Source organism: Ruminococcus sp. AF31-8BH (assembly GCF_003460605.1).
Lineage (GTDB): Bacteria > Bacillota > Clostridia > Lachnospirales > Lachnospiraceae > Blautia_A > Blautia_A acetigignens.
The window spans coordinates 1-57,671 of record NZ_QTVN01000011.1; the positions used below are offsets into that span (position 1 = coordinate 1).

At 44.2% G+C, this 57,671-nt stretch carries 60 protein-coding genes and 1 pseudogene (1 of these 61 running past the window's edge); 23 read left to right on the top strand and 38 right to left on the bottom strand.

The window, feature by feature from the left end; translation table 11 throughout:
* The 12 genes from DWZ38_RS22490 to rsfS form a co-directional block, all read left to right on the top strand.
* Positions 1-213 (top strand): hypothetical protein (locus DWZ38_RS22490; RefSeq protein WP_207661325.1); only part of this gene is annotated, 213 nt, incomplete at its 5' end.
* 1,014 nt (positions 214-1,227) lie between these two features.
* A complete protein-coding gene (locus DWZ38_RS14060; protein ID WP_117853578.1) occupies positions 1,228-3,099 on the top strand; it encodes a TIGR03960 family B12-binding radical SAM protein in 1,872 nt (623 codons plus the stop codon).
* Positions 3,083-3,793, top strand: a complete 711-nt coding sequence (locus DWZ38_RS14065) for a TIGR03936 family radical SAM-associated protein (RefSeq protein ID WP_021924985.1) — start codon at positions 3,083-3,085, stop codon at positions 3,791-3,793. Before DWZ38_RS14060 ends, DWZ38_RS14065 begins: the two co-directional genes overlap by 17 nt.
* A 17-nt stretch (positions 3,794-3,810) precedes the next feature.
* On the top strand, positions 3,811-5,046 hold the full coding sequence (locus tag DWZ38_RS14070) for a ribonuclease E/G (RefSeq protein WP_243000271.1): 1,236 nt from the start codon (positions 3,811-3,813) through the stop codon (positions 5,044-5,046).
* Between the two features lie 146 nt (positions 5,047-5,192).
* On the top strand, positions 5,193-5,498 hold the full coding sequence (gene rplU, locus DWZ38_RS14075; protein ID WP_117853582.1) for a 50S ribosomal protein L21: 306 nt from the start codon (positions 5,193-5,195) through the stop codon (positions 5,496-5,498).
* A gap of 12 nt (positions 5,499-5,510) precedes the next feature.
* Entirely contained in the window at positions 5,511-5,834 is a 324-nt protein-coding gene (locus DWZ38_RS14080; protein ID WP_117853584.1) for a ribosomal-processing cysteine protease Prp, read from the top strand.
* 5 nt (positions 5,835-5,839) lie between these two features.
* Positions 5,840-6,127 (top strand): 50S ribosomal protein L27, encoded by a 288-nt coding sequence (gene rpmA, locus DWZ38_RS14085; RefSeq protein WP_015542711.1) that lies wholly within the window; start codon positions 5,840-5,842, stop codon positions 6,125-6,127.
* Between the two features lie 62 nt (positions 6,128-6,189).
* Positions 6,190-7,482: a GTPase ObgE gene (obgE, locus tag DWZ38_RS14090; protein WP_117853587.1), complete on the top strand. Its 1,293-nt coding sequence runs from the start codon at positions 6,190-6,192 to the stop codon at positions 7,480-7,482.
* Positions 7,483-7,546: 64 nt separating this feature from the next.
* Complete coding sequence (yhbY, locus tag DWZ38_RS14095) at positions 7,547-7,840, top strand: ribosome assembly RNA-binding protein YhbY (RefSeq protein WP_021926529.1); 294 nt, start codon at positions 7,547-7,549, stop codon at positions 7,838-7,840.
* The gene (nadD, locus tag DWZ38_RS14100) at positions 7,824-8,459 is read left to right on the top strand and encodes a nicotinate-nucleotide adenylyltransferase (RefSeq protein WP_330385744.1); all 636 of its coding nucleotides are present in this window, start codon (positions 7,824-7,826) and stop codon (positions 8,457-8,459) included. The genes yhbY and nadD overlap by 17 nt, the downstream gene beginning before the upstream one ends.
* Positions 8,460-8,461: 2 nt before the next feature.
* On the top strand, positions 8,462-9,067 hold the full coding sequence (gene yqeK, locus DWZ38_RS14105) for a bis(5'-nucleosyl)-tetraphosphatase (symmetrical) YqeK (RefSeq protein ID WP_021926527.1): 606 nt from the start codon (positions 8,462-8,464) through the stop codon (positions 9,065-9,067).
* 72 nt (positions 9,068-9,139) lie between these two features.
* Positions 9,140-9,508, top strand: coding sequence for a ribosome silencing factor (rsfS, locus tag DWZ38_RS14110; RefSeq protein ID WP_021926526.1), 369 nt, complete (start codon positions 9,140-9,142; stop codon positions 9,506-9,508).
* Positions 9,509-9,842: 334 nt separating this feature from the next.
* On the opposite strand, the gene lexA is transcribed toward rsfS, so the two are convergent.
* Positions 9,843-10,463 (bottom strand): transcriptional repressor LexA, encoded by a 621-nt coding sequence (gene lexA / locus DWZ38_RS14115; RefSeq protein WP_021926525.1) that lies wholly within the window; start codon positions 10,461-10,463, stop codon positions 9,843-9,845.
* A 172-nt stretch (positions 10,464-10,635) separates the two neighbouring features.
* Between lexA and DWZ38_RS14120 the strand changes: the two genes are divergently transcribed.
* The 11 genes from DWZ38_RS14120 to DWZ38_RS14170 all read left to right on the top strand — a co-directional run bounded on the left by DWZ38_RS14120 (position 10,636) and on the right by DWZ38_RS14170 (position 21,286).
* The gene (locus DWZ38_RS14120) at positions 10,636-12,099 is read left to right on the top strand and encodes an HlyD family efflux transporter periplasmic adaptor subunit (protein WP_243000272.1); all 1,464 of its coding nucleotides are present in this window, start codon (positions 10,636-10,638) and stop codon (positions 12,097-12,099) included.
* Positions 12,100-12,151: 52 nt separating this feature from the next.
* On the top strand, positions 12,152-12,847 hold the full coding sequence (locus DWZ38_RS14125) for a YggS family pyridoxal phosphate-dependent enzyme (RefSeq protein ID WP_117853589.1): 696 nt from the start codon (positions 12,152-12,154) through the stop codon (positions 12,845-12,847).
* Between the two features lie 24 nt (positions 12,848-12,871).
* Complete coding sequence (locus DWZ38_RS14130; RefSeq protein ID WP_021926522.1) at positions 12,872-13,510, top strand: cell division protein SepF; 639 nt, start codon at positions 12,872-12,874, stop codon at positions 13,508-13,510.
* Between the two features lie 5 nt (positions 13,511-13,515).
* Positions 13,516-14,268 (top strand): YlmH/Sll1252 family protein, encoded by a 753-nt coding sequence (locus DWZ38_RS14135; RefSeq protein WP_117853592.1) that lies wholly within the window; start codon positions 13,516-13,518, stop codon positions 14,266-14,268.
* Between the two features lie 16 nt (positions 14,269-14,284).
* Positions 14,285-15,376, top strand: coding sequence for a 3-dehydroquinate synthase (aroB, locus tag DWZ38_RS14140; protein WP_117853594.1), 1,092 nt, complete (start codon positions 14,285-14,287; stop codon positions 15,374-15,376).
* A gap of 6 nt (positions 15,377-15,382) precedes the next feature.
* Positions 15,383-15,916, top strand: coding sequence for a signal peptidase II (gene lspA, locus DWZ38_RS14145; RefSeq protein WP_117853597.1), 534 nt, complete (start codon positions 15,383-15,385; stop codon positions 15,914-15,916).
* Positions 15,917-15,975: 59 nt separating this feature from the next.
* Positions 15,976-16,890: an RluA family pseudouridine synthase gene (locus DWZ38_RS14150; protein ID WP_021926518.1), complete on the top strand. Its 915-nt coding sequence runs from the start codon at positions 15,976-15,978 to the stop codon at positions 16,888-16,890.
* Positions 16,891-16,996: 106 nt separating this feature from the next.
* A complete protein-coding gene (locus DWZ38_RS14155) occupies positions 16,997-17,656 on the top strand; it encodes a cytidylate kinase-like family protein (protein ID WP_347519897.1) in 660 nt (219 codons plus the stop codon).
* Between the two features lie 198 nt (positions 17,657-17,854).
* A complete protein-coding gene (locus tag DWZ38_RS14160) occupies positions 17,855-19,294 on the top strand; it encodes an AI-2E family transporter (protein ID WP_021926516.1) in 1,440 nt (479 codons plus the stop codon).
* 4 nt (positions 19,295-19,298) lie between these two features.
* Positions 19,299-19,745 (top strand): D-aminoacyl-tRNA deacylase, encoded by a 447-nt coding sequence (dtd, locus tag DWZ38_RS14165; protein ID WP_021926515.1) that lies wholly within the window; start codon positions 19,299-19,301, stop codon positions 19,743-19,745.
* A 485-nt stretch (positions 19,746-20,230) separates the two neighbouring features.
* Entirely contained in the window at positions 20,231-21,286 is a 1,056-nt protein-coding gene (locus tag DWZ38_RS14170; protein ID WP_117853600.1) for a tyrosine-type recombinase/integrase, read from the top strand.
* Between the two features lie 124 nt (positions 21,287-21,410).
* On the opposite strand, the gene DWZ38_RS14175 is transcribed toward DWZ38_RS14170, so the two are convergent.
* From DWZ38_RS14175 to DWZ38_RS14355, 37 genes and pseudogenes are all read right to left on the bottom strand, one after another.
* The gene (locus DWZ38_RS14175; protein WP_021926513.1) at positions 21,411-21,830 is read right to left on the bottom strand and encodes a hypothetical protein; all 420 of its coding nucleotides are present in this window, start codon (positions 21,828-21,830) and stop codon (positions 21,411-21,413) included.
* Between the two features lie 161 nt (positions 21,831-21,991).
* Positions 21,992-23,047 (bottom strand): serine hydrolase, encoded by a 1,056-nt coding sequence (locus DWZ38_RS14180; RefSeq protein WP_117853602.1) that lies wholly within the window; start codon positions 23,045-23,047, stop codon positions 21,992-21,994.
* Positions 23,044-24,204 (bottom strand): FtsW/RodA/SpoVE family cell cycle protein, encoded by a 1,161-nt coding sequence (locus DWZ38_RS14185; protein ID WP_021925856.1) that lies wholly within the window; start codon positions 24,202-24,204, stop codon positions 23,044-23,046. The genes DWZ38_RS14180 and DWZ38_RS14185 overlap by 4 nt, the downstream gene beginning before the upstream one ends.
* A 4-nt stretch (positions 24,205-24,208) precedes the next feature.
* On the bottom strand, positions 24,209-24,451 hold the full coding sequence (minE, locus tag DWZ38_RS14190) for a cell division topological specificity factor MinE (protein WP_117853605.1): 243 nt from the start codon (positions 24,449-24,451) through the stop codon (positions 24,209-24,211).
* 84 nt (positions 24,452-24,535) lie between these two features.
* Complete coding sequence (gene minD, locus DWZ38_RS14195) at positions 24,536-25,318, bottom strand: septum site-determining protein MinD (RefSeq protein WP_021925857.1); 783 nt, start codon at positions 25,316-25,318, stop codon at positions 24,536-24,538.
* Between the two features lie 94 nt (positions 25,319-25,412).
* Positions 25,413-28,310, bottom strand: a complete 2,898-nt coding sequence (locus tag DWZ38_RS14200) for a penicillin-binding transpeptidase domain-containing protein (protein ID WP_021925858.1) — start codon at positions 28,308-28,310, stop codon at positions 25,413-25,415.
* Positions 28,295-28,822 (bottom strand): rod shape-determining protein MreD, encoded by a 528-nt coding sequence (mreD, locus tag DWZ38_RS14205; RefSeq protein WP_021925859.1) that lies wholly within the window; start codon positions 28,820-28,822, stop codon positions 28,295-28,297. Before mreD ends, DWZ38_RS14200 begins: the two co-directional genes overlap by 16 nt.
* Positions 28,812-29,732: a rod shape-determining protein MreC gene (gene mreC / locus DWZ38_RS14210; protein WP_117853608.1), complete on the bottom strand. Its 921-nt coding sequence runs from the start codon at positions 29,730-29,732 to the stop codon at positions 28,812-28,814. The genes mreD and mreC overlap by 11 nt, the downstream gene beginning before the upstream one ends.
* A gap of 19 nt (positions 29,733-29,751) precedes the next feature.
* Positions 29,752-30,765 (bottom strand): rod shape-determining protein, encoded by a 1,014-nt coding sequence (locus tag DWZ38_RS14215; protein ID WP_117853610.1) that lies wholly within the window; start codon positions 30,763-30,765, stop codon positions 29,752-29,754.
* 49 nt (positions 30,766-30,814) lie between these two features.
* On the bottom strand, positions 30,815-31,525 hold the full coding sequence (radC, locus tag DWZ38_RS14220; RefSeq protein WP_021925862.1) for a DNA repair protein RadC: 711 nt from the start codon (positions 31,523-31,525) through the stop codon (positions 30,815-30,817).
* Positions 31,526-31,649: 124 nt separating this feature from the next.
* On the bottom strand, positions 31,650-33,248 hold the full coding sequence (locus tag DWZ38_RS14225) for an FAD-dependent protein (protein ID WP_117853613.1): 1,599 nt from the start codon (positions 33,246-33,248) through the stop codon (positions 31,650-31,652).
* Between the two features lie 21 nt (positions 33,249-33,269).
* Positions 33,270-34,448: an NAD(P)/FAD-dependent oxidoreductase gene (locus DWZ38_RS14230; RefSeq protein WP_117853615.1), complete on the bottom strand. Its 1,179-nt coding sequence runs from the start codon at positions 34,446-34,448 to the stop codon at positions 33,270-33,272.
* A 48-nt stretch (positions 34,449-34,496) separates the two neighbouring features.
* Positions 34,497-35,777, bottom strand: coding sequence for a methionine gamma-lyase family protein (locus tag DWZ38_RS14235; protein ID WP_117853618.1), 1,281 nt, complete (start codon positions 35,775-35,777; stop codon positions 34,497-34,499).
* A gap of 197 nt (positions 35,778-35,974) precedes the next feature.
* Positions 35,975-36,922 (bottom strand): tRNA (adenosine(37)-N6)-dimethylallyltransferase MiaA, encoded by a 948-nt coding sequence (gene miaA, locus DWZ38_RS14240; protein ID WP_021925866.1) that lies wholly within the window; start codon positions 36,920-36,922, stop codon positions 35,975-35,977.
* A gap of 13 nt (positions 36,923-36,935) precedes the next feature.
* Positions 36,936-39,278 (bottom strand): DNA mismatch repair endonuclease MutL, encoded by a 2,343-nt coding sequence (gene mutL / locus DWZ38_RS14245; protein WP_117853621.1) that lies wholly within the window; start codon positions 39,276-39,278, stop codon positions 36,936-36,938.
* An 18-nt stretch (positions 39,279-39,296) separates the two neighbouring features.
* Positions 39,297-41,921, bottom strand: a complete 2,625-nt coding sequence (gene mutS / locus DWZ38_RS14250) for a DNA mismatch repair protein MutS (protein ID WP_347519899.1) — start codon at positions 41,919-41,921, stop codon at positions 39,297-39,299.
* A 103-nt stretch (positions 41,922-42,024) separates the two neighbouring features.
* On the bottom strand, positions 42,025-42,975 hold the full coding sequence (locus DWZ38_RS14255) for a site-specific integrase (protein ID WP_243000273.1): 951 nt from the start codon (positions 42,973-42,975) through the stop codon (positions 42,025-42,027).
* Positions 42,973-43,113 (bottom strand): annotated as a pseudogene (locus tag DWZ38_RS23140) (hypothetical protein); the annotation flags it as partial. The gene DWZ38_RS14255 and the pseudogene DWZ38_RS23140, both read right to left, overlap by 3 nt.
* A 24-nt stretch (positions 43,114-43,137) precedes the next feature.
* Positions 43,138-43,332: a hypothetical protein gene (locus DWZ38_RS14260; protein WP_117853626.1), complete on the bottom strand. Its 195-nt coding sequence runs from the start codon at positions 43,330-43,332 to the stop codon at positions 43,138-43,140.
* A 67-nt stretch (positions 43,333-43,399) separates the two neighbouring features.
* A complete protein-coding gene (locus tag DWZ38_RS14265) occupies positions 43,400-43,597 on the bottom strand; it encodes a helix-turn-helix domain-containing protein (protein ID WP_173769984.1) in 198 nt (65 codons plus the stop codon).
* Position 43,598: 1 nt separating this feature from the next.
* Positions 43,599-44,390, bottom strand: coding sequence for a hypothetical protein (locus tag DWZ38_RS21985; protein ID WP_178105342.1), 792 nt, complete (start codon positions 44,388-44,390; stop codon positions 43,599-43,601).
* Positions 44,391-45,679: 1,289 nt separating this feature from the next.
* On the bottom strand, positions 45,680-47,818 hold the full coding sequence (locus DWZ38_RS14280; protein ID WP_178105343.1) for a PcfJ domain-containing protein: 2,139 nt from the start codon (positions 47,816-47,818) through the stop codon (positions 45,680-45,682).
* Positions 47,819-47,867: 49 nt separating this feature from the next.
* Positions 47,868-49,007: a hypothetical protein gene (locus DWZ38_RS14285; protein ID WP_117853638.1), complete on the bottom strand. Its 1,140-nt coding sequence runs from the start codon at positions 49,005-49,007 to the stop codon at positions 47,868-47,870.
* Between the two features lie 62 nt (positions 49,008-49,069).
* Entirely contained in the window at positions 49,070-49,435 is a 366-nt protein-coding gene (locus DWZ38_RS23145; protein ID WP_147343016.1) for a DUF5688 family protein, read from the bottom strand.
* Between the two features lie 38 nt (positions 49,436-49,473).
* Positions 49,474-50,049, bottom strand: coding sequence for a DUF5688 family protein (locus DWZ38_RS23150; protein ID WP_117853643.1), 576 nt, complete (start codon positions 50,047-50,049; stop codon positions 49,474-49,476).
* 51 nt (positions 50,050-50,100) lie between these two features.
* On the bottom strand, positions 50,101-51,093 hold the full coding sequence (locus DWZ38_RS14300) for a DUF5688 family protein (RefSeq protein ID WP_117853645.1): 993 nt from the start codon (positions 51,091-51,093) through the stop codon (positions 50,101-50,103).
* Positions 51,094-51,178: 85 nt separating this feature from the next.
* Positions 51,179-52,168, bottom strand: coding sequence for a DUF5688 family protein (locus tag DWZ38_RS14305; RefSeq protein ID WP_147343018.1), 990 nt, complete (start codon positions 52,166-52,168; stop codon positions 51,179-51,181).
* A 53-nt stretch (positions 52,169-52,221) separates the two neighbouring features.
* Complete coding sequence (locus DWZ38_RS14310; RefSeq protein ID WP_117853648.1) at positions 52,222-52,749, bottom strand: hypothetical protein; 528 nt, start codon at positions 52,747-52,749, stop codon at positions 52,222-52,224.
* Between the two features lie 2 nt (positions 52,750-52,751).
* On the bottom strand, positions 52,752-53,447 hold the full coding sequence (locus DWZ38_RS14315; protein WP_117853650.1) for a Cas9 inhibitor AcrIIA9 family protein: 696 nt from the start codon (positions 53,445-53,447) through the stop codon (positions 52,752-52,754).
* A gap of 18 nt (positions 53,448-53,465) precedes the next feature.
* Positions 53,466-53,873, bottom strand: a complete 408-nt coding sequence (locus DWZ38_RS14320) for a hypothetical protein (RefSeq protein WP_117853653.1) — start codon at positions 53,871-53,873, stop codon at positions 53,466-53,468.
* Positions 53,863-53,985 (bottom strand): hypothetical protein, encoded by a 123-nt coding sequence (locus DWZ38_RS23155; RefSeq protein ID WP_264295764.1) that lies wholly within the window; start codon positions 53,983-53,985, stop codon positions 53,863-53,865. Before DWZ38_RS23155 ends, DWZ38_RS14320 begins: the two co-directional genes overlap by 11 nt.
* A 235-nt stretch (positions 53,986-54,220) precedes the next feature.
* Positions 54,221-54,601, bottom strand: a complete 381-nt coding sequence (locus tag DWZ38_RS14330) for a DUF4313 domain-containing protein (RefSeq protein WP_117853658.1) — start codon at positions 54,599-54,601, stop codon at positions 54,221-54,223.
* A 327-nt stretch (positions 54,602-54,928) separates the two neighbouring features.
* Positions 54,929-55,174, bottom strand: coding sequence for a hypothetical protein (locus tag DWZ38_RS14335; RefSeq protein WP_117853661.1), 246 nt, complete (start codon positions 55,172-55,174; stop codon positions 54,929-54,931).
* Between the two features lie 7 nt (positions 55,175-55,181).
* Positions 55,182-56,432 carry a DNA polymerase IV gene (dinB, locus tag DWZ38_RS14340; RefSeq protein WP_117853663.1) on the bottom strand — a complete coding sequence of 417 codons (1,251 nt, stop codon included), beginning with the start codon at positions 56,430-56,432 and terminating at the stop codon, positions 55,182-55,184.
* 149 nt (positions 56,433-56,581) lie between these two features.
* Positions 56,582-56,908, bottom strand: coding sequence for an ArsC family transcriptional regulator (locus DWZ38_RS14345; protein WP_243000284.1), 327 nt, complete (start codon positions 56,906-56,908; stop codon positions 56,582-56,584).
* A gap of 32 nt (positions 56,909-56,940) precedes the next feature.
* Positions 56,941-57,333, bottom strand: a complete 393-nt coding sequence (locus DWZ38_RS14350; protein ID WP_117853666.1) for a pyridoxamine 5'-phosphate oxidase family protein — start codon at positions 57,331-57,333, stop codon at positions 56,941-56,943.
* Positions 57,334-57,609: 276 nt separating this feature from the next.
* A protein-coding gene (locus DWZ38_RS14355) for a nucleotidyltransferase family protein (RefSeq protein WP_117853669.1) crosses the window boundary here: on the bottom strand, positions 57,610-57,671 show its 3' end. It continues 1,081 nt past the right edge of the window; the window shows 62 of its 1,143 coding nt (coding positions 1,082-1,143); the start codon falls outside the window, past its right edge; its stop codon occupies positions 57,610-57,612.

Genomic DNA, 57,671 nt, shown 5'->3' on the forward strand with positions numbered 1-57,671 from the left:
ACAAAAGGCTTTCAAGCAATAAGCGAACATTATGTTACTGCAAAACTGTGGAGACCGGGTCTTATATCCCTTACCAACAGGCGGAAGGAGCTGGTGAACCAGTTGGAAAAGGAAATGGATGGTATTATTATGATAATGATGCAGGCACTTATCTGCCCTGGTAAGCATGAAGAATTAAACATAACAGTCAACACCATACAACACATATTGTAAAACGAAAACTTTGAAATCCTATATATTGTGAAATTGAAATATGATATTTACAACATATTGTATAATATGTAATTGTTTGGGTTTCCACAAAAGCACACGATTTCTCTTGAATTTCTGAAATGACCTGTATTATAATAGGATAATTAACGGCATATACCACAGCCGGTACCGCAGTGACCAAATGCCGTTTTCGGGGTAAAAATAGGTTCAAACATGAGCATTATTTTTCCCACTTATTCAGAAAAAAAGGCACTATCCAAATCTAAACAGAAAAAGTTCTGTATTTGGTAAATAGTGATAAATTGCGAAAGGAAAAGAATGAGAAAATTAGCACTTAGTGACGAAATATTGCTCAGTGTTGACAATCTCTTTTTTCATTGTTGCGGCTGTAACAGCCATTTCTTTTGATTCTTTTCTCATTCTTTTTTCCTTTCTGCCATCATTGGCTAAGCATTTAACTATATTTCAGTTATATATTGTCCGATTTTCGCTCAGAATCCGATCTTTTATGAAAATTTTTGACAAAATTCTAAAAAAATGACATATTAATCCTGTAAGGTGGATGTCCATACAAAGAAATATATTTATAGAATACTTACACATTTAGTATGTAATATTTTTAAGAATGGTTATTTAAGAAAGGGTTTTCCAGGAAAGCAGATAACCACAAAGAAACAAGTACCTCAACATTTTTTGACAGAAACAAAAAAATATGACATATTAATATTGAAAAAAGAATCTTGTAAAAAAAGGAGGGACAGCAGACAATTTTCACCATTTCCACAAAAGCACACAATTTCTCTTGAATTTCTGAAATGACCTGTATTATAATAGGATAATTAACGGCATATACCACAGCCGGTACCGCAGTGACCAAATGCCGTTTTCGGGGTAAAAATAGGTTCAAAAATGAGCATTATTTTTCCCACTTATTCAGAAAAAAAGTCACTATCCAAATCTAAACAGAAGAAGTTCTGTATTTGGCAAATAGTGATAAATTGTGAAAGGAAAAGAATGAGAAAATTAGCACTTAGTGACGAAATATTGCTCAGTGTTGACAAAGCAGCCCGTTATATCGGCGGGGAAGTCAACTCTGTAATGAAAAATTTAGACGGGATAGATGTCCGTGTGGCGTTTTGTTTTCCGGATGTCTACGAAATCGGTATGTCCAACCTGGGTATGATGCTCCTCTACAACATGTTCAACAAGCGCCCGGACGTATGGTGCGAGCGTGTATACTCTCCGTGGCTTGATCTTGACAAGCTTATGAGAGAAAAAAATATCCCATTATTTGCATTGGAATCTCAGGATCCCATTAAGGATTTTGATTTCCTGTGCATCACCCTTGGCTATGAAATGTGCTACACCAACGTGCTTCAGACTCTGGATCTTTCCCAGATTCCGCTAAAAGCAGCTGACCGTGACCAATCATGTCCAATCGTAATCGGCGGCGGTGCATGTGCGTACAATCCGGAACCTCTGGCTGCCTTTTTCGACCTGTTTTATATTGGTGAAGGTGAAACCGTCTATGATGCACTTTTTGATGCATATAAGGCCAATAAGGAAGCAGGAGGCAGCAGAGAAGACTTCCTTCTGAAAGCAGCACAGATCCCGGGAATTTATGTTCCGGCATTTTATGATGTCACTTATAAGGAAGACGGCACCATTGCTTCCTTTACACCAAATCGCCCGGGAGTTCCTGAAAAAGTACAGAAGCAGCTGATCGTAGACATGGATAAAGGCTACTGTCCAATTGAAAAACCGGTTGTACCATTTATCAAAGCAACACAGGACCGTGTAACACTTGAGATTCAGCGCGGCTGCATCCGTGGCTGCCGTTTCTGCCAGGCAGGTATGATTTACAGACCGCTGCGCGAGCGTGATGTTGAAGAGCTGAAAGAGTCCGCCAGAGCCATGCTGAAGAATTCGGGCCATGAGGAAATTTCCCTCAGCTCCTTAAGCTCCAGCGATTACACCCATCTGGAAGAGCTGGTAAACTTCCTGATTGACGAGTTTAAATCCGCAGGCGTAAACATTTCCCTGCCATCCCTTCGTATCGATGCCTTTGCCCTGGATGTAATGAGCAAGGTGCAGGATATTAAGAAGAGCAGTCTTACATTTGCTCCGGAAGCCGGTTCCCAGAGGCTTCGTGATGTAATCAACAAAGGCCTTACAGAAGAGGTTATTCTCCACGGTGCAAAAGAAGCCTTCGTAGGCGGCTGGAATCGTGTGAAGCTTTATTTCATGCTTGGTCTCCCGACGGAAACGGAAGAAGACATGAAAGGAATCGCTCATCTGGCTGAGCGCATTGCAGAGGAATACTACGATACTGTTCCCAAGGAAAAGCGCCACGGAAAAGTACAGATCGTGGTCAGCACTTCTTTCTTTGTACCTAAGCCATTTACCCCATTCCAGTGGGCACCAATGTACACAGAGCAGGATTTCATTGACAAGGCAAAGGTTGTTAAAGAAGAGATTCGTGCCCAGCTGAACCAGAAGAGCATCAAGTACAACTGGCATGAGCCGGATGTTACTACACTGGAAGGCTTCCTTGCAAGAGGTGACCGCCGTGCTTCTGAGGTCATTTTAAAGGCCTATGAAAAAGGCGCCCTTTATGATGCCTGGTCTGAAAGCTTCCGCTACGATATCTGGAAGGAAGCTTTTGCAGAGACTGGCATTGACATTGAATTCTACACTCTTCGTGAGAGAAGCACAGACGAGATCCTGCCATGGGATTTCATTGATGCAGGCGTAACCAAGGAATTCCTGATCCGGGAATGGAAACAGGCCAAAGGCGAGGTGGTAACTCCAAACTGCCGCCAGAAATGTGCAGGCTGCGGAGCAAGACGTTATAAAGGAGGCGTATGCTATGAAGGTAAGAATTAAATTTACAAAAGAAGGCCCTATGAAATTTGTAGGCCATCTGGATACCATGCGCTACTTCCAGAAAGCGGTTCGAAGAGCCGAACTGCCCATCGCTTTTTCCGGCGGATACAGCCCCCATATGATCATGTCCTTTGCAGCTCCTCTTGGAGTTGGCGTTACCAGCACAGGAGAGTACTTTGACATGGAGCTTACAGAAACTCTTCCCACTGATGAGATCTGCCAGCGCCTTGACGCGCAGATGGTCCAGGGCGTTAAAGTTTTAAGCGCCCGCCAGGTGGAGGATGGAAAAGCAAGCAAAGCCATGTCCCTTGTTGCCGCCGCGGATTATCTGGTAGAATTCCGTGAGGGCAAAGCACCAGAAGAAGGCTGGCAGAACAAAATTGAGGAATTTATGAAGCAACCTGAGATTCTGGTCACAAAAGAGACCAAAAAAGGGGAAAAAGAGGTAGATATCCGTCCTTTCATCTATAAAATGGCTTTGCAGGAAAATGACCGCATTTTCTTAAGCCTTGCATCTGCAAGCGCCAACTACACCAAACCGGATGCCGTTATTGCCGCCTTTGCCAAATGGCTTGGATGGGAGCTTCCGGAATTTGCATGCATGATCCACCGTCTGGAAGTGTACGCAGATCTGGGAGACGAGAAGAAGCACAACTTTGTTTCCCTTGAATCATTAGGGGAAGAAATTAAATAAACAACCAGGTGAACCAATTGAGTAAACTAATCATAACAACCATGGAACTTGACGGCAATCAGTGCCATGCCAGTGCAATCGAGGAAGAAAACCAGATCATGGAGCTTCGTCTGGAAGCTGCCTCCCGCCAGTCCATTCTTGGAAATATTTATGTGGGACAGGTGGAAAACATTGCTGCAAACATCCAGGCCGCATTTGTACTGATTGCCCCTGGCGTGCGCGGTTATTTTCCCATTCAGGAAGCGGAGCATGTGATCTATGCCTCTGGAAAAGCCCTTGGAAGCCCCCTTCGCCCGGGAGATCAGATCCTTGTCCAGGTAAGCCGGGATGCCATGAAAGGCAAGCTTCCAGCCCTTACCGCCAACTTAAATTTCACAGGCAAATATCTGGTCCTCACAACAGGGAAAAAGAAATTCGGCCTTTCCGGCAAGCTTTCCGGCACGGAACGTCACACCCTTTCTTCCTGGCTGGAAGAGGAAGCAGCGCGTCCTGACAAAGAATATGGCCTTATCGTCCGCACCAACGCCGCACAGGCAGAAAAAAGCGAAGTCTTGCAGGAGCTTTCCTATCTGAAGAACCTCTATGAAAAAGTTGCGGTAAACGGCAGAAGCCGCACCTGCTTCAGCGTCCTTTATGAGACGGAACCGGTTTATCTCACCACCCTTCGGGATATTTACAGTGAAAACCTGACCGACATTGTGACAGACGATCCTCACATTTATGAGCAGATCACTTCCTATCTGAAGGAAACAAGCCCGGGAGAAGAGAGCAAGGCCCGTTTTTACCAGGACAAGCTCCTTCCATTATATAAGCTTTCCCGTCTGGAAAATGCCCTGGAGGAAGTCCAAAAAGAAAAAATCTGGCTGAACAGCGGCGGATTTATTGTGATCCAGCAGACCGAAGCCTTCGTTTCCATAGACGTAAACAGTGGTAAATTTACCGGAAAGAAAAAGGCAGAGGAGACCTACCGCAAGATCAATCTGGAAGCGGCAAAGGAAATTGCAAGGCAGCTTCGCCTGCGCAATTTATCCGGGATCATTCTCATCGACTTTATCAATATGGCAAATCCGGATCACAACGACGAGCTGTTCCACGTGCTTCAGAAATACCTGCGAAAAGATCCGGTGAAATGCAAAGCGGTAGATATTACGCCGCTGCATATTCTGGAGATGACCAGGAAAAAAGTCAGACGGCCTGTGATTGAAGAGATCAGACAGATAAGATCAGGTAGCACAATAGCAGATGCCAAATAAAATTTCAAAATTTTACAAAATATTTTAAAAAACCACTTGACGAACAGGGATCACCCTGTTATTATAATCAAGTATGCCGCACAAAGAGGTTTAAGAGCCATAAGGCCACCATATTTGGCGAGTAAAGTCTATAGGAGGTGCCACAAATGTACGCAATTATTGCAACAGGTGGTAAACAGTACAAAGTTGCTGAAGGCGACGTAATCAGAGTTGAGAAGCTCGGAGTTGAAGCTGGTGAAACCGTTACTTTTGATAACGTAATTGCAGTTAGCAATGAGGGATTAAAAGTTGGAGAAGACGTTAAGGATGCCAGTGTTACCGCTTCTGTAGTTGAGAACGGAAAGGCTAAGAAAGTCATCGTTTACAAGTACAAGAGAAAAACTGGATATCACAAGAAAAACGGTCACAGACAGCAGTACACCAAAGTTAAAATCGAAAAGATCAACGCTTAATCTGGTGCTGTTATGATCAATATTACAGTTAAGAAGAGAAATGGCTCTTATCTGGATTTTCTGTCCAGAGGACATGCAGGCTATGCCGAAGAGGGACAGGATATTGTATGTGCCGCTGTATCTGCTTTGATCATCACAACTGTGAATTCACTTGATGCATTCACAGAAGAGAAGATTGAGGTTGGAGAGGATGACGGATACGTATCCATCCATTTTAAAACAAATCCTAATACTGAGCGCGGGAAGCTTCTTATGGATTCCCTTATTCTCGGATTAACAGAAATTGAGCATAGTTATAACAATCGATATTTGACAGTAAGAGTCAAGGAGGTGTAACAACAATGATGAAGATGAACCTTCAGTTATTCGCACATAAAAAGGGAGTTGGTTCTACAAAGAACGGTCGTGATTCCGAGTCCAAGAGATTAGGTGCGAAGAGAGCAGACGGACAGTTTGTTAAAGCCGGCAACATCCTTTACAGACAGCGCGGAACTAAGATCCATGCAGGTGAGAACGTAGGATGTGGAAAAGACTATACCTTATTTGCACTGACCGATGGTGTTGTAAGATTCACCAGAAAAGGCCGCGATAAGAAACAGGTTTCTATCGTACCAGTAGAGGCAGAGTAATCAGTAGAGCAAGAGGCTTCAAATCTATAAAGGTTTGGAGCCTTTTCTTATAAAGGAGATTTATGTTCGCAGACAGAGCTACCATTATAATCCGTTCCGGTAAAGGCGGCGACGGCCATGTAAGCTTCCGCAGGGAAAAATATGTACCTGACGGCGGTCCGGATGGCGGCGACGGCGGTAAGGGCGGAGACGTAATTTTTGAGGTAGACGAGGGACAGAATACCCTCGGAGACTACCGTCATAAGAGAAAATATAAGGCAGAAGACGGCCAGGAGGGCGGCAAAAAGCGCTGCCACGGAGCCGATGGAGCTGATATTATATTAAAGGTACCGGAAGGCACCGTAATCATGGACGCAGCTTCCCGCAAGGTTATTGCAGATATGTCCGGCGACAATCGTCGTCAGGTCGTTCTGCGCGGCGGACGCGGCGGCAAGGGAAACCAGCACTATGCAACTCCAACTATGCAGGTTCCCAAATATGCACAGCCAGGTCAGCCTTTCCAGGAGCTTGAAGTTCTTCTGGAGCTTAAGGTGATCGCTGACGTTGGACTGGTAGGTTTTCCTAATGTAGGTAAATCCACCTTTCTTTCCCGTGTCACAAATGCAAAGCCAAAGATTGCCAACTATCACTTTACAACTCTTAGCCCGAATCTTGGAGTTGTGGATACTGAGAATGGCGGATTCATCATCGCAGATATCCCAGGTCTGATTGAGGGAGCTTCTGAGGGCGTAGGCCTTGGCCACGAATTCCTTCGCCACATCGAGCGTACCAGAGTTTTGGTACACATTGTAGACGCAGCTTCCACAGAGGGCCGTGATCCTATCGATGATATTTACAAGATCAACAAAGAGCTTGAGGAGTACAATCCGGAGATTGCAAAGCGTCCTCAGGTAATTGCAGCCAACAAAGTGGACTGTATTTTTGACGATGGACAGGAGAATCCTGTTGATAAACTGCGCAGGGAATTTGAGCCTAAGGGAATCAAGGTATATCCCATTTCCGCAGTTACCGGACAAGGTGTGCGTGAGCTCCTTTTCCACATTAAGGAACTTTTGGATAGCTGTCCGAAGAAGGCTATCGTATTTGAGCAGGAATTCTTCCCGGAGGATGCACTGATCAATGAGACCCTTCCATTTACCGTGGAGATCGATGAGGAGGATCCCTCCGTATTTGTTGTGGAAGGACCCCGCATTGAGAAAATGCTGGGCTACACCAATCTGGATTCTGAGAAGGGCTTTGCCTTCTTCCAGCGCTTCCTCAAAGAGGGCGGCATTCTGGAGGAACTGGAAGCAGCCGGAATTCAGGAAGGCGATACCGTCCGCATGTATGGATTTGAATTTGATTATTACAAATAAACCATTGATTTTATGTATTTTGCAGCCTGTGATGTATAATCGGCTGCAGTTCAGGAGATAAATTATGACAAGCAAGCAGAGAGCATATTTAAAAGGTCTTGCCATGAAAATGGATGCCATCATCCAGCTTGGCAAGGGCGGTCTTACACCGGAAAATACAAAAGCTGTTGACGAAGCTCTTGCAGCCAGAGAGCTGATCAAGATCAGCGTGCTGCAGAACTGTCTGGAGGATCCGAAGGAAATGGCACAGGTTCTTGCAGAGCGCACTCATTCCCAGGTTGTACAGGTAATCGGCAAAAAGATCGTATTATACCGTGAAGGTAAAAAAGAGAAGAAGAAAATTGAACTGCCAAAATAATCACAGAAAAATCGGGATTATGGGCGGAACCTTTGATCCCATCCATATGGGACATCTGATACTTGGCGAGCAAAGCTATGAGCAGCTGAAGCTGGATAAGGTATTGTTTATGCCAGCCGGAAATCCTCCGCACAAGAAGAACCGAATTGGCAGAGCAGCTGATGAGCAGCGTGTAGATATGGTCCGCCTTGCCATTTCAGATAATCCTCACTTTGAACTGTCTCTTGCGGAAATGAACGAGACCGGTTACACTTATACCTACCGCACTCTGGAGGAATTAAAGGAATCAAATCCCGATACGGATTATTATTTTATCATCGGAGCCGATTCTTTATTTGCCTTTGAAGAGTGGCGTGAGCCCGAACGTATCTGTGCAGCCTGCACTCTTGTAGTTGCTGTGCGTGATCACGCTTCCAGGGAGCAGCTTCGCGAGAGGATCCAGTATCTCTCAGAGAAGTATCATGGACATTTTGTTATTCTGGATACTATGAACATTGATGTATCCAGTCACCTGATACGCCAGTGGATAGCCAAAGATAAAAGTCTGAAATACTACGTTCCGGATCTTGTGATCTCTTACATGAAGGAAAATGGAATCTACAGAAAGAAGGAAGTCTGACCATGGCAGATTATGATTTTGCGAAAATAGAAAAAAAGCTTTCCAAGTATCTGGATGAAGATCGTTTTCAGCATACCATGGGAGTCATGTACACCAGTGCCTGCCTGGCTATGGTACACGGATATGATGTGAAGGATGCACAGGTTGCCGGTCTTCTTCATGACTGTGCCAAATGCATCCCAAATAAAAAGAAACTGAAAATGTGCAGTGAGCATAATATCCCGGTGTCTGATTTTGAACTGGGGCATCCTTTTCTTCTCCATGCAAGATTAGGGGCATATATTGCTCATGAAAAATACGGAATTGACAATCAGGAGATTCTTTCTGCCATTAATTACCATACTACAGGCAGATGTGATATGAGTCTTCTGGAAAAGATTATTTATATTGCGGATTACATTGAGCCTATGCGCTATAAGGCAAGCCGTTTGCCTGAAATCCGTAAAATCGCATTCCAGGATCTGGATGAGTGTATGTATGAGATTCTTAAAGATACGCTGGAATATCTGGAAGAGGATTCAGCTGAGGATATCGAGCCAACTTCCAGAGAAGCTTATATTTATTATAAAGAATTACATAATAAACGCAGCAATGTTACCAATAGCTGACAGCGAAATGAAAGTTTCTGCCGCATAGCAGAAACCGCTGTACTGTTACTACTATACCGAAAGGAGCAGAACATGAGTACAGTAAGCACAGAGAAAATGATGGCACAGATTGCCTGCAAGGCAATTGATGATAAAAAAGGACAGGATATCAAGGTAATCGATATTCATACTGTTTCCGTAATTGCAGATTACTTTGTAATCGCAAGCGGTACCAACTCCAACCAGGTTCAGGCGATCGTAGACAATGTTGAGGAACAGCTTGGACGTGCTGGATTTGAAGCAAAGCAGATCGAGGGAAACCGCAATTCCAGCTGGATTCTCATGGATTACGGCGATGTGATCGTGCATGTATTTGATGAAGAGAACCGGCTTTTCTATGATCTGGAGAGAATCTGGAGAGATGGAAAAGTGCTGGAAATGGATGAATTTCTGGAGAAATAATGTATGATAAAAGCCGTATGGGCAAACTCGTCTCAAACCTAAGAGACAGAAGATGCTCATGCGGCTTTTATTTTACTCACAAATCCTGCATTCTTTCAGACATAAGCTCTTTCACTTCTGATTCATCGGCTGACAATTCTACGCATCCTGACATATATCGTTCTATAAGTTGTCAATAATAATATTATGTAAATAAAGCACTTAAAAAATTAATCTCTTATATTTTGGTACCTTTCAAAATATAAGAGATTAAGAGTCCCTGCATACTACGAACGGCTTTCTGCAGGATTTGCATCATACTTTACGGAAATGAGTATGGGGCGCACTTTAAAACTTACTGATAAAAGCGCATCACACCGAATACTTTCCCCAGAATCTTTACTTCGCCTGTGACGATGATCGGATCCATGGCGTCATTCTCCGGCTGAAGACGGTAGTAGCCTTTTTCTTTATAGAAGGTCTTCACTGTGGCGGAATCCTCTACCATGGCAACTACAATATCTCCATTATCAGCCGTAGGCTGCTGCTTCACAAGCACCTGGTCGCCGTCGAAGATTCCGGCATTGATCATGCTGTCACCCTTAACCTTAAGCATGAAGCTCTGCTCATTAGGCATGAACTCTGATGGGATCGGGAAATAGCCTTCTACGTTCTCCACGGCAAGAATAGGCTGTCCGGCAGCTACCGTTCCTACCAGGGGAACGTTCACCACTTCACGGCGGACCAGATTAAAATTGTCGTCAATAATCTCAATGGCTCTCGGCTTGGTGGCATCGCGGCGGATGTAGCCGTTCTTCTCAAGGGCTTCTAAGTGCGCGTGAACAGAAGAGGTGGATTTCAGATTTACGGCCTCACAGATTTCACGGACTGCCGGTGGGAAGCCGCGGTTCAAGATTTCACTTTTTATATAATCCAGGATTTCCTGCTGTTTTTTACTGATTTTACCATATGTCATAAGAGTTTTCCTCCGAAATTCATTCAACTTTTTTCTATCATATCATATTTTTCTTTATTAAGCAAACAGATATTCTGAAAATATGTTCGTTTTCCTCTTTTTTGTTCACAGACTTTTCTTCTTGTTTTCCTTGTGTTCAAAGGCAAAAAATGGTACAATTGTTTGGCACGAATTGAACGATTACAAAACAGATATGTTGCCGGCAGGCGACATGATCAAAAACAAAGGGGGAATCTGCTTGTCCGAAAAGAAAACGAACAAACCGGGGCATATGGCCGGGCTTCTTGTACAGTTGAAGAAAATATTCGGACTCAACATCGCCACCATTGCTTTTGGTGTTTTGCTGATTTATATGGTATTTACAGCAGTCCTTTTGATCACCTCCACACATATAGAGTCCTATCAGGTAACCACAGGACCCCTTTCCCGGAATGAAACCTATACCGGCCTTTCCATTCGGGAGGAGAGTGTATTTAAGGCAGAGTCATCCGGTTATGTGAATTATTACGCAAGAGAAGGCAGCAAGATCAATGCCGGCGGAGCGGTCTACGGCTTAAGCTCCGGCAAGACCTCCGAGACTTCCGCGGCACTTAGCTCGGAAGACCTGGCGAAAATCCGCAGCTCCATGCTCAGCTTTTCCAAAAGCTTTTCCGGAAGCAAGTTTAACAATACCTACAGTTTCAAGAACCAGCTGGAGGGCAGCATTCTTCAGTACGAGGGAATCTCCACAGACGGGAATGCCAGTTCCCAGGTAGTTTCCATTGGGGGACAAAACGTATGCAAGGCCCAGGAGGACGGAATTATCCTGTATTCCATGGACGGCTATGAGAATAAAACGGTTGATACCCTCACAGCAGAGGATTTTGACCAAACCTCGTACCATGAAACAGATCTGAAAACGGATGCCCAGATACAGACGGGAGATAATATTTATACCAATATCACCAGTGAGCTGTGGAGCCTGATCATTCCGCTCAGCGATAAGCAGGCTGCCAAGCTGCAGGGACGCACCACCATCCGTGTGAAATTTCTCAAGGATGGCATGACCCAGAGCGGTGATTTTTCCATTGTCAAAATAGACGAGGCCAAATACGGCAAGATTGATTTCAGCCGCGGCCTGATCCGGTACGCATCAGAGCGTTTCCTGGATATTGAGCTTGTTACCAACACGGTAACCGGGCTTAAGATTCCCCTTTCCGCTAACACTTACCGGGATTTTTACGTGATCTCTTCCGAGTATTCCACCACAGATGCCAACGGCGTCATCGGCTTTAACAAGGTTTCCAAGGATTCCGACGGAAACACAGTCAAAACCTTCATCAAAGCTGGAATTTACGGAAAGCTGGTCACCGGCTATGATTCCTCGGGTAAAAAGGAAATCTGCGATTATTATGTAGATAAAAGCGCATTCAAGGAAGGAGATGCACTGGTAAAGAATAATTCCAACCAGCGCTTCATTGTCAGCGAGACCATATCCCTGGAAGGCGTATACTGCATTAATCAGGGCTACCCTGTTTTCCGTTGGGTTGAGATTCTGGATCAGAATGAGGAATATGCCATCATTTCCAGTTCCACTTCCTACGGCCTTTCCAGATATGACCGCATTGCCAGGGATTCTTCCCAGGTGAAGGAATAAGATTTTTCTATTTCTATTGATTGATATACCATTTTTAAGGAGGCTTATAAAAATGTTAGCTGAAAATTTACAGCAGGTAAATGCAAATATTGAAAAAGCCTGTGCTGCTGTGGGGCGTGCTCCCAGTGAGATCACACTTGTTGCCGTAAGCAAGACCAAACCCGTATCCATGCTTCAGGAAGCTTATGATGCCGGAGCCCGTGTTTTCGGGGAAAATAAAGTCCAGGAGATCATGGACAAATACGATCAGCTGCCCTCTGATATCCAGTGGCACATGATCGGCCATCTCCAGCGCAACAAGGTGAAATACATCATTGACAAGGTTGCCATGATCCATTCCGTGGATTCCCTGCGTCTTGCACAGACCATTGAGCAGGAGGCTGCCAAGAAGGAGCTGGTGATGCCGATTCTTCTGGAAGTAAACGTAGCAGAAGAGGATACCAAATTTGGTCTTAAAGTAGAAGAAGTGCTTCCGCTTCTGGAGCAGATCAGCAGTTTTTCTCACATTCAGGTCAAAGGACTTATGACAATTGCGCCTTTTGTAGAAAATCCAGAGGAAAATCGCGAAGTTTTTCGTACATTAAAAAAATTAAGTGTTGACATTAGTGCCAAAAACATTAATAATGTTACTATGAGTGTTCTGAGTATGGGTATGACCGGAGATTATCAGGTTGCTGTCCAGGAAGGCTCGACTATGGTACGCGTAGGTACTGGAATTTTTGGTGAGCGTAATTACGCCACAGTGTAAGAAGACTAAGATTGGAGATTGAAAATGAGCGTTTTTGATAAATTACTGGATACTATTAAGCTGAATGATGATGACTATGATGAAGATGGTTATTTGGATGAAGATTTAATGGATGATGACGAAGAGGGCGATTTCTTCGATGATGATCCTATGGATGACAAGCCTAAGAAGAAATTCTTCGAGAAATTCGGCCGCAAGAAAGAGGATGACTTCGCAGATGAGGAAGAGACCTTCAAGGAAGAGCCGATACATACTGCTGCCGCTCCGAAGCCAACAGCAGCCAAGGCTCCTGTGAAACAGCCGGCTGAGAAACAGCGTCCTGCCGCATCTTCCAAGATCACTCCAATGAGAAGCAGCCGCCGCGCCAACCAGGCTTCCTCTATGGAGGTTTGCGTGATCAAGCCAGCTTCCATGGAAGACACCCGCGAGATTGCAGACACACTCCTTGACAATGCAACTGTAATTTTGAACCTGGAAGGCATTGATGTAGAGCTGGCACAGCGTATCATTGACTTCGCATCCGGCGCATGCTATTCCTTAAATGGATCTCTTCAGAAGATTTCCAGCTATATTTTCGTACTTGGACCGTCTTCTGTTGACATTACAGGTGACCTTCAGAATATTCTTGGCGGATCTACACCGTCCGTAAGAGCTGGTTATTAATTTTTATGGATAAGGACGATTTTTTACTTAAGAGAATCCGGGAGCTGGCAAATCTCTCTTATCAGAGAGATATTGTCACCTTTACGGATTTTCTTAACTTAAATGAACAAAATATGCTTGCCACCCTGAAGCTCCGGCAGATGGGCGTAAGTGTGAAGCTTTTTGGCGGCTACAACCATGCCGAGCGGCAGATGGCGGCCTTTTATCCAGGTACTGTAGGCTTTTCCTGGGAATATCCCATCGACTGCCTTAAGATCATCCCGAAAGCCCTTCGTTTTTCCGAAGAGCTGGGACACCGGGACTACCTGGGCGCGATTCTGAACCTGGGCGTTGACCGCAGTGTGGTTGGAGACATTCTCATTAAGGATAAAGAAGCCTGGGTTTTCTGCCTTCACAAAATGTCAGATTTTTTTATAGACAATCTGGTCCGCGTGCGGCACACCACTGTGCTTGTTACCAGGGTAGAGCAGGCAGAGGAAATTCCAGAACCGCAGTTTGAAGCTATCAGCGGCACCTGTGCTTCCGTTCGCCTGGATTCCCTAATCGGACTGGCTTTTCAGACGTCCAGAAGCAGTATGGTTTCCTTTATTGAAAGCGGTCTTGTGTTTGTAAACGGCAAGCTGATCACGTCCAATGGCTATGAGCCTAAGGAGGGAGACATTATTTCCGTCCGCGGAAAGGGGCGCTTTATCTACGACGGCGTTTCCAGACAGACCAAGAAGGGCAGGCTGGGCGTGCGGCTTCGCAAATATATCTGAAGAGAGGACGATTACTATGGCAGAAGAAAAATTACTGGTGAAACGCGACGGGGATTTCTGTTACCCCATTTATTTTGAAAACGACTTTCAAGCTCTTTCCGGTGCATTGAAAGAAGAGGGGCTTGCAGGCAAAAAAATGTGCATCGTCTCTGATTCCACCGTTGCTCCCCTTTATGCAGAGCAGGTGAAGGCAGAGCTTCTGAAAATAACCGATCATGTCTGCCAGTTCGTGTTCCCGGCTGGTGAAGCACATAAGAACCTGGACACAGTGGAAGACCTGTACCAGTGCCTGATTGAGAACGGACTTGACCGCAAGAGCCTTGTGGTTGCTCTTGGCGGCGGCGTAACAGGGGATCTTTCCGGATTTGGGGCCGCGACCTATCTTCGGGGAATTGATTTTATCCAGATTCCAACCACCCTTCTTGCGCAGGTAGACAGCAGTGTAGGCGGCAAAACCGGCGTAGATTTCAGACAGTTCAAGAATATGGTAGGTGCCTTCCACCAGCCCCGTCTGGTTTATATGAACATGGCCACCCTTCAGTCCCTTCCAGAGCGCGAATTTGGCTGCGGACTGGGCGAAATCTTAAAGACCGGACTGATTTGCGACAAAGAGTTTTTCGACTTCGTATGCGCCAATTACGAGGTAATACGCACAATGGATCCTGGAATGCTAGCTGTAATGATCCGCAGATGCTGTGCCATCAAGGCTGGCGTTGTAGAGCGTGACCCTAAGGAACAGGGCGAGCGTGCCCTTCTCAATCTTGGCCACACCATCGGACATGCTGTAGAAAAGCTGATGAATTTCCAGCTGCTTCACGGACAGTGCGTGGGAATCGGCCTGGTTGCCGCAGCTGCCATTTCCAAAGAGCGGGGACTGCTTACCCAGGAGGAATACCAGCAGGTATGCCATGCACTAGAGATTTACAATCTGCCTTTATATGTGGAGGGACTTTCCCCACAGGATATCCTTGCCGCTACCAAAAAGGACAAAAAAATGGAACAGGGACAGATCAAATTCATTCTCATGGACGGTCTTGGAAAGAGCTTCATTGACAAAACAGTTACAGATGAAGAGCTTCTTGTGGGAATCCATGCGATCTGCAGGTAATGCCCTATGAAAGAGCAGACACTGTCCCAGGACAGACAAACCAGGCCATTAAAGGCTCCCAGGCTAAAAGGCTTCCTGCTGATCCTGTTTCTGGTGCTTTTTGACCAGATTACAAAGCTTCTTGCAATCCGTGGCCTGAAGGACAACGCAGGCGTTACCCTGATTGACCGCGTTCTGGTGCTGCGGTACCTTGAGAACCGGGGCATGGCATTCGGGCTTCTTCAGGGCAGGCTTTTGTTTCTGGTGCTGATCTGTCTTGTATTTTTTGCAGCCATTATCTACCTTTTTGTAAAGGCTCCGGCTACCGCCTATTACGGGCCCCTGCTTTTTACTGCAGCAGTTGTATTTTCCGGGGCTATGGGGAATTTTATTGACCGTGTTTTCCGCGGATATGTGGTGGATTTCATCTATTTTTCCCTGATTGATTTTCCCACCTTTAATGTAGCTGATATTTACGTTACCTGCGGCATTATTGCCCTGGTATTTCTCATCTTTTTCCGCTATAAGGAAGAGGATGACTTTGATTTTCTGAAACCGTGAACACCAGGCAGGAAGCTTCCTTTGACCGCTTCCATGCCGGAGAGGAGTTTTGAAATAATATGGAACTGTTAGAGTTCACCGCAGCAGATGAGGAGGCAGGGGTTCGCATAGACCGCTGCCTTTCTGATAAATATGAGGATCTTTCCCGCTCTTATCTTCAGAAGCTTCTGAAGGACCAGGGCGTAACCGTCAATGGGAAGATTGTAAAAGCAAATTACAAACTGCAGGCCGGGGATCTGGTGCAGACCACTGTGCCGGATTTAAGCGAGCCGGACATCCTTCCGGAAAACATTCCTCTTGATATTCTGTATGAGGATGATGACGTACTGGTGGTCAACAAACCCAAGGGAATGGTGGTGCATCCTGCAAACGGACACACCAGCGGAACCCTGGTAAATGCCATTATGTACCACTGCCAGGGAAATCTTTCCGGAATCAACGGAGTAATGCGTCCCGGCATTGTCCACCGCATTGACAAAGACACCACCGGGGCACTTCTTGTGTGCAAAAATGACACCGCACACCGGGATCTGGCCCAGCAGCTGAAGGACCATACCATCAAGCGCCGATACCGGGCTATTGTTTCCGGCAATCTGAAGGAGGATGAGGGAACCGTAGAGGGGCCAATCGGCCGTCACCCTGTTGACCGCAAGAAAATGGCCATCAACTACAAAAACGGCAAGGATGCCGTCACCCATTATAAGGTTCTGGAACGTTTCGGGAACGCCACCTATATAGAGTGCCGTCTTGAGACAGGCCGCACCCACCAGATCCGTGTACATATGACCAGCCTTGGGCATCCCCTTCTGGGCGATGAAATCTACGGCTCCGGCAAAAATCCCTACCATCTCCAGGGACAGACCCTTCATGCCATGGTCCTTGGGTTTGTACATCCCCGGACCGGAGAGTATATGGAATTTTCTGCACCTTTGCCAGAATATTTTCTTAATTTGTTAGAAAAATTAAGAAAATAGTTGTCATTTTACCCAGATGTAGTGTATAATAGTCTTACAATATTTCTGTGAAACGCCATTTACAGAAAAAACGTTGCTGCGCACGAAGTTGACAGTGACAAAGGAATTGCAGAAGGGAGTGGCAGCTATGAACAATACTACAAGTTCAATTATTACCATCGGACGTGAATACGGAAGTGCCGGAAGACAGATTGGCCAGGAAGTAGCCAGATATTTCGGAATCAAGTGCTACGACAAGGAGCTTCTGGAGCATGCAGCAAATGACAGCGGTATCTGCAAGGAATTATTCGAGAATCACGATGAGAAGCCTACCAACAGCTTTTTGTATTCTCTTGTAATGGATACCTATTCTTTTGGATATTCTTCTGCGGGATTTACAGACATGCCTATGAACCATAAGGTTTTCCTGGCACAGTTTGAGGCCATCAAGAAGCTGGCTGCAGAGGGACCGTGCGTTATGGTCGGCCGCTGTGCGGACTATGCACTTGCAGATAACAAGGACTGCTTCAGTGTGTTCGTCCATGCGGATCTGGACTGGAGAATCAATCGTATTGCAGGAAAATACAATAAAACTCCGAAGGAAGCCAAGGATATGATCACCAAGACGGATAAGAGCCGTGCAAGCTATTACAATTACTACACCAATAAGAAATGGGGCGCAGCTGCAGGCTACAGCCTTTGCGTTGACAGCGGAGTGCTTGGCATTGAGGGTGCTGCGCAGGCGATCATCAATACCATACATATTTTCGATGACCTGAAGAAATAATTCTTTTTCAGTAATGAAATAAACGGCGTCAGGCTCACCTTTTTCCTGAAGGCAGGAGAGAGGTGAGCCTCTTTATTATTTTATACTTTTTTAATAAGACAGTTCGGCGATAATATGATATAATGAAAGGAACCGCTGTTATGGTAAACGAAGCCATATATTTTCAGCAATTATGTTGCAGGAGGATGATCGAATAAGATGAAATTACGCTGGGACAATCAGCATGTTCGCTGGGGAGTGACTGCCTTCCTTGTAATTGCAGCCAGTATGCTTTTTTATTACGGTGTTTTCCATATGAAGACCCTGATCACAGGAATCCAGACCTTTCTTGGAATCCTTACACCTATTGTTTATGGAGTTGTGATCGCATTTCTTCTCACACCTCTTCTTAATTTTCTGGAGAAGACAATCATTTATCCCATTCTTCAGAAGAAAGAGGTCACAGTAGGAAAGAATGGACGCAAAGCGATCCGCTGGGCCTGTGTCCTTTTGTGCATGTTCCTTTTCTTGGCACTGATTTATGCCTTGATTATGATGGTTCTGCCAGAGTTGATCCGAAGCGTTATGAACCTGATCTACAGCTTTCCAACCTATATGAAAGCCAGCCAGAAATGGCTTCAGAGTGTTTTGGAGAAATGGAATCTGAACAGTCAGGCACTTGATACCCTGGATCAGTACACTTTAAATGCCCAGAATTACCTGACACAGAATATTCTTCCTCAGATGCAGGAGATGCTGAAGAATATTTCTGCCGGTGTTTTTGACCTGATCAATTTCCTGAAGAACTTCCTGATCGGAGCCATCGTTTCCCTTTATCTGATGGCAGACAAGGAAGGCTTTATCGCCAAGGCGAAAATGCTCACATATGCAGTATTTTCTCCGCAGCACGCGAATTTTATCATCCGTTCCATGCGCTTTACCAATAAGACCTTTATCGGCTTTTTCATTGGAAAAATACTGGATTCCGCCATCATCGGCGTGCTGTGCTATATTGGCATGAACCTTCTTAGCATGCCATACATCCTTCTGATCAGTGTGATCATTGGCGTAACCAACGTAATTCCGTTTTTCGGACCTTATCTGGGAGCGATTCCAAGTATCTTCCTGATTTTGCTGGTGGATCCGCTGCAAGCTGTTTATTTTGCGATCTTTATTCTGGCCCTTCAGCAGTTTGACGGCAATATCCTTGGACCGAAGATTCTGGGAGAGTCTACCGGATTGTCCAGTTTCCTTGTTATCGTTGCCATCCTGATCGGAGGCGGTATTTTCGGAATTCCTGGCATGATCATCGGTGTTCCGGTGTTTGCAGTTCTCTATGCAGCGCTGGATAAGCTGGTTCATTTTAGCCTGGTTTACAAGAAGGTTCCAGATCAGGAGCAGACTTACGTGAACATTGACTGCCTGGACCCTGAGACCCACGAGCCGGTTCTTTTCCCGGAGGAAGAGCCTAAGCACGCCCAGACTCCAAGGCGTACCGCAATGCTGGAATTTACCCTTACATTGCTGAAAACCATCCAGAAAATTCTTATTACCATCTGGACATTTATTAAGAAATATTCACTGATTATTTATGCAAAAGTCAGACAATTAATAGAAGAGTACAAACAGAAAAAAAACATCAAAAAGGACGGACAGTAATCATATGAGACTTTTAATACAGCGCGTCAATCATGCCGATGTTAAGGTAGACGGGGAAACCGTTGGAAGCATCGGCAAAGGATTCCTTGTACTGGTTGGCGTTGGTCAGAATGACACCAGAGAAATCGCAGACAAATACCTGAAGAAAATGCTGGGGCTTCGGATCTTTGAAGATGCCAACGGCAAGACGAACCTTTCCCTGGCAGATGTAAATGGGGAGCTTTTGATGGTTTCACAGTTTACCTTGTATGCAAACTGCAAAAAGGGAAACCGGCCAAGCTTTATAGAAGCCGGCGCACCGGATCAGGCGAATGAGCTTTATGAGTATATGTTAAAGGAAGCTGCCAAGGTTGTTCCAGTTGTTCAGCACGGCGTGTTTGGCGCAGACATGAAGGTTTCCCTGGAAAACGACGGACCATTTACGGTGATGCTGGACGAATCCATTCTGTGAGCATGGCTGCATCATTGATTGTACAAATTACAAATACGGTAGAATTAGAATTGAAGCAGCTGATAAAATCATCAATTATTATGAAATAAAAATCTAATTTATTAATGCACATAAAATATGCTGGAAATTCATAAAAAACGCCGGAAAGGCAGGAAGAAGCGGCTGATCCGGCGTTATGTTCCTCATCTCAATCTATACGACAAACCCGAGTTTTTCATATAGATAGGCCTGGAAAGAAGCCACTTCTCTGGATAAACGGCTATTTGGCCGTTTAATGGCCATCTAGACTGTATTTTGGGGCTTTGTTTTTAATTGCATTTTTTGCTAATTATTTTATTGTTTACCCGTTGCTTTTTAGAATTTTATTTCTCATTGCCATGTACTTTATTACCTTACATATCATTGCCCGTTGTCTTAGTTGAAACGCAGCTATACATTTATCATCACATTCTATAAACAACGAACTTTATAAAGGAGAAATTCTCATGGATAAAAAAGTCACTTACCACGAACAAACTGACGTTGAAAATACCTTGCGGCTTCGTGACGTTCTGAAAACCTTGCCTCCATTTTGCAGGGATTTCTTTCGTGCCATTGAGCCACGTACCACAACCAAAACCAGAATTTCCTATGCTTATGACATCCGGATTTTCTTCCAGTTTCTCCTGGAGCAAAATCCAGCCTTCAAGGACTGGTCTATGGATGCTTTTACCGTAGATATTCTGGATCAGATCACAGCCATTGATCTTGAGGAATATGAAGAATACCTGAAAGTCTACCAGACTGGCGACAAAACTGAAACCAACGGCGAACGCGGCCTGAAACGCAAAATGTCTTCCTTAAGAAGCTTTTATGCCTATTATTTCAAACGGGAAATGATCCATACCAATCCAACGGTCCTGGTAGACGTTCCGAAAATCCACCAGAAAAGCATCATCCGCCTGGAAGCCGATGAAGTTGCCCTGCTTCTTGATTATATCGAACACGGCGGCGATGACCTTACCGGACAGAAAAAGGTCTACTACGAGAAAACCAAGGACCGCGACCTCGCTCTCGTCACTCTCCTGCTGGGAACAGGTGTTCGTGTTTCGGAATGTGTCGGTCTTGACATTGAGGATGTAGATTTCAAAAATAACGGAATCAAGGTTACCCGAAAAGGCGGAAATGAAATGGTTGTATATTTCGGCCCTGAAGTAGAAAAAGCCCTGAAAAACTACCTGGAAGTGCGCAAAAATATCGTCCCTGTAGAAGGCCACGAGCACGCTCTCTTCTACTCTACCCAGCGCAAACGGATTGGCGTCCAGGCCGTCGAAAACCTGGTCAAGAAATACGCCCGCCAGGTTACCACCACCAAGAAAATCACCCCTCACAAGCTCCGCAGTACCTACGGTACCGCCCTGTACCAGGAAACAGGGGATATTTACCTTGTAGCCGATGTTTTGGGTCACAAGGACGTCAACACCACCAAGAAGCATTACGCTGCCCTGGACGACTCCAGACGCCGTCAGGCCGCCACCGCAGTAAAGCTGCGTGAGGACTGAACCATTGAAATACATATAAGGCCAACAGCCAGAAAAAGGACACGTCCCATAACGAGTCGTGTCCTTATGTACCTCTGGTTTGGTTTTACTGAATTTTATAGCTGCAATATCATATCATCTGTGATTATAATGCTACTGCAATCTTATCCTGTAATGCTTCTGGTAACTCTTCTTTATCAAGAGAAATACTTACAACTACGGAAATACCATATTTCTCGCTGATCTTGTTCAGCTGCTCAAGAGTATCTGTAACGTCTGCATCTTCCAGCTTGGAAACCTTCAGGAAGCTGTCCAGATAAATCTGCTCAAGATCGTGATCCTGAGAAATAATACCGCAGATAAAACCTACAAACTCGTCTGCATTCTTCAGCGGATAAGAGGAAACGTCGATAAGACGTACCTTGTTGTTAAGCTCATACATGTGCTTGGTACTCTTGTCAAGATAAACAATGCTTCCATTAGCTTCTTTCACTGCATTGTTTACTCTGTCTAAGAGCACTTTTGTTTTGCCTTTGCCTTTCTTTCCTACGATCAGTTCAACCATGATGTTTTCCTCCTTAGACAATATGATATTAAATTTTACCCAAAACCTTGTTTAATATAATTCATATTATAGTATAATTTTTCTAAAAAGACAAGAGTTTTTTTGAAATTTCTGTCTATTTTTCTCAATTGTGTAAAAACTGCACAATTCAGCAAACTGCGTCAATTGATGTTCTGCAGCAAAGAGGACATCTGCTGGTAAAGCTCATCCTTGGTAGAAGCTCCCATAACAATAGAGATATACGGCTTTCCGTATGCGTTCTGGCTTAACAGGGCAAGACAGTTGCCGGCATTGTCTGTGGTACCGGTCTTTCCTCCAAGAATAGTCACATTCTTAGGCGGAGTCGCCTCTCCGGTCAGATAATGGTCTGTGGCTGTCAGAGTCGTGCTTGCGCTGCTTCCGTCTGCATGGGTGTATTCTACCGTATAAGAGCCCATCTGGGTAATCTGGGTAAATTCCGGATAATTCAGTGCTTCCTTCAGCATCAGGTAAATATCATATGGCGTGGTATAATGATTTTCGTCCTGCAGTCCGTGTGGGTTGGTAAAATGGGTTCCCGTGCAGCCAAGCTCTTTCGCAAAGCTGTTCATCATCTCCACAAAGCCCTCTGTAGAGCCTCCTACATGGGTTGCAATGGCGGAAGCTGCATCATTTCCGGAATACACCAGAAGACAATGCAGAAGCTGATCCATGGTCACCTGATCCCCGGCCCAGAAGCCGCAGACCTGAGAACCGGATTCCAGATCCAGATTCTCCTGGGTAATGGTCACTACATCATCCATATTTCCATATTTCAGCGCCAGCATGGCAGTCATGATCTTGGTGATACTGGCTGGATATACCTTCTCAAGTGCCTGTTTGGAATAAAGCACCTGCCTGTCATCCAAATCCAGAAGAAGCCCTTTCTGGTTCTCTCCAAGGGAAACCCCATCCATAGGAACATCCGAAACCACCACACAAAGCTTCTTGGCAAAGCCATCCGCCCGCAGGCTGTCTGTCCCTGTAATTCCGCCGGAGAACTCCCGGGAGGCCATATAAGGCTCATCCAGCTTGCCAAACAGCGTTCCGTTTCTTAAAAGATAAATAGACCCGATTCCCGCTCCGCCAAGGAAAATCAAAAGGAGCACCAGCAAAATGGTTTTCTGGATCCTTTTTTTCCTGGATCTGCGAAATTTGGCGGACTTACGCCTGGAGTTGTTTTTTTTCGCCGCTGTCATAAGTATTCCTCTTTCTTATCAATTTCTTTTTTCTTCAGTTCTTTATTGTATGCGCTGCTCTGCAGACCTACATTCATCACCAGTCCCATACCGATAAACAGACTGATCAGAGATGTCAGGCCGTAGCTTACAAAGGGCAGCGGCGTACCTGTATTCGGTGCAAGTCCGGTGGCAACGCAGATATTCAGAAAGCTCTGTATGGCTACCACGCTGCCTACCCCGCAGCAAAGTATTTTCCCCGCAAGATCCTTGGCTCGAAGACTCATTCGTATGCACTCTATCGAAATCAGCAGAAGCAGAATCACAATGGCCGTGCACCCGATAAATCCATACTCCTCTCCTGCAACCGCAAAAATAAAGTCCGTCTGGTTCTCCGCAACGAAGTTTCCTTCATTTACAGAAGAAACATAGCCGTCACTGGTCAGTCTTTTTCCCACCAGCTCTCCGGATGCGATCGCAGTCTTGGAGTTGTTCTGCTGTTCAATATCTTCCTGATATTCCGCGTTCTCCGGGTATAAGAAAGACATGATACGGTCTCTCTGATAGCTCTTGATTAGAGTCTGATCCGGCTGCACCACTATGGAAAGGAAAATAACTGCCAGCGGCACCGCGATCAGGATTGCCCCGCCGATAATCTTGTAGCTTAAGCCCGCCACATACAGCAAAATACAGAAGATCACCGTTACAGTAATGGTATTTTTCATATCCGGCTGTGCATAGATCAGTGCAAGGGGAACCGCAAGAAGGATTGCCGACTCTGCAAGGATCTTAAACGTATTGATATCATCCTCATGGTCCATAAAAAACTTGGCAAAAAACAGGATAATGATAATCTTGGAAAGCTCGGTAGGCTGGAAACGGAAGCCTCCGATATCCAGCCATCTTGAAGCACCTCCTGCCTCGCTTCCGAACAATCGTACGCCAATAAGCATAAGCAGATTAAAGCCATACATGATCCACTGGAAATTCAGGATCCAGGAATAATCCATTAGCGATAAAATAATCAGGATCACAACTCCCGTCACAACTCCCAACAGCTGTTTGTTGCGAAGATCCGGGGACGCGCTTGCAACCAGCTGTACTCCAAACAAACTGATGGCAAGCAGCAGGGCTACCAGCTTAAAATTGTAAAAACGCAGCTTATACTGTCTAATCATATATCTATTTGTCCTTTTTCCTTTGCACAGGAATGTACGCCATAAGAACCGGCGGCTCCTGTGAAATCTGTATTTTCACTTTACTTTCTTCTATGGAAACATACTTTTTCACAGTATGTACCAGGTCACTTTTTAACATTTTCATCATCTGTGGGGAACATTCAATACGCTCGGAAATCAGAAGAAGCTTCATTCTGTCCCGGGCATATCCTGCTGAACGCCTTTTCTCATGTAAAAAGGTCTTCATAAGAATTCCTCCTCGCGGCTTGATGATTTACATAAAACTTTTATTGACAACTATCAGGATCCAGTCTGTCCTTCCTGCACTCTCTCAGTGTCTTTTAAATAGTCTGGAAAGCATGCCCTTCTTCTGACGGATCTGGGCAAAAGGAACTTCCTCCCCCATAAGCCGCCTGCAGATATTGCGGTACTCCTCCTCCGCCTGAGAGTTTCGGCCGGATAAGGGCTCTCCCTGATTGGTCGCCACCACGATCTGCTCATCATCCAAAAGGGTTCCGATCAGATCCACAGCCAGAATTTCCGTCACATCATCCACAGACATCATATCCCCTCTGGCAATCATATCCGGGCGAAGCCTGTTGATAATAAGATGAATGTCCCGCAAGTCATTGGCCTCCAGCAGGCCGATGATCCGGTCCGCGTCACGAATGGCGGAAACCTCTGGAGTGGTAACTACAAGGGCCTTGTCAGCACCTGCAATGGCGTTTTTGAACCCCTGCTCGATCCCGGCTGGACAATCCAGAAGAATATAGTCAAATTCTTCCCGCAGATCATCTGTCAGCTTGATCATCTGCTCCGGGGATACCGCCGTTTTATCCTTGGTCTGGGCAGATGGCAGCAGATACAGCTCCGGATGACGCTTGTCCCTGATCAGTGCCTGTTTCAACCGGCAGCTTCCATGAACCACATCCACCAGGTTGTAAACGATCCGGTTCTCAAGTCCCAGCACAACGTCAAGGTTTCGAAGACCGATATCCGTGTCCACAACCACTGTTTTTTTGCCCATCATAGCCAGTCCGGTTCCAATGTTGGCAACGGTAGTTGTTTTTCCCACACCGCCTTTTCCGGATGTAATGACAATGACTTCACCCATTTTTTCTGATTCCTCCTAAACAAAATGTTCCAAAATCCTGGTATTCCTCTTATGGTTATGCCTGCGGAAATACTGCCGCAGGCATAGCTTAAGTTTAGTCATTCGATGTATCACTGGTGTCTGTAGAAGCGACTCCTGTGAGAATAGAATCTTTATCTGCAAGATTGTACATATATTTAAAAGTATCATTAGCTATCAGACACGCATTACCGGAACTGTAGCCATTGGCAATACGGATTGCCACCGCATATTCCGGATCGGATGCAGGCGCGTAGCCAACGAACAGACCATGGTTCGGGTGACGCAGATCCAGCTCGGCAGTACCGGTCTTACCAGCCACCTCAATGCCCAGTCCGTCGAACTGGCTGTGGGTCTGGATTACACGGCGCATACCATCATGGAGCACATCCCAGATATTTGAAGAAATATTCACTACATCCTGCAGTTCCGGCTCATATTCCTCAAGCACTTCTCCCTTTGGATCCGTTACTTTGTCGAGGAGGGTAAGTTTAAATACGTTACCGGAAGTTGCCACAGTTGTTGCATATCTGGCCAGCTGTGTTGTGGTAAACAGGTTGTTTCCCTGTCCCATGTAGGACGGAACTGCTTTCGCATCGGAAACCTTCGGAGAAGCCTCGGAAAGCTCGATTCCGGTCTTCTGATCAAGCCCGATCAAAGAAGCATACTCCTGAAGCTTGCTAAGGCTCTGCACCTCAGAAAACTCATTGTCCCCAACCTTTCCAAGCTGGAAACCGATCATATTAAAGAAATAGTTACAGGACTGCTCAATAGCGGTACGGATATCAAGACCGCCGTGACCTTCCTTGTTCCAGCAGTTGATCGGCGGATCTACATAATCGAAGGTACCGGTACATTCAATATAAGTGCCCTCGTCAATCACGCCCTCTTCCATACCTGCAATGGTGGAAAGAAGCTTCAGGGTAGAACCTGGCGCAGTTGTCTGCTGGGTGGCCTTATTAAAGAATGGGCTGGACTGATCCAGTGCCAGTTTGGCATAGTACTCTGTATCCATATCGTTGGTCAGTCGGTTATTGTCATATCCTGGATAAGATACCAGGGCTACCACATCTCCGTTCTTCACATCCACAACCACTGCGGAAGCAGAACAAGGCATAAGGGCAAGCTGTGCAGGTTCGATTTCCAGATTATAGATCTTATTGATCATAAAATCATAGGCACTTGTAGCTCCGGACGCCAAATTCTCATAAGATCCGTCCTCCTTATCCAGAACACCCTGCTCATACAGGGCCAGACAGATCTCCTGACCGGAAATGGTATCATTCAGAAGCATATACTTATACAGCAGCTTGGAAAATCCCGTATCTGTACTCAGATAATCAATGATATATGCAGTCAGTGCCTGATAGATCTCATCAGAATCCAGATATTCTCCTTCCGGAGAAAAGCTACTGATGTTGATCCAGCCCTGACTTGTGGCATAGGTCAGATAATCCTTCAGGCTGATGCTCTCATCTGTAGTCCATGCCTTGTAAGTAGCATCGGAAGTATCGATGGCATCACGGGAAATGATTCCAAGGGTATCCCGAAGAAGGTCATTGCAGATATAGGAAAGGTATTCCTGGGTCTCTGTATCCTCGTCCTTATAGGCCGGCGGGTTGGAGCCATTCAGCTTCGAGCTTATTGTATCAAAAACGCTCTGCTGCTTTTGCTGAAATTTGGCATATAAATTTTTTTCTGTATCAGAAGCATCTGTACGGTCAAATTTGTTAATATCGATCACACTGTTGGAAATCAGTGCGTTGTATACATCATAAATCGGAATACGGATCTGGCTGGCATCTGTCACAGCAGAATAGTCAAAGGTTTTCACCGCATCGATCTTGGTAAGGAGCACACCTGCCACACGCTGCTTCAGAATCTGGTAGATTGCGGACTGCCAGTCTGTATCAATGGTAAGCTGAACGTCATTACCTGCCACAGGCTCTACCTTGGTATCCTCATCAATTTTCAGAACCTTTCCAAGGTTATCCACGTAAACGGTTTCCTTACCGTCTGTTCCCTGAAGGGTAAGCTCCATATACTGCTCGATTCCAGCTTTACCTACAATGGCATCATTGGAGTAATCCGGGTTCTGCTTGCGAAGCTCTGTCAGTTCCTCAGAGGAAGCCCTTCCCGTGTAGCCAAGAATAGGCGCCATGCTTTCGTCGTCTATGTACTGGCGGATAGAATCCTCCACCACATCGATTCCCTGAAGTCCGGTCTTATTCTCCATAATGGCAGCCACAGACTTTTCGCTTACATTGGTCGCAATGGTCACCTGCATGTATTTCTTGAAGCTGTTGGTATTCAGTTCATATCGGATAGTGGCAATATCCAGCATTTCCTGTTTCGTCAAAGTCTGAGGCAGACCATGGGAGGAAAGCTCTTCTTCCGTGTACGCCCTGTCGCCCTCCAGAACAATGGAAAACTTCTCGGAACCGGTAAGGAATGCCATCATTTCATCCGCAGTTGCCGTTTTCTGCGCATCCTCCAGGTCATCGATCAGCGCCTGGCCGTAAATATCCGCACGGAAACGGTTCAGGGTAAATCCCTCTGATACATCAAAGGCATATTCCCCGCTGTCGTCTACCACAATATGAAAAGAATGGGTGATATCATCCCCATTGCTGTGCAGGATCTGAAGCACCTGATAAGCCACGCCGTTCAGGGTAAGGTTCTTCTCTCTGGTAGAAGTGTAGGTTCCGTTATCCTCAAAGGTCAGGGAATAGGACAGCACATTGGATGCCAGAATATCTCCGTTCCGGTCCAAAATGTTCCCCCTGGTGCTTTTGATCACACGTTCCTTGGTGGTTCTTGCTTCAAATTTACTGATATAGTCCTGTCCCTGGATGATCTGCAGGTCAAAAAGCCTGCGGACCAGCACAACAGACATCAGAACAAATGCCAGGACCAGGACGGTTGTTCTTTTTAAACTGATTTTTCGAAAAATACGTTTTATTTTAGTACCCAAATTGACTCACTTTCTTTCCTTGCAATATTCATGTAGCGATAGTTGATGTAACGGAAAAGCCGATATACAATCAAGGTAATAAATACCGTGTAAAACATCTCCGGAATAATAATCCTGTACAGGTATGTACGAAGTCCAAGACGTCCCCGGAGAAGGAACTGCAGTCCGTAGACTGCCAGATTATACAGAAGGTCCGCACCTGCAGTAAGAAACATGGGAACCTTCACGTCATCATCATAATAAATTCTGTGGGCATATCCGCTCAGATAGCCGATGTACATATAGATCAAAGCATAAAATCCAAATATGGATCCGAAAAACAGATCCACCAGAAGCCCGGACAAAAAGCCTGTCCACAGCCCGCTCTTACGCCCCCGCATCAATCCCATAGACACACACAGGACCAGCATCAGGTTGGGCGTCACAGAGCCAATGGAGATCAGATCCATAACCGTGCTCTGCAGCAGAAAGCATACTACCACAGTGAGAAAAAAGACGACCTTACTCTTCATCCGCACCCTCCTGTACACTCTTCGCTGTATCTGCCGCGCTGTCATCTGTCATATCCTGCTTGTTGACTGTAATTACAAATACATCCTTCAGATGGAGGAAATCCACAGGCGTTACAATGGTACCGGTCTTGGTCAGGTTATTGCTGTCTACCTCCACCTCGCTTACATAGCCGATGAAAAGCCCTTCCACGAACTTCTCACTGATATTGGAGGTCACAATACGTTCCCCGACTGTCACCTTGTTTTCCTGATCATAAAGCTGCTCAAAACGAAGCTTGCCCTCATCGATCAGCTCCAGGTCACCGTTTACAATACAGTTGTCTGAGGTGCTTACGGTCATTGCGCTGACGCTGCTGCTGTCATCTATGATGGAGCGCACTGTTGCCCAGGAAGAACCGACTTCCGTAACGATTCCTACAAGTCCCTTGCCTGCGATTACATTATTGTCCACGCGGATTCCGTCCTTGGAGCCCTTGTTGATCATAAAGGTATCGTACCAGTTGCCCGGATCCTTGGAAATAATGGTGGCTGCAACCTTTGGATACTCCTCGTAGGTCTGGTCCAGGTCATAAAGCTCTTTCAGGCGCTGGTATTCTCCCTGATCCTGGATCAGCTTGTTGTTCTGCGTGGTAAGGCTGTCAATCTGTGCTTTGAGCTCTTCATTTTCAAAAATCAGGTCCTGCTTGTCCTGGAAGCTGTCCCTTGCAGAACGGATCATGGAGCCGATCTTCTCAATGCTTTTCTCAAATGGCACAATGACGATTCCTGCCGCCTCCTGAAGAGGAGCAGTGGAAATGCCCGATGCAAAGGTGGACACAATGCAGCACAGGCAGAAAAGCGTCATGATTGCCAGCAGATGCTTGCTTTTTAAATTAATTCGGAAACGAAATTTTTTCTTCAGGTTTTTCATGAAATGGCACCCCTAAAACTTATAATTTACGCTGTGTAATGGGTTGTGCCCACTTGCGCAGCTCCCTGTCGTGAATGATCTTCTCAAGTCCTGTGACCGAAGAGGTCTCATAAAGGTCGGACAGGTTAAAAGAATATCCGGTATAGCTTGCCAGATATGTATCTATGTGCGGAATCCTGGTACTTCCGCCCGTGAGGAAAATTCCCTCCTTGGCTATGTGGTAGGAAATCTGAGGCGGAATACGCTCCAGAAAAACCTTCATCTGGGCTCCGATCTCATTAACGCAGTTCATAATGCCTGCATTCACCACATAGGCAGAAATCACTTCTTCTCTTGGAAGTCCGGATACACTGTCGATTCCAACTACCTTGCGGGCCTGCTTGTGCTGGTCTGCAAGACGCCCCATTACAAGCTTCAGCCGCTTCCCTGTACGGGTTCCGATCTGAAGGTTATAGCGCTTGCGCACCTCGCTGCATACAGCTTCATTCATCTGCCGTCCCCCGATGGGGATCTTCTTGCTGATAATGATCCTGCCCCCTGTGATAATGGAAAAATTCGTGCTCTGGGCACCGATATTCACCACCATGCTTCCCTCATTGTTCTCCAGATCCACGCCCATGGCAATGGCATCTGCAATGGGTGCCTCCACCATATAGACACGGTTCTTGCGAAGCCAGTGGCCATTTGCCACCTGGTAATAAGCCCGTTTCTCAATGGCAGTCATGTCAAGAGGGACTGCAAAATACATAACAGAGCCTATTCCTAAAATTTTATCAATTTTTCTCATCATACTGTAAAGTACAATTTCCTGCAGTTCCAGATTGGCTATCATACCAAAAGCCATCGGCGAACTTACGGAAATGTTAGATGGTGCTTTTTCAAACATTTCATACGCTTCGTTGCCCACGGCTATGATTTTGCGGCCTTTCGCCGCAATCATGTTCTTCTCAATGTAGCTTTTATTTCGAATCATGGAATAGACCTTGACGGAACTGCTTCCAAGATCTATTCCATATGTTTTTTCAAACAGCATATACCTGTCCCTTCATCATTTTACCCTTCCCCAAAGGTGCACTTCCGAATTACACAGGAAGCATTCCCTGTTCCCGAAAGCTTACGTATTTCTGGTCACCGATCACAATGTGATCCAGAAGCTTCACCCCTATCAGCTCCCCTGACCGGTAGATCCGTTCCGTGATTTCCACATCACACTCACTGGGCGAAGGATCGCCGCTTGGGTGATTGTGAACCAGGATCAGGCTCACGGCGTGGAACTTCAGTGCCTCCACAAACACCTCTCTGGGCGTGATCAGTGTGGCTCCTACCGTCCCCTTTGAAATCGTCTGCTCCCCAAGAAGATGATTCCTTCCATCCAGCAGCATGACGATCAGCATCTCCTGCTCCTCGTGACGGAGATGTTCCATATAGTATCTTGCTATTGTGACGGGATCATTGAAAGAAAGTCTTGGTCTGGCAGCAGCAGACGCCATCCGCTTGGAAAGCTCCCCGATACATTTCAGCTGGACGGCTTTGACCTTCCCGATTCCGTTCACCTTCATCAGATCCGGCAGGGACATGTGAAGCAGTCCCAAAAGCCCCGGATATGAGGTATCTTTCGTAAGACTTAAGATTTGATTGGCAAGTGCAAGAGAATTGGCTCCCTGCACCCCGTTTCTTAAGATCACTGCCAGAAGCTCGCTGTCGCTTAGCACCGACGGTCCCCACTTGAGACATTTCTCATAAGGCCGTGAAGACTCCGGCAGATCTCTGATGGTCTGCGTTATTTCATTCATATCTTTGTACCTGCAGTTCTCCAGGAGATAAATCGTTACTGTTCACATTTTGCCTGTAAGCAGTAAGGATGAATTACAACGCAGACTCATTTTAGCATAAAAAAGGAGAGATGTACACTCTCTCCTAAATTTTTTTAAACTTTTTCGAAATAGCCTCTGCCACTTTGATGCCATCCATGGCTGCAGAAGTGATTCCCCCTGCATATCCGGCACCTTCTCCGCAGGGATAGATTCCTTTATAATTTGCCTCCAGGGAGTCTTTCTCACGAACAATTCTTACTGGTGAAGAAGTACGGCTTTCCACACCGGAAAGGACGGCATCCGGTCTGTCAAAACCTTTGATCTTTTTTCCAAAGGCCAGAACGCCTTCTTCAATGGAATCTCCGATCTCTTTTGGGAAAATACTCCGCACATCCCCCGGGGTATATTCTCCTTTAATACAGGGCTCTACTTCTCCAAGTGCGGTGCTTGGCCTGTGATTCTGATAATCCTCAAACAGCTGTACCGGAACTTTTCCATTTCCAGCCTTCCATGCGGCACGCTCCAGACTGCGCTGGAATTCTACGCCCCCGAGAGGTCCTTCTTCCGGGAAATCCTCCGGGGTCACGGACACAATCAGGGCACTATTGGCATTGCGGCTGTCTCTTGCCTGGTAGCTCATGCCGTTGACTGCCAGTCCTCCCGGCTCAGAAGAAGCGTTGACCACGTATCCGCCCGGGCACATGCAGAAAGAATAGACGCCTCTGCCGTTTTCGCAGGTGTGCGTTACCTTGTAGGCAGCTGCTCCAAGCTTCTCGTTTTCTTCTTCCCCGTAGAGCGCCATGTTGATCATGGACTGGGGATGTTCCATTCGAACGCCTACTGCAAAGGATTTTGGCTCCATGTAGATTCCTTTTTTCTCAAACATGGCAAAGGAATCCCGGGCGCTGTGTCCCACTGCCAGCACACACACCTGAGCTGGAATCCTTTGTTCCCCGTTTATTTCAATTTCTTTTAACTGTCCCTTTTCCAAAACCAGGTCTGTTACTTTGGAACGGAAGTGGAAGGTCCCTCCCATCTCCTCGATCTCATGGCGCAAAGTCTCCACAACGCCTACCAGCACATCTGTGCCAAGATGAGGTTTCTGCTGGTAAATGATCTCCTCAGGCGCGCCAGCCTGTACAAACCGTTTCAGCACCTCATGGTTTCTTCCGGAAGGATCTTTCACAAGAGTATTCAGCTTTCCATCGGAAAAAGTTCCAGCTCCCCCTTCTCCAAATTGTACGTTGGAATCTGGATCCAGCACCCCGTTTTTCCAAAAGGCTTCCACCGTTTTCTGGCGGATATGGGCTTCCTCGCCGCGCTCTAACACAACCGGACGGTAACCCGCCTTTGCCAGATACCATGCGCAGAAAATTCCTGCTGGACCGCTTCCCACGATCACAGGTGGATGTTTCAGTTCTTCATTGCCAGGTGTCGGGAAAATGTATTCTTTTTTGTCGGTTAACGTAATATTATTATCGTGAACTTTTCGGACAATCTTGCCTTCCTGATTTTTTTCCTGCAAAGAAACGTCCACAGTGTATACGAATTTTTTGTCATCCTTGTGGCGGCAGTCCAGGGACTGCTTCACGATTTCGTAAGAGAAACCTTCGTTTTTCAGACGAAGGGCCTTGCGGATCTTATGGGCAAGCTCTTCCGGCGTATGATTGATTGAAAGTTTTAACTGGGTAATTCGGATCATATTGTTTCTCCTTGCTTTTTCTTATGATCTGCCGGCATTCATTCCTGCAGCGTACCCGCTGGACCACGCCCACTGCAGGTTGTAGCCGCCGCATTTTCCGTCGACGTCAAGCAGCTCGCCTGCAAAGTACAGGCCGGGGATCAATCTGGATTCCAGTGTTTTTGCATCCACTTCCCTGGTATCTACGCCGCCGGAGCACACCTGTGCCTGTTCAAAGGGCTGATAGCCTGTTACTTTAAGAGGGTAGCTGTAAATGGCTTCCTCCAGATTTTTGGACGCCAGAAGCACTTTGGCAAGCTTATCCGGGAAAAGTCCGGTAAAAAATTCTTTTTTGCCTTTATAGGGGCTGTCCTGTTTTCGTTTTTCCAGAAACGCAGCAAGTTGTTCCCTGGAAAATTCGGGCAGGAAATTCAGGCGCAGCTCTGTTTTTTGGCCCTTCCAGAAAGCACGGATGGCATAGCGGCTGATCTGAAATACAGGAATTCCAGACACGCCGTAGTCTGTGAGCTGCAGTTCTCCTGTTTCTTCTGCGATTTTTTTCCCGTCTGCGTACAGGGAAATCTTCCCTTCGGTGCGCACTCCGGCCCAGCCGGAAAAGCCTGTGTTTTTGCATTTCAGTGCAGTCAATGCCGGAAGAGGCGTAATTACAGAATGTCCCAAAGCGGCAGCGATTTCATAGCCGCTTCCGTCTGAACCGGAAATGGAAGATGCCCTGGAACCGTTTGCCAGAATCACAGCATACCCTTCGTAAGTCCAGCCCTGGGTATGGATTTTCCAGATGTTCTTTTCTTTGGAAATGCTTTTTACCTGCTCATTGGTTTTGATCTTCACCCCAAGGCTGCGGGCCTTCATGCACAGCACCTCCGCCACGCTGGAAGCCTGTCCGCTGTGGGGATAAAGATATCCGTTATTTTTATTTACCGGGTAAAGCCCAAGCTCTGTGAAAAAATCTACTGTATTTTCTACGGAAAACTGGTTCAGAACTTCCTCCCAGAAGCCCGGATTGTCGCTTCGGTAAGCGTCAGTCTGCTTCTGGAGATTGGTGAAATTGCATTTTCCGTTTCCGGTGGCGCAGATTTTTTTGCCTGGCTTTTCATTTTGTTCCAGAATGGTTACGGCTGCGCCGTTTTCCGCCGCTGCAATAGAAGCCATCAGGCCGGAGGCACCGCCGCCTATGATTACAACACGTTTTTTATCCATATAAACTCCTGCAAATGTCTGCGAGTGTGTCTGAAAAAGGCTCCAGCTTTACTGCGGCAGCTTCACCAGATCCTGTTCTACTAATTTCTGCAGAGACATCATAACGCCAAGCTTTGCGTGCTCCCAGGTAAGTCCGCCCTGGAAATATACGGCGTATGGTTCTTTCACCGGTCCGTCTGCGGAAAGTTCGATGGAAGAGCCCTGGACAAAGGCACCTGCAGCCATAATCACCTGGCTGTCATAGCCTGGCATATCCCAGGGTTCCGGATCTACATAGCTGTCAACCGGTGCTGCGGCCTGAATTCCTTTGCAGAAGGCGATCAGTCTTTTCGGGCTGTTTAAGGTGACGGCCTGGATAATATCCTGTCTTGGTTCCGTGGAGTTGGGAACAACGTCGAAGCCTAATTTTTCATAAATATTGGCTGCGAAAACAGCGCCTTTTAATGCGCCCTTTGTTACCATAGGTGCCAGGAAAAAGCCCTGATAGAAGGAGCGATTTACTCCAAGGGAAGCGCCTACCTCTGCGCCAAGTCCCGGGCAGGTCATGCGGTAGGAAGCATTTTCCACGCATTCTTTTGTTCCTGCAATGTAGCCGCCGATCGGGGCAAGTCCGCCGCCTGGGTTTTTGATCAGGGAACCGACTACCATATCTGCGCCAACGTCGCTTGGCTCGATGGTGTCTACGAATTCGCCGTAGCAGTTGTCTACCATGCAGATTACATCTGGTTTGATGCTTTTTACAAAGGAGATGAGCTCGCCGATCTGTTTTACGGAAAAGGATGGGCGGGTCATATAGCCTTTGGAGCGCTGGATTTCTACCAGTTTTGTTTTTTCGTTGATTGCTTTGCGGATGTTTTCGTAGTCAAAGGTGCCGTCTTCGAGAAGGTCTACCTGGCGGTAGGTGACGCCGTATTCTGCCAGGGAGCCTTTGGATGGGCGGATTCCAATGACTTCTTCCAAAGTGTCGTATGGTTTTCCGGCTGGTGCCAGCATTTCATCCCCTGGGCGGAGATTTCCGAAAAGGGCGATGGCAAGGGCGTGGGTTCCGCATGCGATCTGAGGGCGTACCAGACAGGCTTCGGTGTGGAAGGTGTCTGCGTATACTTTTTCCAGGGTGTCGCGGCCGTAGTCGTTATAGCCATAACCTGATGAGGAGCCGAAGCATTCCTCGCTGACACGGTTTTTCTGCATTGCCAGAAGGACTTTCATCTGGTTGTATTCTGCAGTTTTGTCGAACTGTTCGAATCTTTCTTTTAAAGATTCCTCTATCTCATGGCAAAAATCATATACCTGGGATGAAATTCCAAGTTGTTCGTATAATTCTTTCATAATAATTCTCACCGTCTGTTTGACGGCATTCCTCCATTTTTTGTGTTATTTATAAGTGTATCGTTCTCCGGACGTGAGTTCACAAGGTATATTCATCGCAGGTCTCCGTTAAAACCGCTCCTGAAATGACCTGCTCACGAATATACCTTGCAAACTCACTGGCTTCTGGTAAACTGATAGTATTTTCAATAGCCAGATTAACCAAGTATCCCCTTTTCACGGCAAATGCTCAGCATATACTCCAGCATTTTCCCGTCGTCATACCCGAACTCGTCTTTGTTGATCCATAGGGTTTCCAGTTCTCTGCGGAACCAGGTGAGCTGGCGCTTGGCGAAGTGTCTGGTGTCGCGCTTCAGGATGCGCACGGCTTCTTCCAGGGGCATTTCTCTGTCCAGATAAGCCAGAATCTCTTTATATCCAAGCCCCTGCATGGAAACCATCCCTCTGTGATAGCCCATGCTCTTCAAAGCCTCCACTTCCTTTACAAGACCTCCAGCCAGCATCTCATCCACCCGTTTATCAATCCGCTGATAAAGCAGTTCCCTGGGCGCGTTCAGCACGAAATAGGCAAGATTATACGGGCTGACCCTTTCCTGCTGTTCTTCATTGTGAGCGGAAATCGGGCTGCCGTTTTGGTGGTAAAACTCCAGGGCGCGGATTACACGCTTCACATTATTCTCATGAATTTCCTCCGCACTTTTAGGATCCACCTTGGCCAGCATCTGGTGAAGATAAGCCACTCCCTTTTCCTGGGCAAGGGCTTCCAGGCTGGCCCGGTATCCGTCATCCTGTTCTGCCTGGGTAAAATCGATATCCCTGGTCACTGCCTGAATATAAAATCCCGTACCGCCAACCAGGATTGGAATATGCCCGTTGGCGTAAATCTTTTCCATGGCTTCCTTTGCCATTTGCTGGAAACGCACAATATGAAATTCCTCATCTGGCATCAGCGCATCCACAAGATAGTGAGGGACTCCCTGCATTTCTTCTGGCATAATCTTGGCTGAACCGATATCCATATATTTATAAACCTGCATGGAATCTGCAGAAATGATCTCACCGCCAACTGCTTTGGCAAGGGAAATAGACAATTTTGTTTTTCCCACTGCTGTTGGGCCGGTGAGGACAATAAGAGGTTTTTTCATGATTTCTCCTGTGTTACACAATTCGCTTAAATTTTTTCTCAATTTCCGTTTTGGTCATGGCAATGATCGTGGGGCGACCGTGAGGACAATTGTAAGGATTGTCCAGAGTCAGAAGCTCGTCGATCAGCTTGTCTGCCTCAAGGGCGGACATCTGGTGATTTCCCTTAACGGCTGCTTTGCATGCCATAGTCGCAAGTCTTGTGGTAAAAAGGTTAAACGCATCCTTCGAGCCTTCCCCACCCAGATTATCCAGCATTTCCAGAAACAGTTCTTCTTCGTGAAAGCCGTAGAGATTGGATGGAACTGCACTGATACAGTATTCCCGTCCTCCAAATGGTTCAATCTCAAAACCGTATTGCCTGAAGTACTCTTCGTTTGCCTTCAGCCGCGCCTGTTCCTCCATATTCAAGGTTACTACAAGAGGCGGACTTAAGTACTGGGATTCTATAGTTTGTTCTTTGAAGCGTTTTACAAAACGCTCATAATTTACTTTCTCGTGGGCCGCATGCTGGTCAATGATGTAAAACTGATTTTCAAATTCCACCAGCCAGTAAGTGTCAAACAGCTGTCCAATCAGCTTGTGGCGGCTTCTGGACTCCGGGGCAAGAAGCTTCTCATGAAAAAGTTCCAGCTGCTGCGGTGACTCCTGGGAAACAGGCTCCGCACCGGATTCTGTATCTGACACCTTGGAGGACGCCTCCGCAGATGACTCTGAATCTCGCAGAAGCAATACCGTGTCTGCTGCCTGGAAACCTATTCCCTGTTCTGCAATTTGCCCCGGATTCTGTGCCTGTACGTCCTCCGGTTGGAAGTCTGCAGAATTCCCAGCTTCCAGACCAGACATCCCGCTCTTGTCCATATTCTGTCCAACAGGTGTCATGCCCTGACTTTCTAAATTTTTCCCGGTATACGCTTCACTTTGTGCTGTCTGTGCAGACTGCTCAGTTTCCAGATTTCCCAGCTGAGCTCCAGGTTTATCCTGCATATCATTTGGCGCACCGCCAGCCTGACTGCTGCCATCATTTGTTTTCCCGACATCAGCTGCCATCTCATCCGCCTGTGCAGCTGCCTTCAGGGTTCCCGCAAAAAGAGCTTCCTCTTCTTTGCTAAACGGCTTGGCCTGATAAACTGCCTGCTCCCGAAGCATACTGCCAAACGGATACCCGGAACTGCTGCCGTATCCCCCGGACATTTTTCCCCCATTTTGCAGAAATGGTTTTCCAGCCTGTACCGGGTTGCCAGCCATATTTCCATAGCCAGGCTCCGGCCTGCGGCTTTTCTCAAAAGGCTCCGGAACAGCTCCGCGGCTTACTGCTGCAGCCTTTGGAACCCGCTCTTCTTTTCCTACAGGGACTACCGGAATCAGCTCCCTGTGAAGCAGGGCATTATGCACCGCCTCATAAATGGCATCATATACCTCGGTGCCTCTTGCAAAACGCACCTCCAGCTTCCTGGGATGCACGTTTACGTCCAGGTCATTTCCCGTCATCTGAATATGCAGGGAAACAAAAGGAAATTTATGCTGCATCACAAAGCCCTTATACGCATCCTCGATGGCCTTTGTGATAATGTTATTTTTCACAAACCGGCCATTTACATAGTAATTTTCAAAGCTTCGATTGCCTCGTGACACCTCCGGCTTCCCGGCAAATCCCTCAATCTTCATGAAATCGTTCTCATAGGAAACATCCAGGAGCGCCTTTGCCATGTCGCGCCCATATACGTTATAGATGACATCTTTCACATTATAATTCCCGGAAGTATGCAACTTCACCTGCTTGTTCTGAATATATTTAAAGGAAATTTCCGGGTGGGAAAGGGCAAGCTGCTCCATCATGGTTCCAATATAATTGGCCTCTGAAGTATCCGATTTCAGGAATTTGCTTCTGGCCGGCGTATTGTAAAAAAGGTTTCGCACCAGGAAAGTGGTTCCATCCGGCGCACCCATTTCCTCCATGCTCTGCTCCACGCCGCCCTCGATCACATAGCGAACGCCGCTGATAGCAGAAGGCGTCTTGGTGATCAGCTCCACCTGGGAAACAGCGGCAATACTGGACAAAGCCTCACCACGAAATCCCAGTGAGGCTATGTTTTCCAGATCTTCTACTTTTTCAATTTTGCTGGTGGCATGGCTCAAAAATGCAGTTGGCACTTGGGAGGCTTCGATGCCGCCTCCGTTGTCCGTAATGCGGATCAGCTTTTTGCCGCCGTCTGCAATCTCTACCGTCACAGCTGTAGCACCAGCGTCAATGGAGTTTTCTACAAGCTCCTTCACAACAGAGGAAGGACGTTCTACCACCTCGCCGGCCGCGATCTTATCAATGGTATGTTTGTCTAAAACTGCAATTTTTCTCAAATTATTTCTCCCGATGATTTACCATCTGTTTTTAATCTTGTTCTGAAGATTATAAAGGGTATTCAGCGCCTCCATGGGCGTCAGGTTTCCAATATCAATCCCCTTCAGTTCCTCAATGATATCATTATCCTGCACAGTGTCAAACAAAGACATCTGCGCCATGTCCATTTCTACTTTCGGTTTCTTCTTTGGAGAGGTGAGATCCTTCACGGCAGCTGTAATGTCCGCATCACTTAATTCCTCCACCAGCTCCTTAGCACGATTGATTACCGTATCCGGCACCCCTGCCAGCTTGGCAACCTGGATTCCGTAGCTCTTATCTGCACCGCCCTGCACGATTTTACGAAGGAACACAATGTCATCCCCCTTTTCCTTAACCGCTATACAGTAATTGGTAACTCCGGAAAGCTTACCCTCCAGCTCTGTCAGTTCATGATAATGAGTCGCAAACAGTGTTTTTGCTCCGCAAAGCTTTGTATTACTGATATGCTCGATCACAGCCCAGGCAATGGCAAGTCCGTCAAAGGTGCTGGTTCCACGGCCGATCTCATCCAGGATCAGAAGGCTTTTTGAGGTGGCATTGCGAAGAATATTGGCAACCTCTGTCATTTCCACCATAAAGGTACTCTGCCCGCTTGCAAGGTCATCAGACGCACCTACACGGGTAAAGATCCTGTCTACAATTCCGATGGTGGCTTTATCTGCCGGGACAAAGCTTCCGACCTGTGCCATTAGCACGATTAAAGCTGTCTGGCGCATGTATGTGGATTTACCAGCCATATTCGGTCCGGTGATAATGGAAATACGTTTTTTGCTGCTATCCAGATATGTATCATTGGCAATAAACATATCGTTGTCGATCATCTGCTCCACAACCGGATGACGGCCGCCTTTAATGTCGATTACGCCGCCTCCATTTACTTTTGGGCGAACATAGTGGTTTCTCTCTGCAACAAGTGCAAGAGATGCAAATACATCCAGCCCTGCAATGGCTTTGGCTGTACGCTGGATTCTCACAACCTCCATGCCTACCTTGTCACGCACATCGGAAAACAGCTGGTATTCCAATGCATAAAGCTTATCTTCTGCACCAAGGATCATATCCTCAAGGTTTTTCAGTTCCTCTGTAATATAACGCTCCGCATTCGCAAGCGTTTGCTTGCGGATGTAATTCTCTGGCACCAGCTCCCTGAATGTGTTTGTAACCTCAAGAGCATAGCCAAACACACGGTTATATTTGATTTTCAGAGATTTGATCCCGGTACGTTCACGCTCCCTGGCTTCTAACTCTGTCAGCCATTTTTTACCATCTGTGCGGGCACTACGGAATTTGTCCACATCTTCATTAAAGCCTTCCCGGATAATGCCTCCGTCCTTTTGGGCAAGAGGCGGCTCATCCACAATAGCACTTTTTATCAGACCGGTAATATCCTCAAGGCTATCCATATCCTCATAAATTTCTTTCAAAATCGGAGCCTGAAAATCCTTCAGGATCTGTTTGATATATGGAATCATTTCCAAAGAAGAAGCAAAGGCTACCAGATCTCTTGGATTTGCCGATTTAAAGCTGATGCGGCTGACAAGACGCTCCAGGTCATAAATGGGATTCAGATATTCACGAAGCTCATCACGAAGCATTGGATTTTCATTCAATTCCTCCAGTGCAGTCAGTCTACGGTTAATTTCTGCGGAATCGATCAGCGGCTGTTCCACAAAGGAGCGGAGCGTGCGGGCACCCATTGCCGTCTTTGTTTTATCCAGAACCCAAAGAAGAGAACCCCGTTTTTGTTTCTCCCTAAGAGTCTCTACCAGCTCCAGGTTCCGTCTGCTTGAGCTGTCAATCAGCATGTAGCGCTCGGCAGTATACGGGCGAATGGTAGTCATCTGGGAAAGTGCTGTCTTCTGCGTCTCCTTCAGATAAAGAAACAGCGCACCGGCAGCAATAATACCGCTGTCGTAATCACTGATTCCAAGTCCCTCCAGATTACTTACATGAAAATGCTCTTTTAACTCTTTCCTGCAGGTATCATCGTCAAAATACCATGCATCCAGAGAGAAAATACAGATTCCAAGACGATTTCTAAGATCATCTGTGTCCACACCGCTCATGAAAAAGGAATCATTACAGATAATCTCTGCAGGGCTGAATTTGTTGATCTCGTCAATCAGCTTCTGACTTCCCGGTACTTCTGTAAGAAAGCAGTCGCCTGTAGTAATATCCGCTATAGCACAGCCAAAACGGTCTGCTATAGAAACAATGGACATCAGATAATTGTTCCTGGATTCGTCCAGTGAGGTGGCATCTAAGGTTGTACCAGGCGTAACCACCCGAATAACCTCTCGTTTCACAAGTCCCTTTGCCTTCTTCGGATCCTCTACCTGCTCACAAATGGCAACCTTGTAGCCTTTCTCGATCAGTCGGTTAATATAGGTATCTGCCGCATGGAACGGAATCCCACACATAGGAGCACGTTCTTCAAGGCCGCAGTCTTTTCCCGTAAGTGTTAGTTCCAGTTCTTTAGATACCAGAAGGGCATCATCAAAAAACATTTCATAGAAATCTCCAAGACGATAAAAAAGAATACAATCCTTGTATTCTTCCTTGGTTTTCAGGTATTCGCACATCATGGGCGACATGTTCATACTTTTGCCAGAACCCCTTGATTTATCTGCATTTGCGCCGCTTTTGGAAGTGTTACTGCACGGTTTCTGCACGGTTTTTTTAATTTTCTCGTTATCAGTAGTATTATTCATATTTATCCTTTGTTGTATTCTCTTCAATTTGGGGAATATTTTCTTCTTCGTATGTTTCTATAAATTTATTGAACTCATCCGAAACATATTCCTTCTCCAAATGCGTATAATAGTTTGTCATATTTACGCTTGAATGTCCAGCAATTTTGCTTACAGTAAATGGCGACATATTTGACTGGTTCATTCTCGTAACAAACGTATGCCTAAATTTATGTGGATATACACTATAAAGATGTGGTTCCCTGTTTTCTATCTGTGCACGTTTTATCTCTTTTTTATCAATGATGTTTAATATACGTGAACATTCCTGAGAACCATACTGGGGAAGGAAGAGATTACCGGGCTTTGTTGTAAAAACAAGATCTGGGTATTCGTCTTTTAAAACGTTATTTGCGCCCCATTTCGAACCATATTTTTCCTTGTCCATATCCTGCTTTACCTTCCAAGTCAGAAAGGCATTTTCAACTTTTTTTGACATTGGAATCCAACGGTAACTTGCCTTCTTTTTAGGTGTTGTTATTTGTTTTGTATTGTATGGGTTTTCAACACGATTTTTTTTGTTATCATAAAAAATAGTTGTTTTATTAAGGGTTTTATAAACACGAATTCTGTGTGAATGAAAATCAATATCCTCCCATTGAAGAGCTGCAAGTTCTCCAATTCGCATACCTGTATTCAGGATAATATAGAACACTTCATAATATCTTGTATTTTTTGCAGCATTCAAAAAGGTTTCAATTTCTTCCTTGGTCAGAACTTTTTCTTCATCTTCCTGTAATGGATCGACTACAGCTTCTTCCGATTTCGCAATTAAAATCCCTTTACATGGATTCATGGGAATCATTCTGCTATCTACTGCACTGTTTAATAATAGATTTACAATCGTCAGCGAATGCTCCACTGACGTTTCTGCATAGCCATCTGCCTGTAATCTTTCCACCATATTACGAATATGGGCAGGGGTGAGACTTTCCAGTCTCACCGAGCCAATATAATCTGTAATTCGTTCAAATCCATCAACATAACCATTAATAGTCGTGTTTTTTAGGCGTCCTATATTATATAGCTTCATCCACTCATCAAACCACTCAGCAGTAGTATACTTTCATGCTTCTGCATTAAGCCCCATAATATATCTTGCTTTTTCATGATCACGCTTCTTTTTGAGTTTGGCTAAATTGCTGTCATATAAGTAGATTGGTTTCGGGGAACCTTTCGTATATATTCTGGCCACATATAGCCCATCTGATCTTTGGTAAAGCCCACGTCCAAGTTCTTTACCTTTTAAAGATTTACCCATATGGCATTCATCCTTTCCAGACCAGATCTCAAGTACATCAGAATATTATCACGTTCTCACAAAATATTCAAGAGTACTGTTTGTCCAGCCATTTTTCAAATTTTTTCTTATGAACAAGCGTTCTTCTCCCGATCCGGACCGTAAACTCATTTTCCGCCATTATAGTTCGCACAGTTCTTTCTGATAAACCAGTTAATTCGCATGTTTCCTTTACTGAAAGAAGAAGTTTCTCTGGTTCTTCCTGTTTATTTCCTTTTCTTGTCATATTATCCCTCATCTTTCGTAATTAAGTTATCAACCAACAACGTACTTTTATTTTCTCTTTGCTCCAGTAGTTTTTCTATTGCCTCCTGTCTTGTTATTCGTTCCCTGTTGGCTTTTAATGCAACATATTCCTGTGCCACTCCATATGCTTTACAACAGGCGTTATAGCTTTTATATGTTTTCCCACGAAATTCAAATTGTTTTTTCCGTTTCTTTTCGTAACAATAAGCAGCCGCCTCTTCAAACAGACAATTTGTTTCCCGCATGTGTCTAAGAACCAGTTTTTTAGTGATCCCAAGGGCTTTGTAACATTTTTCTTTTGACTCATATTCCTGTCCCATAACAACAACTCTCTGTGGTTCCGGCATTTTCCCTTTCACTTTAAGTGCTGCTTTTCTCTGGGCTTTTAACTGTTTCTTTTCATTTTTGCGAATGTAATACTTGACTGCTTCAGAAGCTGTAATATTTTCACGCAGCATCTTATTACACACCCAGCGATAAAGAATTCCCTGTTCCTTACAACATTTCTGAAGATCTGTATACACCATTTCCCCAATTTGTATCATTTCTTTATCCACAGCTGCTTGTCTGCTTGCATAAAAATCTGCTGCCTCCTGCACGGAACAATCATGACGGTATATATACCCATAAATATCTGTTTGGCGTATCTTAAGAACCCGGCAAAAATCGTGAAGATTATCATATTTTGTTCCATCTTCCAGATAAATCGGCTCTTCTGACATCTTCTGCCATTTTTCTTTCTCTGTCTTGTAATAAAACAAAGTTTCATCCACTCCAGCATTTTTATATATAATCCTGTCACACACCCATCTGTAAGAAATTCCAAGTTTCCTGCAACATTCTCGGACATCTACATATTTAACGCCTTCAAATGTAATAGGCCCAGTTCCAATTTTGTTCTTAACAGCAATATAATACCTGATTGCTTCTTCCTTGGAACACTGATTGTCTTTTATATAATTGTAAACATCAGCTCTTTTAATTCCATATTGCCTACATGTTGCTGATACCGATTCAATAGAATAATTGTCATCAAAATTCTTTTTTCTCCTTACAGGGTGATCTAAGAGAAAGAAATCCAGTGCATCTTGTAACGAGCTATTCAGCGAAATGCTTTTTTGTCTGACCTTGTTTGGCTCCAGATTAAATTCACGACAGCACTCTGTAAACATTGAATATTCCTTTTCTCTATAAAAAAACGGGGACGGATTACTATATTTTCTTTCTTCCGCTTTTTTTATGCAATGGGTCAATGCAACAGCTCCGGTTTTTCCAGTTTCTGCCATGCATTTTCGTACTGTTGATTCTGGTATTCCCATTTCCCTGCAGCATTTTGCTAAAGAAGGATATGTTTTTCCCTTGTAAACGAATTTTATCTGTTTCGTATACTTAATTGCTTTTTCTAATGCTTCCTGAATGGTATCACCATAATCATATTGGTAATGTCGCACGGTAAATTTATTTACACCATAAAATTCACAGCAGTTGTCGAGATTCAACCAATTCCGATTGCGAAAAACAAATTGATTCTGCTCACGTATTTCCATGAAATGATCAAGTGCCTCCGTGAAAGAACAATTATTCGTATGTCTATACCCTAAAACAGAACCATACTCAAATCCAAGTTTCTCACAACAATTTTTTTTGCTTAGGTATAAAATACCTTCATATTCAAAATAGAATCTTTCAAAATATTTGGTTCTCCGCCTTGGTTTATGCATAATATCGTCTTCCTTTCAACATATGGAGTTGACACAGCACATACTTTCCCCCTTTCGTATTGGAGATTGGCATTTGGAAACAATAAAAGCGCCTAAAATCAATAATCTTCTTGATTTTGGGCGCTCTATTCACGCATATAATTTTTTTAATCTCAAACAAAATCGAGATAAGAATTTACGCAGTATCTGCTGCCAAATGCCATTTTTATTATATCATTCTGTAGTTTTGTGTCAATTTCACCGTAGTTCCATATACGTAGTATTTTAATTTCATCACCATGATAATTTACAAAATTATTTTCTAAGACTCGTATGAGCCAACAATATAGGAATAATACCATTTATGCAGCATTTTCCATTAAATCTTCCTCCAGAATATCCGCAAGCAGCTTTCCAGTAAAGCCAAATCCGTTCACCTTTATTTTCTTTTCCCGCAGATTCTCAATTTCTTTCTTTCGAAGATCACGGCTTTTTAGCGAAAGAATCTTATCTTCCTTATTAAGTTTACGCGAAAGCTGTTTCTGCCAGCGCAATAAAAATTTCTCGGCCTGCTTAATATCCGGGTTCTGCCTGTTAAAATATGTCCGTTTCTGGCGTACTGTCCCATCTGGTTCTACTTCCAATGTATAATATGGCTTTTGGGGTGCATTCTTTTTTCTCAGGAACAAAAGATAAGACTCCTGTTTTACCATGCGCGCAAAATAAGTATCTTTTCCGATGATGCAGTGCTGCAGTTCTTCTCCTTCTTCCAGAATATCCTTGATTTTCCGCGGTGCCACAATTTGGAAAGTATGATCGCTATATTCATATTTTCTCAGGTTCTCACAGACGTTTTCTATACCAGGAAATTTTTCTGCGATCTCTTCGGCTTTTATATCCATTTTCTTCTCTATCATCAATTGAACCAGTTCGTTATGCCGTTTTTCCAGTTTTCTCACACGGTATATAATTGGATCCTTCACGTCTATACCAAGCTTTGACGCCATGTCAAGATAGTCTTTCCAGGTACCAATAAGCTCCTTTGGTTTTTTTTCACTTTCTTTTGCCTGTTTTTCCAAATAATTTTTTATCTGCTCCGGTCTCATCCGATCCAGTACAAACAAAAGCTCTTCCGGACAGATCTGCCATTTCGAGAACCAGGAAATCACGTTATCTTTCATCACTTTTTTAAATCCTTTTTCATAAATCAACCATTGCAGAAATACTTTTCCACCATGATTATTGCGAAGGCGGTTCAGGCGGAACATATCAATCCCAAGAGCATGTCCAAGCGAATCTGCTTCCTTATAAAAAATAGAAGTGCTGTTTCCTATGATTTCCTTTGCAAGCTCATTCAGCCCGGCTTTTATCAGTTGCTCCAGATAAGGATATTGCTTTAACCGATGAAAATAGGCTACCGGCTCTACTGTTTCACTTTTTCTGGCCAGCTCATGGAATCCGCTTCTTTTAAGCTGATTATTTTTTATTCCATGGAGTGACTTTTTGTAGATATGTCCCGGATAGCGGAGTTCATATCTACAATTCCCCCAGCAATAAGGGTTGTATGTATTTAATGACCCATGGATCCATCTGTTCTCTTCTGTCCCATGATAATAGCCCCAGTAAAATTCTTTTTCGTTAAGGTCTTTATCAAATACATATCGTCGCAGCTCTCTCCAGTTATAAACTGGTTTTGTATAAGCAACCATGTCATATTTCACATCTGCCCTGAATTCACGAATAACAAAGTTATCACCGCATGTCTGCAAAAGATATGCAGTTTCTTCTTTTGACTTTACCATGCGCTGCCTTCCCACTGCCTTATATTGGATCTTATGCCTGCAGTTAGGACATTTTCCCGTCCTGTTGTGTTTTACTCCATTCACCACCACATTCTTTTCGCACCATGTACAGTAGCCTGTGATATTTTTCTTCCGGGAGTATTCATAAAAAATGTAATTCTGTGTAATTCCCACTTTTTTCAGCCATTTCTCCCAGTCCTTCGGAGTTTCCCTAACATATTTCATAATCTGATCCCAGGCGGTTGTTCGTTTTAAATGTTTCTGTATCTTTTGCCTTTCCCGTACCTGATCTTCAAAATGAAAAAGGCCATAACATACATTATCTTTTCTATATTCCTCACCCAGGGTTTCCCATATTTGACTGCGGCTGTTTAGATCACACCAGGCATGATCTCCCTTTACACCTTTGGGCAGTTCAATTTTATCCAGCATTTTATTAGTCCATTTCTTCAGCCGGTAATCATATCCTATGAAGCAATCTTTTTCCTTATCAATGAACAGGGTATATAATGGTCTTCTTCCGCCAGCAGTCAAAATATCTGTAACAAAAAAACCAATTTTTAAGATATTTTCGTCCATTTCTGCCTGAATGAACAAACCAATTGGATATTTCATTCTATCATAAGCCATATTTCCGATAACTGGAATATCACTTTCTGCCGCCAGAACCATCTCCTCCGATGGTTCCAATACCTTCATTTTTTTAAGCTTTCGTTTTTCCATCTAATTTGTCCTTTCCGAAGTTATTTTATAAGTCCAGGGTTAACTGCTCAGCCTCATCCTTATGCTCATTTGCCGTAACCCACTCCTGTTGCAAAGCTTCAATCTGTTCGGCAGAAAGTCTCTTCTTCATAAATCTTTGTTCTGTATCATTCAGAGACTCCCAGCCCTTTTTCACAACCTTTCTTTTTGCCTGCTCCAGGCGTTTCTCTTTTCGTTTCTGTTTCCACTTCTTCTTCGCTTTCGCAAAGTCTGCTTCATAGCCAATGTATATTCCGGCTTTCTCATCCTCAATATCCTGTGCCTTATCTCGCGTCAATCGCGTAGCAACTCTAACATTCAGAATTTCCATCTTCAAATCTGGATCGTACAAGGCCTGCATAGAATAGCCATTCCACCATTCCTTATTAAAAATATCCTCCTGTTTTCTTTTTACAATTTCTTCACAGATATCAACCGAAACCTTGCTTTGCAAAAATTTCTTCCCCCTTGTGATCGTCACTATAGGCTCCCCGGCAAAAAAGGTATCATCTTTTCGGATTGTAGATACCTTTAGATCGTAATATATATTCCCTGTCTTTTTGGAAAGAGGTCTGCCCCGCAGCATACAATACTCTCCTGGTCCGCACATGCACCTCATCGGATCATATTGCAGGCTCCATTCCTGCTTCTCGTAGTTATAAGACATATGCATCTTACAAATACAGTTTTTATGCTGTTCCTTAAATTTCTGAAACAATTCTTCCTTTTTCTGATCTGCCTGGTTTTCCAAATATTCTGCACTTTTTTCATACTGGTAATCTGATACCATATGGCAGGCACAGAAGCCGAAATTATCTTCCCTTAATAAGGGATGATTCTGTTCACAATTTTTCTTATGCCATGGACACCGAAAAACGACATTATCATTTTCAAAGCAGAATGTTTCCTCCAGATAATCTATATCGTTAATACATTTTTCCCAACTCACGTATAGACCACAGCCAGACATAAATGCTTTCTTTTCCAGATAATCTTTGGTATATATAAAACCGCCGCATGAATTTTCAAGTGGTGACTTTCCCAGCCTTCCGTTTCCGATTCGAACATAGTCCGGATAGTGTTCCGCCGTATATCCTTGAAGAAGCAGCTCCTGTGTCAACAAATTGTATTCGTATCCCTCGGACATTTTCTTCTCCTCTTAACAAAAGATACGGCAGGAAATTCCCGCCGCATCTCGTTCCTTATCATTTAATTTTCCTCATCCATACGGATTGTTGTAACTAACATTTTCAGCCTGCCTTGAAGCATAATAAATTTATCCTCTTCCCTGCAGTAATAATAGACCTTATCCGTTAAAAACTCCTTTTGGAATGTCATTCTCGAATTGGAAGTTCTTAATAAATTCTCAAGTTCTTCTAAGCTGCAAAGTTTTGAGCTGTGTATCAGGGCTTCATGCACACTGCTAAATACCACATAAAAATCCCCATCCATTAATTCCACCAGTTTTTTTATCACTTCTGGATACAGGACTGCCACAGCTCCATTTGTGAGTCCTTTTACACTAAGACAGATTACCTCCTTCTTTTTTTTATCTGAAATAAAATAGGGATCCACATTCATGAAGTCATCACCAGCATACCCCGGAGTGTACATCATTTTTTGAAATCATAGATTCTTGGAGACAATATACGATAACTGTTTAAAAGAGCATCGTGTAAAACATCGTCTTTTTCCAAGCCCCATGTTTCCAAATATTCCGATCTGACTTTCAAATATGTAATCCCATCCTTCAAGGTTCCTGCATGCACATATAACGTGATTGCAATGTCCCCCATTGTTTTATATACGGCATTTTTCAGTTCATGCCTGTGTTTTTCCAGGTTCAAAAGCCCCAGAAAGAGATGTTCCCTGACTTTTTCATAGTCATTCAGATATCTGGTATTTTCCATATTTCCCGCTCTATCCAGGTCACACTTCACCCTTGCTTCTATGTTTTCCATAGAAGTTCCTTCTACATAATCCTGGTAAAGTTCTTCCACAAAAATCCCGCAGATGTCTTTTCCGGAATCCGTTTCAGCGCAGACTACAAATAACCGGTCCCCATTTGCGGTTATTCCAGTCTTTTCTTTTTTCTTAAAGAAAACATAGTCCTCTGGAAGATGAGCAGCTTTTATGATCCATTTCCGTAATTTCTGGACAAATTCTTCATACGTTAAACGCTGACACATATAAAGTTTCCGTTTCCTTTCTTATAATCCGCAAAACATTATCATTGCTATTTACAACGGAAGCCTTTCAACACAGCTTGCCGGTAAAGTTACCTTTGATACCACCTTTTTCCATTTCATTATTTTCCGGGCACCTCTGTCATAGTAATATATTTCATCTGTCAGAAAATCTTCGTCCAGGGTAGCCTCTTTAAGTGTCTCTTTTAAAATTCTTTCAAGATCTTCCGGACAGAACATCCTCTTAGAATGAATCATTGCCTCATGGACGCTTGTAAATACAATGTAGAAATCATCATCCATAAGGTCTGCAATCCTTTGTGCCACATCCGGCAGAAAAACAGCCACAGCCCCATTGGTGCGAATACTTGTAGAAAGACAGCTTCCAGCATTTCTTTCCACAATATTTTCTTCATAATTCATGTCCATAAAGTCATCGCCCTCATAATCAGGATTAAAAAGCAGGCATTCCCACTTATAAATTCTTGGGGGAGTAAGGAAATATGTATTCGCCAAAGCATTTTCGTAGGCTTCGTCCTCGTCCATTCCCCAGTCTGCCAGACTGGCTTTGTGGATTTTCATGCTGGAGATACGGCCATCTTGCTGACCAACTTTCATATACAAAACACAGGCTATGCCATCCACTTCTTTATACACAGCATTTTCCAGTGCCTTTTCATGTTTCTTTTTGTTTAAAAGCCGTATAAACAGGTCTCCCTTTACTTTGGAATAATTATTTACATCCTGTACTTTTTTGAAAAGCCTTGCATCTTTTAATTTCAGGATTTCATTTGTAACAGTATCTCCAATTCTTTTTATGGAAATACCATCCAGATAATCCTCATATAACTCTTCCGTATGGATTCCACATACTTCTTTCCCTTCTGAACTTACACGACATTCCATAAATAAACGGTCTCCATTCGGAGCCATTCCCTCTTCATCTTTTGCTTCAAAATAAATTCGCTCTTCTTGCAGATTTAAAGTATCTAACAGATACGCTCTTAAGTTTTCGACAAACTTTTCATAACTTAAAATTTCATTCATAATTTTTTCATTTCCTTTCGTTAGGATTATACAGATACTGCTTACTACTTAACTATTACGCAGCCTTATCTACCTTTTCTAATAATCAGTGCACTTCCTTTAAATTAACCGTAGTAAAGTTAACCTTTACTTTTTCCATATATACAGAAATCTTATCTTCGATTCTGCTATAGTAGTAGAGTTCTTCTGACAATAATTTTTCTTCAAACACCATACCATTCCTACACTTAAACACCATAGCATTCCTATACTCAATCACCATTTCATTGAGTTCAGTCTTAATATCTTCTAAATTACTCTCATTTGCACTGTAAATTGTACTTTCATTCCCACTTGTAAATAAAATGTACAAATCACTTCCCATAAGCTGTGCCAGTCTTTGAAGGACACCAGGGTAAAATACGGAAATCGCTCCATATTCTTTTGTATTTGTGGAAAGTCGAACCCCCATAACTTTATCACTTTTCGATAAGCAGAATGCTCCATTCTCCATAAAGGATCCTCCCCACTTGTTCTCATCATTAGTACAAATGAGAGGGGGTGCCATCTGGCAGGTATTTTTAAGTGCCTCTTCCATAACAGCCTCTTTTGTCATTTTCCATTGCTTCAAATGCTGATTTTTTATCTTCACGCAAAAATACGCGTTCGTATTACTAAGCATCATATACACGACACAAGCGATATCTCCAACATCCTTATGCACTGCATCTTCCAACTCAAGCGAATGCGCTTTCTTGTTTAGCGGTTTTACAAAAAGGTATTTTCTGATTTTTTGGTAACTGTCTGGAGTCATCTCGCCCTCTAACATGCCAACCGTTTTTAGTTTCTCGATTTCATCTTGTACAGAATATGAAATTGACTCCATCGAACTCCCTTCCATATAACGCTCATATAAATCTTTCACGTCAATACCGCACAGTTGCTTTCCACTTAAATTTTCAAATGCGTCCACAAACAAGCGATCCTTATTATCTATGGCTTTCTTTTTGAAAAATATTTGCTGTTCCTGTAAATGCAAAGCATTTAAAAGCTGTTTTCTTAATACCTCAACAAATTCCAAATATCCTAACTTCATCGTAATAATCCTTTCTGCGGTTTCTCTATGACCGCTGATCCAGCATCCAATTTTCAATCTGCAATTCCGTACCATTCATTTTCCTTATGTCTTATGCCATCCACACAGAGCTGGTTTACATATATAATCTCATTGCTGTCAGGCTCTTCCTGGACAAGAATAAGAAGATCATTTTTCCTTCCTTTTGCTTTTGGTTGTTTGCCGCGTACAATTACGAATCCATTATTGCCCACACCTGTTTCTTTGCAAACCAGGCTGCACCATGGGCGGTCCGGATGTATTGCCATATACGCAGCTCCCCGTAGTAAAAGCATTGAAAAATCCAGTTCCTCCTTCAGTTCCATCTTGGTGCACGAGATTTTGGTATCCCGGTCATCTTCATCCAGATCTCCAAATGCTTTCACTACAAAATACCTGGAGTTTCTCCAATTCGGATAGTGAACAAGACAATCCAGCGGATTTTCCGCACAATGGAATCCATTTTGTCTGCAATTTGCCTCCGTTGTCTCATTGATCCCATATCGTTTGAATTGATAACCCCTGCAACTTAAATTTTTTTCAAACCCTTTGTATGCAATCATATTCAGGCTCCTAAATTAAATAAAGAAAGCTGCTCCGGTTCTTCTTTCTTTTGCGCTGCTGGCTTTGCTGCCACCTTTGCCTCTTCCGAAACATCTTTCTTCGTATCTGAATCTTTTGATTTTGCTGACACTGTCCTGATTGATTCCGCTCTTTTCCAGGCTTTCTTTATTGTATCTTTTTCTTCCTGTGCTTTTTTCTCCATGTCTTTACGGTCGTCCAACAGGTAATAGTCTATTCCCCAGGCAAATACCTCTGTAGAGCCAATCACTATACCAGCATTTTGCCCCACACCAGTTTTTCCCTCTTTCTTTGCCTTTTCCAGCGCCGTCTCATATGCTTTTTCATGGACATATTCGAGACAGTGTCTCAGCGTCTTATGAGGCTGGAGGATCACATCTTTCATAACAGGATCTTTTCTGGCAAGGTCTAAAAGATACGTGCCAAGCACGGTCGCATACCCGGAATCCTGCAAAAGAAGCATTTCTTCTGTCAGTTTTTCGGTTACTGAACCGGATTGCCCCATTAATGGAACTTTCAACAGGCAGCAGCTTTTTCCTGCTATAAATGCATCCGTGTCCTCCTTCGGAATAGCATGCTCTTTCGCAAGCCTTTCAATTGCCGCTACATTTTGACAGGTCCGGTAATGCTCAGCCAGAATATTTAATTCCTCTTTACTTTTTGCAAGTCTTTCCAGCATATAAAGTTCCTCCCATCATTATGCTGCTTTGGATGCATGATTTTCTGCCTTTCCGCCAGCTGCCTCTCTTTGCACTTCCTGGGATTCCTTATCAAGCTCATTCACCAGATTCAGTATTACCCGGCGTACCCAAAGGTTTCCATTCCACTTCTTTTCAAGGGCCTCCGCACTCTCAACAATGTCTTTCCACACACTATCATCCAATGCACGATGTCTGTATTTCTTGTAAAATGGATAGATCTCATACATGGCCTTTTTGACATCCACATAAATAACAGAATCCACATTGGACAACAATCCCATCAGAACCGGATGCCTGTCATATTTTTGGATCAGCTCCTGGATCCCAATAGGTCTTTCTCCTGTGTACAAGCCTAAAAAGTCATTAAATATCGTTCCAACTGTATTTATATTTCTATGTTCCATTCATATCCTCCTCTGCTCTTTTGATTCTTGCTGTTACGGTTTCCGGTAAGCATTCAAACGCTTCTGCAATTGCATTTTTACTGTATCCTTCCAGAAACAGCTTTTTCATCATTTTTTCCTGCTCTTTTTTCTTCAGCTTTTTCAGAGAGGAATCCCTGATCTTATGCTTCAGGATTTTTTTACTTAACGGATGATCCGGTCCATATTGATAGATTTTCCAGGCCTCCGCTGCATTTAGTCCGCAGACAATTGCCAGTACCAGGCAATAATAGCCTGCATACTCTTCATCTTTTATGCCATCACCCTCTTTATAGCTCTAAAGTTTTTCGGTTTCCGGCATTTTCCATTTATGCATGTCCTCCTTCCTGTTCTGCAAGAAACTTTTTTACGCCTTCCCGATCATATTCTTCCAGTTTTTCCAAATCAAAACGCACCAGCCGATAATCACAAAATCCAGAATGCCCCACTCTTTGCAGCACTTCTCCAAGCTTGTATTTTCGGATAAACGAAAGCTTATACTTGCACTCAAAATCTGAGATAAATGCTTCGTTTATTTTTATATTCTCACCTGGCAAGCTTACTGTTAAAATGTCATATAGTTCCTCTTCCTGATCTTTTTTCTTGACCATTGCGATAAAAAGCCTGTTTTTGCAACGATAAGAATCCACTTTCAAAATGAGTTCTTCTTTGCACAGACTTCCTTCGTATTCCAAAGTTTTCTGTTCCATGTTCCTCCTCCGATATGCTTATATTTTTTTGAATTATCCAGTAACTCCTTTCCTTCGTATTTGCGCCCTTAGCTTGGATTCTGGAATTTTTGACAACAAAAAAAGACACCAAAAATCCATTCCAGGTTTTTGATGTCTTTCTATATTTTCCAGATCTATTGTCTCAAATGATTGCTTCTGATTCGCACCAGAACTAAATTTCCCTGCATAGAGTGCTATGCATAAACGATAATTCGATTATAGAATAGCACAATATATAGTGCGTGTCAATTGCATATTTCCATATATTGTATTTCCATTTTCTCTGACAGTCTGCAGCTTCACGTATCAGGAGCAGCGTCTCTCCATAAACCATTTATCAAATTCATAGTATAAATGGCTCTCTTTTCCATTCACCATTATGGTGTAACAAATTCCGGTTCCACCTGCTTTTCGACTAGCACAGCGCTCCCTTGCAAAGATACGGTCCACATGATATTTTTCCCCGTCTTCCCAGATAAAGTCCACCGGGCTCATAGTTCCATCGTTGTCAAAATTGACAAGGACATCCACATATACTTTTGCATTTTCCATTTACCAATTACCTCCCATTAAAATACCCTATCGGATGAACCGTGTGGGAACTTTGTGCATCCAGACTTGCAAGAGCTTTATCCTGATACATAAAAGCTTTTTGCACACTGAAATAGCCAAACTGTCTACGGATTTCATCCACCGCCTGATCCATTTTCTCCTGTTTTTCTCGTTGTTCCTCGCTCACAAATAAGTCAAGCTGTATAGGAATATCGGATAATACCAGACTTTCTACACGAACGCCCAGGCTTCTGATCGGATGCTGCCAGTTATAATGTTCCTGAAAGAGCTCGTTTGCAGCTTTCATAATCTCATTTGTAATGTCCGTAGGACGCTCCAGCTTTTTCTGCCGGGAAAAAGAATATAACCCATTATCCCGGATACTGATGGATACTACCTTGCATTTAAACCCATGTTTTCGAAGCCTGGCTGCAACACTTTCCGCTAACGCCATCAATACAATCTGCACATCCAGGTTATTTTCCAAGTCCCTGGGAGTCGTGGTACTATTGCCAATAGATTTAACAGGTGCTTCATATCCCTGGGGTGATACTGACGACTCATCCCATCCATTTGCAAAAGTATAAAGCACCAGACCCATTTTTCCCAATAAACGTTCCAGAAATTTAGGATCCGACAGGGCAAGCTCGCCAATTGTTTTAATTCCATAACAGTTTAATGTATTTCTGGTAGAACGTCCGACGTACAAAAGATCTGCAGCCGGAAGTCTCCAGAGCAGTTCTTTGTAATTTTCCTTCGTAAATGCCGTAATCCCATCAGGCTTTTTGTAATCACTTCCAAGCTTGGCAAAAATCTTATTCCAGGAAATCCCAATACTAACTGTAATTCCCAGTTCTCTTTTCACCCTCCTGCTTATCTCCTCTGCGATTTTTCTTCCTCCCCCTTTTAAAACTGTGCTGTCCGTAACGTCTAACCAGGCTTCATCACATCCATACGGTTCAACCAGATTCGTATACTCTCCATAGATTTCCCTTAACATAGAAGAAAACTTCAGATACAGATCCATCCGGGGTGGAACAATCACAAGATCCGGACAGGCCATTTTTGCCTGCCAGAGTGCCTGTCCAGTCTTTATCCCCTTTTTCTTTGCAATATAATTGGCGGTCAATATAATCCCATGCCTGGCTTCCGGATCCCCGCCTACAGCCAGGGGACACCCGGCATATTCCGGATGGTATAGCATTTCTACACTGGCATAGAAGCAATTCGCATCACTGTGCAATATTATACGTTCCACATCCTTCGCCTCCACAATGCGAACATATATTCTTTTACTTGTTATATCCACTTCAAGCCAGAATGTAAAGTGGCAATCTTCACCAGAATACTTTAAGCACTAAATATCGGGACAAAACTTCCTCTTTTATACTTAAAACCGTCCCAGTTTTAACAGGGAAAATTGACCCACCTGCTAGAGAACGATACACTTCTCTCTGTATGCACCAATACAAGAGAGGAGGTTTGAAAGAAGGTGTATGATTTGTCCTCATCAGCAGTATATTTAATGAGTGCAAGCAAATCTTTGTCTTTGCCATCCCAGTTAATCATATTCTCCAGACCACCATTTACCTGTGCAACAGAGTTAAATTCACCTTTGCTCATTCCTTTTTCTTTCATGTCAATGAACTGATACTTGATGCCACGCTCTTTAAAGAAACGCTCAGCCTTTTTAGTATCATTACATTTCTTAGTCCCAAATATCTGTATATTCATAATCTGTATTCCTTTGCTATCTTCTTTTGTCATTAGAATTTTACAACTTCCGGCTCATGTGTAAATGATGAGAATGTAGCTGTTGCGTTTTTAAAATAGAACACCTCAGTATTACCATCATCTGCAGAATACATCTTCTGTAATGAAGGATATGCATCAAGCATAGACTGTCTTGCTTCTACTCTGTCATCCTCAATCAGTTCACCAGCAACACGAAGCCACTCACCATTCTTAAAAGCACAGATTTCTGCCTTTGAATTTGCGTGTAACTGCTTTGATACCTCTTTGACTTTACCTGTCTGTATGTAAAGTTTTCCTTCAAAAATATGTGCTGTTCCAAAAGGTCTTACTCTTGGTTGATTGCCTTCTACTGTTGCTAAATAATATGTTCCTGCTTCTTTTAAAAATTTAAAAACTCGTTCCATTGCTTAATCCTCCATTTTCCGAATAATTATTATCAAAAATTATGATTTTTCTCTGATCCATTACCTTGTCTTACGCATTAGCCAATCCGTCATCTGTAAAAGCCTTCCTAACAGTTATTGTACTCGGATACCTATATAGAACATATTATACCATCTAATGACGCATTTGGCGATTACTCAATTTCGGCACTATTCTCATTAACGAATAAAGACAGCACCAAAACCGGCACTGCCTCATTTTCAACTTCTTTGTTATTTCATTTAATTATCCGACAATCATTTTGCCTTTGTGTTATTTTTACGTACCGCCACTTTCTCCACAGCCTTCACCTCACAAA

Bases quoted from the DNA above. Each gene is read 5' to 3' on its own strand.
- DWZ38_RS14285 (WP_117853638.1), bottom strand. From the start codon at position 49,007: ATGTCCGAGGGATACGAATACAATTTGTTGACACAGGAGCTGCTTCTT.
- lspA (WP_117853597.1), top strand. From the start codon at position 15,383: ATGAAAGAGCAGACACTGTCCCAGGACAGACAAACCAGGCCATTAAAG.
- minD (WP_021925857.1), bottom strand. From the start codon at position 25,318: ATGGGTGAAGTCATTGTCATTACATCCGGAAAAGGCGGTGTGGGAAAA.
- DWZ38_RS14170 (WP_117853600.1), top strand. From the start codon at position 20,231: ATGGATAAAAAAGTCACTTACCACGAACAAACTGACGTTGAAAATACC.
- yqeK (WP_021926527.1), top strand. From the start codon at position 8,462: ATGGCAGATTATGATTTTGCGAAAATAGAAAAAAAGCTTTCCAAGTAT.
- rpmA (WP_015542711.1), top strand. From the start codon at position 5,840: ATGATGAAGATGAACCTTCAGTTATTCGCACATAAAAAGGGAGTTGGT.
- mreD (WP_021925859.1), bottom strand. From the start codon at position 28,822: ATGAAGAGTAAGGTCGTCTTTTTTCTCACTGTGGTAGTATGCTTTCTG.
- DWZ38_RS14330 (WP_117853658.1), bottom strand. From the start codon at position 54,601: ATGGAACAGAAAACTTTGGAATACGAAGGAAGTCTGTGCAAAGAAGAA.
- DWZ38_RS14345 (WP_243000284.1), bottom strand. From the start codon at position 56,908: ATGAATATACAGATATTTGGGACTAAGAAATGTAATGATACTAAAAAG.
- DWZ38_RS14350 (WP_117853666.1), bottom strand. From the start codon at position 57,333: ATGGAACGAGTTTTTAAATTTTTAAAAGAAGCAGGAACATATTATTTA.
- DWZ38_RS23155 (WP_264295764.1), bottom strand. From the start codon at position 53,985: ATGATGAAAAAGCTGTTTCTGGAAGGATACAGTAAAAATGCAATTGCA.
- DWZ38_RS14215 (WP_117853610.1), bottom strand. From the start codon at position 30,765: ATGCTGTTTGAAAAAACATATGGAATAGATCTTGGAAGCAGTTCCGTC.
- DWZ38_RS14305 (WP_147343018.1), bottom strand. From the start codon at position 52,168: ATGAAGTTAGGATATTTGGAATTTGTTGAGGTATTAAGAAAACAGCTT.
- DWZ38_RS14065 (WP_021924985.1), top strand. From the start codon at position 3,083: ATGAAGGTAAGAATTAAATTTACAAAAGAAGGCCCTATGAAATTTGTA.
- yhbY (WP_021926529.1), top strand. From the start codon at position 7,547: ATGACAAGCAAGCAGAGAGCATATTTAAAAGGTCTTGCCATGAAAATG.
- DWZ38_RS14315 (WP_117853650.1), bottom strand. From the start codon at position 53,447: ATGCTGGAAAGACTTGCAAAAAGTAAAGAGGAATTAAATATTCTGGCT.
- DWZ38_RS23150 (WP_117853643.1), bottom strand. From the start codon at position 50,049: ATGTGTCAGCGTTTAACGTATGAAGAATTTGTCCAGAAATTACGGAAA.
- radC (WP_021925862.1), bottom strand. From the start codon at position 31,525: ATGAATGAAATAACGCAGACCATCAGAGATCTGCCGGAGTCTTCACGG.
- DWZ38_RS14310 (WP_117853648.1), bottom strand. From the start codon at position 52,749: ATGATTGCATACAAAGGGTTTGAAAAAAATTTAAGTTGCAGGGGTTAT.
- mutS (WP_347519899.1), bottom strand. From the start codon at position 41,921: ATGAACATGTCGCCCATGATGTGCGAATACCTGAAAACCAAGGAAGAA.
- DWZ38_RS14235 (WP_117853618.1), bottom strand. From the start codon at position 35,777: ATGAAAGAATTATACGAACAACTTGGAATTTCATCCCAGGTATATGAT.
- DWZ38_RS14160 (WP_021926516.1), top strand. From the start codon at position 17,855: ATGAAATTACGCTGGGACAATCAGCATGTTCGCTGGGGAGTGACTGCC.
- DWZ38_RS14260 (WP_117853626.1), bottom strand. From the start codon at position 43,332: ATGGGTAAATCTTTAAAAGGTAAAGAACTTGGACGTGGGCTTTACCAA.
- lexA (WP_021926525.1), bottom strand. From the start codon at position 10,463: ATGACATATGGTAAAATCAGTAAAAAACAGCAGGAAATCCTGGATTAT.
- dtd (WP_021926515.1), top strand. From the start codon at position 19,299: ATGAGACTTTTAATACAGCGCGTCAATCATGCCGATGTTAAGGTAGAC.
- miaA (WP_021925866.1), bottom strand. From the start codon at position 36,922: ATGAAAAAACCTCTTATTGTCCTCACCGGCCCAACAGCAGTGGGAAAA.
- obgE (WP_117853587.1), top strand. From the start codon at position 6,190: ATGTTCGCAGACAGAGCTACCATTATAATCCGTTCCGGTAAAGGCGGC.
- DWZ38_RS14335 (WP_117853661.1), bottom strand. From the start codon at position 55,174: ATGGAAAATGCAAAAGTATATGTGGATGTCCTTGTCAATTTTGACAAC.
- aroB (WP_117853594.1), top strand. From the start codon at position 14,285: ATGGCAGAAGAAAAATTACTGGTGAAACGCGACGGGGATTTCTGTTAC.
- DWZ38_RS14255 (WP_243000273.1), bottom strand. From the start codon at position 42,975: ATGGTGGAAAGATTACAGGCAGATGGCTATGCAGAAACGTCAGTGGAG.
- DWZ38_RS14265 (WP_173769984.1), bottom strand. From the start codon at position 43,597: ATGACAAGAAAAGGAAATAAACAGGAAGAACCAGAGAAACTTCTTCTT.
- DWZ38_RS14135 (WP_117853592.1), top strand. From the start codon at position 13,516: ATGGATAAGGACGATTTTTTACTTAAGAGAATCCGGGAGCTGGCAAAT.
- DWZ38_RS14150 (WP_021926518.1), top strand. From the start codon at position 15,976: ATGGAACTGTTAGAGTTCACCGCAGCAGATGAGGAGGCAGGGGTTCGC.
- DWZ38_RS14180 (WP_117853602.1), bottom strand. From the start codon at position 23,047: ATGACAGCGGCGAAAAAAAACAACTCCAGGCGTAAGTCCGCCAAATTT.
- rsfS (WP_021926526.1), top strand. From the start codon at position 9,140: ATGAGTACAGTAAGCACAGAGAAAATGATGGCACAGATTGCCTGCAAG.
- DWZ38_RS14225 (WP_117853613.1), bottom strand. From the start codon at position 33,248: ATGATCCGAATTACCCAGTTAAAACTTTCAATCAATCATACGCCGGAA.
- DWZ38_RS14060 (WP_117853578.1), top strand. From the start codon at position 1,228: ATGAGAAAATTAGCACTTAGTGACGAAATATTGCTCAGTGTTGACAAA.
- DWZ38_RS14320 (WP_117853653.1), bottom strand. From the start codon at position 53,873: ATGGAACATAGAAATATAAATACAGTTGGAACGATATTTAATGACTTT.
- mreC (WP_117853608.1), bottom strand. From the start codon at position 29,732: ATGAAAAACCTGAAGAAAAAATTTCGTTTCCGAATTAATTTAAAAAGC.
- DWZ38_RS14300 (WP_117853645.1), bottom strand. From the start codon at position 51,093: ATGAATGAAATTTTAAGTTATGAAAAGTTTGTCGAAAACTTAAGAGCG.
- DWZ38_RS14185 (WP_021925856.1), bottom strand. From the start codon at position 24,204: ATGATTAGACAGTATAAGCTGCGTTTTTACAATTTTAAGCTGGTAGCC.
- DWZ38_RS14125 (WP_117853589.1), top strand. From the start codon at position 12,152: ATGTTAGCTGAAAATTTACAGCAGGTAAATGCAAATATTGAAAAAGCC.
- rplU (WP_117853582.1), top strand. From the start codon at position 5,193: ATGTACGCAATTATTGCAACAGGTGGTAAACAGTACAAAGTTGCTGAA.
- DWZ38_RS14230 (WP_117853615.1), bottom strand. From the start codon at position 34,448: ATGGATAAAAAACGTGTTGTAATCATAGGCGGCGGTGCCTCCGGCCTG.
- DWZ38_RS14175 (WP_021926513.1), bottom strand. From the start codon at position 21,830: ATGGTTGAACTGATCGTAGGAAAGAAAGGCAAAGGCAAAACAAAAGTG.
- DWZ38_RS14080 (WP_117853584.1), top strand. From the start codon at position 5,511: ATGATCAATATTACAGTTAAGAAGAGAAATGGCTCTTATCTGGATTTT.
- DWZ38_RS14130 (WP_021926522.1), top strand. From the start codon at position 12,872: ATGAGCGTTTTTGATAAATTACTGGATACTATTAAGCTGAATGATGAT.
- minE (WP_117853605.1), bottom strand. From the start codon at position 24,451: ATGAAGACCTTTTTACATGAGAAAAGGCGTTCAGCAGGATATGCCCGG.
- DWZ38_RS14280 (WP_178105343.1), bottom strand. From the start codon at position 47,818: ATGAAGGTATTGGAACCATCGGAGGAGATGGTTCTGGCGGCAGAAAGT.